Annotated in this window: 46 protein-coding genes, 14 pseudogenes and 1 CRISPR repeat array (2 of these 61 only partly in view); of the genes and pseudogenes, 28 read left to right on the top strand and 32 right to left on the bottom strand. The window is 49.9% G+C overall.

Annotation, left to right across the window (positions count from 1 at the left end; translation table 11 throughout):
- Positions 1 to 593: direct repeats of the CRISPR family, unit length 32 nt; unit sequence GTTTCAACACACAGCCGCCTGAAGGCGGCTGG (it extends 10995 nt beyond the left edge of the window).
- Positions 594 to 782: 189 nt separating this feature from the next.
- From cas2 to NM96_03460, 7 genes are all read right to left on the bottom strand, one after another.
- Positions 783 to 1076 carry a CRISPR-associated endonuclease Cas2 gene (cas2, locus tag NM96_03490; protein ID AVR78529.1) on the bottom strand — a complete coding sequence of 98 codons (294 nt, stop codon included), beginning with the start codon at positions 1074 to 1076 and terminating at the stop codon, positions 783 to 785.
- A 74-nt stretch (positions 1077 to 1150) separates the two neighbouring features.
- Positions 1151 to 2164, bottom strand: a complete 1014-nt coding sequence (locus NM96_03485) for a subtype I-C CRISPR-associated endonuclease Cas1 (protein ID AVR78528.1) — start codon at positions 2162 to 2164, stop codon at positions 1151 to 1153.
- Between the two features lie 585 nt (positions 2165 to 2749).
- Positions 2750 to 3400: a CRISPR-associated protein Cas4 gene (cas4, locus tag NM96_03480; protein AVR78527.1), complete on the bottom strand. Its 651-nt coding sequence runs from the start codon at positions 3398 to 3400 to the stop codon at positions 2750 to 2752.
- A 14-nt stretch (positions 3401 to 3414) separates the two neighbouring features.
- The gene (gene cas7c / locus NM96_03475) at positions 3415 to 4254 is read right to left on the bottom strand and encodes a type I-C CRISPR-associated protein Cas7/Csd2 (GenBank protein ID AVR78526.1); all 840 of its coding nucleotides are present in this window, start codon (positions 4252 to 4254) and stop codon (positions 3415 to 3417) included.
- Between the two features lie 21 nt (positions 4255 to 4275).
- Positions 4276 to 6318 carry a type I-C CRISPR-associated protein Cas8c/Csd1 gene (gene cas8c / locus NM96_03470; GenBank protein AVR78525.1) on the bottom strand — a complete coding sequence of 681 codons (2043 nt, stop codon included), beginning with the start codon at positions 6316 to 6318 and terminating at the stop codon, positions 4276 to 4278.
- The gene (gene cas5c, locus NM96_03465; protein ID AVR78524.1) at positions 6315 to 7037 is read right to left on the bottom strand and encodes a type I-C CRISPR-associated protein Cas5; all 723 of its coding nucleotides are present in this window, start codon (positions 7035 to 7037) and stop codon (positions 6315 to 6317) included. The genes cas8c and cas5c overlap by 4 nt, the downstream gene beginning before the upstream one ends.
- A gap of 7 nt (positions 7038 to 7044) precedes the next feature.
- Positions 7045 to 9531, bottom strand: coding sequence for a CRISPR-associated helicase/endonuclease Cas3 (locus tag NM96_03460; GenBank protein ID AVR78523.1), 2487 nt, complete (start codon positions 9529 to 9531; stop codon positions 7045 to 7047).
- A 432-nt stretch (positions 9532 to 9963) separates the two neighbouring features.
- Here NM96_03460 and NM96_03455 point away from each other — a divergent pair, with 432 nt between their 5' ends.
- The 5 genes and pseudogenes from NM96_03455 (at position 9964) to NM96_03435 (ending at position 13596) form a co-directional block, all read left to right on the top strand.
- Positions 9964 to 10173, top strand: a complete 210-nt coding sequence (locus NM96_03455) for a copper chaperone (protein AVR78522.1) — start codon at positions 9964 to 9966, stop codon at positions 10171 to 10173.
- Positions 10174 to 10249: 76 nt separating this feature from the next.
- Positions 10250 to 11779, top strand: a complete 1530-nt coding sequence (locus NM96_03450) for a glycine/betaine ABC transporter permease (GenBank protein ID AVR80256.1) — start codon at positions 10250 to 10252, stop codon at positions 11777 to 11779.
- 128 nt (positions 11780 to 11907) lie between these two features.
- Positions 11908 to 12156: a CsbD family protein gene (locus tag NM96_03445; protein ID AVR78521.1), complete on the top strand. Its 249-nt coding sequence runs from the start codon at positions 11908 to 11910 to the stop codon at positions 12154 to 12156.
- Positions 12157 to 12387: 231 nt separating this feature from the next.
- Entirely contained in the window at positions 12388 to 13137 is a 750-nt protein-coding gene (locus tag NM96_03440) for an SAM-dependent methyltransferase (GenBank protein ID AVR78520.1), read from the top strand.
- 59 nt (positions 13138 to 13196) lie between these two features.
- Positions 13197 to 13596: pseudogene (locus tag NM96_03435) on the top strand (hypothetical protein).
- Between the two features lie 108 nt (positions 13597 to 13704).
- Here NM96_03435 and NM96_03430 read toward each other — a convergent pair.
- Positions 13705 to 13803: pseudogene (locus tag NM96_03430) on the bottom strand (IS5/IS1182 family transposase).
- Positions 13788 to 14580 (bottom strand): IS5/IS1182 family transposase gene (locus NM96_03425; protein AVR78519.1). Its coding sequence is split into 2 segments (ribosomal slippage): positions 13788 to 14316 and positions 14315 to 14580, totalling 795 coding nucleotides; the frame shifts between segments, so codons are not numbered across the junction. The pseudogene NM96_03430 and the gene NM96_03425 overlap by 16 nt, the downstream one beginning before the upstream one ends.
- Positions 14581 to 14893: 313 nt before the next feature.
- Here NM96_03425 and NM96_03420 point away from each other — a divergent pair.
- The 8 genes and pseudogenes from NM96_03420 to NM96_03385 all read left to right on the top strand — a co-directional run bounded on the left by NM96_03420 (position 14894) and on the right by NM96_03385 (position 23837).
- On the top strand, positions 14894 to 15835 hold the full coding sequence (locus NM96_03420; protein ID AVR78518.1) for a dicarboxylate transporter/tellurite-resistance protein TehA: 942 nt from the start codon (positions 14894 to 14896) through the stop codon (positions 15833 to 15835).
- Positions 15836 to 15914: 79 nt separating this feature from the next.
- On the top strand, positions 15915 to 16361 hold the full coding sequence (locus tag NM96_03415) for a hypothetical protein (protein AVR78517.1): 447 nt from the start codon (positions 15915 to 15917) through the stop codon (positions 16359 to 16361).
- Between the two features lie 21 nt (positions 16362 to 16382).
- A complete protein-coding gene (locus NM96_03410) occupies positions 16383 to 17462 on the top strand; it encodes a hypothetical protein (protein ID AVR78516.1) in 1080 nt (359 codons plus the stop codon).
- 154 nt (positions 17463 to 17616) lie between these two features.
- A pseudogene (locus tag NM96_03405) lies at positions 17617 to 18906 on the top strand (ferric reductase).
- Between the two features lie 313 nt (positions 18907 to 19219).
- A complete protein-coding gene (locus tag NM96_03400) occupies positions 19220 to 20632 on the top strand; it encodes a cell filamentation protein Fic (protein ID AVR78515.1) in 1413 nt (470 codons plus the stop codon).
- Between the two features lie 445 nt (positions 20633 to 21077).
- Positions 21078 to 22030 (top strand): annotated as a pseudogene (locus NM96_03395) (quinone oxidoreductase).
- A gap of 96 nt (positions 22031 to 22126) precedes the next feature.
- Positions 22127 to 22990: an NAD(P)-dependent oxidoreductase gene (locus NM96_03390; GenBank protein AVR78514.1), complete on the top strand. Its 864-nt coding sequence runs from the start codon at positions 22127 to 22129 to the stop codon at positions 22988 to 22990.
- Complete coding sequence (locus NM96_03385) at positions 22977 to 23837, top strand: proline/glycine betaine ABC transporter ATP-binding protein (protein ID AVR78513.1); 861 nt, start codon at positions 22977 to 22979, stop codon at positions 23835 to 23837. Before NM96_03390 ends, NM96_03385 begins: the two co-directional genes overlap by 14 nt.
- Before the next feature lie 160 nt (positions 23838 to 23997).
- Here NM96_03385 and NM96_03380 read toward each other — a convergent pair whose 3' ends face one another.
- On the bottom strand, positions 23998 to 24093 hold the full coding sequence (locus tag NM96_03380) for a pilS cassette (GenBank protein ID AVR80255.1): 96 nt from the start codon (positions 24091 to 24093) through the stop codon (positions 23998 to 24000).
- An 85-nt stretch (positions 24094 to 24178) separates the two neighbouring features.
- On the opposite strand from NM96_03380, the gene NM96_03375 reads away from it, so the two are divergent.
- A complete protein-coding gene (locus tag NM96_03375; GenBank protein ID AVR78512.1) occupies positions 24179 to 25498 on the top strand; it encodes an MFS transporter in 1320 nt (439 codons plus the stop codon).
- A 61-nt stretch (positions 25499 to 25559) separates the two neighbouring features.
- On the opposite strand, the gene NM96_03370 is transcribed toward NM96_03375, so the two are convergent.
- The 7 genes and pseudogenes from NM96_03370 to NM96_03340 all read right to left on the bottom strand — a co-directional run bounded on the left by NM96_03370 (position 25560) and on the right by NM96_03340 (position 34479).
- The gene (locus NM96_03370; GenBank protein ID AVR78511.1) at positions 25560 to 26525 is read right to left on the bottom strand and encodes an IS30 family transposase; all 966 of its coding nucleotides are present in this window, start codon (positions 26523 to 26525) and stop codon (positions 25560 to 25562) included.
- A gap of 273 nt (positions 26526 to 26798) precedes the next feature.
- Positions 26799 to 27212 carry a transposase gene (locus tag NM96_03365; protein ID AVR78510.1) on the bottom strand — a complete coding sequence of 138 codons (414 nt, stop codon included), beginning with the start codon at positions 27210 to 27212 and terminating at the stop codon, positions 26799 to 26801.
- Between the two features lie 386 nt (positions 27213 to 27598).
- Positions 27599 to 28567: an IS110 family transposase gene (locus tag NM96_03360; protein ID AVR80254.1), complete on the bottom strand. Its 969-nt coding sequence runs from the start codon at positions 28565 to 28567 to the stop codon at positions 27599 to 27601.
- A gap of 161 nt (positions 28568 to 28728) precedes the next feature.
- Positions 28729 to 29307 (bottom strand): annotated as a pseudogene (locus NM96_03355) (IS110 family transposase).
- Between the two features lie 314 nt (positions 29308 to 29621).
- Positions 29622 to 30383 carry a hypothetical protein gene (locus NM96_03350; GenBank protein ID AVR78509.1) on the bottom strand — a complete coding sequence of 254 codons (762 nt, stop codon included), beginning with the start codon at positions 30381 to 30383 and terminating at the stop codon, positions 29622 to 29624.
- A 5-nt stretch (positions 30384 to 30388) separates the two neighbouring features.
- Positions 30389 to 31576, bottom strand: a complete 1188-nt coding sequence (locus NM96_03345; protein ID AVR78508.1) for a hypothetical protein — start codon at positions 31574 to 31576, stop codon at positions 30389 to 30391.
- 21 nt (positions 31577 to 31597) lie between these two features.
- Positions 31598 to 34479 (bottom strand): annotated as a pseudogene (locus NM96_03340) (excinuclease ABC subunit UvrA).
- Positions 34480 to 34697: 218 nt separating this feature from the next.
- Here NM96_03340 and NM96_03335 point away from each other — a divergent pair.
- On the top strand, positions 34698 to 35498 hold the full coding sequence (locus NM96_03335; protein ID AVR78507.1) for a phosphatidylserine decarboxylase family protein: 801 nt from the start codon (positions 34698 to 34700) through the stop codon (positions 35496 to 35498).
- 136 nt (positions 35499 to 35634) lie between these two features.
- Here NM96_03335 and NM96_03330 read toward each other — a convergent pair.
- Both NM96_03330 and NM96_03325 read right to left on the bottom strand, forming a co-directional pair.
- Positions 35635 to 35942, bottom strand: a pseudogene (locus NM96_03330) (DNA methyltransferase).
- Positions 35943 to 36790, bottom strand: a protein-coding gene (locus NM96_03325; protein AVR78506.1) for an IS630 family transposase whose coding sequence is annotated in 2 segments (ribosomal slippage) — positions 35943 to 36475 and positions 36475 to 36790 — 849 coding nt in all. Because the reading frame shifts where the segments join, the coding sequence is not laid out codon by codon here.
- A 412-nt stretch (positions 36791 to 37202) separates the two neighbouring features.
- Here NM96_03325 and NM96_03320 point away from each other — a divergent pair.
- A complete protein-coding gene (locus NM96_03320) occupies positions 37203 to 37994 on the top strand; it encodes a spermidine synthase (protein AVR78505.1) in 792 nt (263 codons plus the stop codon).
- A gap of 148 nt (positions 37995 to 38142) precedes the next feature.
- Positions 38143 to 39396, top strand: coding sequence for a glutamyl-tRNA reductase (locus NM96_03315; GenBank protein AVR78504.1), 1254 nt, complete (start codon positions 38143 to 38145; stop codon positions 39394 to 39396).
- 444 nt (positions 39397 to 39840) lie between these two features.
- On the opposite strand, the gene metW is transcribed toward NM96_03315, so the two are convergent.
- Genes metW through NM96_03295 form a run of 4 tightly spaced genes read right to left on the bottom strand, consistent with a single transcriptional unit; the run spans position 39841 to position 42969 of the window.
- A complete protein-coding gene (gene metW / locus NM96_03310; GenBank protein AVR78503.1) occupies positions 39841 to 40422 on the bottom strand; it encodes a methionine biosynthesis protein MetW in 582 nt (193 codons plus the stop codon).
- Positions 40419 to 41558: a homoserine O-acetyltransferase gene (locus tag NM96_03305; GenBank protein AVR78502.1), complete on the bottom strand. Its 1140-nt coding sequence runs from the start codon at positions 41556 to 41558 to the stop codon at positions 40419 to 40421. The genes metW and NM96_03305 overlap by 4 nt, the downstream gene beginning before the upstream one ends.
- Complete coding sequence (locus NM96_03300) at positions 41506 to 41958, bottom strand: hypothetical protein (GenBank protein ID AVR78501.1); 453 nt, start codon at positions 41956 to 41958, stop codon at positions 41506 to 41508. Before NM96_03300 ends, NM96_03305 begins: the two co-directional genes overlap by 53 nt.
- Positions 41959 to 42003: 45 nt before the next feature.
- Positions 42004 to 42969, bottom strand: coding sequence for an IS30 family transposase (locus tag NM96_03295; protein AVR78500.1), 966 nt, complete (start codon positions 42967 to 42969; stop codon positions 42004 to 42006).
- A gap of 66 nt (positions 42970 to 43035) precedes the next feature.
- Between NM96_03295 and NM96_03290 the strand changes: the two are divergent.
- Positions 43036 to 43629: pseudogene (locus tag NM96_03290) on the top strand (type IV secretion protein Rhs).
- Positions 43630 to 44076: 447 nt separating this feature from the next.
- Positions 44077 to 44400, top strand: coding sequence for a hypothetical protein (locus NM96_03285; GenBank protein ID AVR78499.1), 324 nt, complete (start codon positions 44077 to 44079; stop codon positions 44398 to 44400).
- A gap of 199 nt (positions 44401 to 44599) precedes the next feature.
- Here the strand turns inward: NM96_03285 and NM96_03280 are convergent.
- Positions 44600 to 44742 (bottom strand): annotated as a pseudogene (locus NM96_03280) (glutaredoxin).
- On the opposite strand from NM96_03280, the gene NM96_03275 reads away from it, so the two are divergent.
- Complete coding sequence (locus NM96_03275) at positions 44719 to 45387, top strand: hypothetical protein (protein AVR78498.1); 669 nt, start codon at positions 44719 to 44721, stop codon at positions 45385 to 45387. The pseudogene NM96_03280 and the gene NM96_03275 sit on opposite strands and share 24 nt — an antisense overlap.
- A gap of 266 nt (positions 45388 to 45653) precedes the next feature.
- Here NM96_03275 and NM96_03270 read toward each other — a convergent pair whose 3' ends face one another.
- From NM96_03270 to NM96_03255, 4 genes are all read right to left on the bottom strand, one after another.
- Entirely contained in the window at positions 45654 to 46313 is a 660-nt protein-coding gene (locus NM96_03270; GenBank protein ID AVR78497.1) for a phosphoesterase, read from the bottom strand.
- A 112-nt stretch (positions 46314 to 46425) separates the two neighbouring features.
- Positions 46426 to 47208, bottom strand: coding sequence for a hypothetical protein (locus tag NM96_03265; GenBank protein AVR80253.1), 783 nt, complete (start codon positions 47206 to 47208; stop codon positions 46426 to 46428).
- 149 nt (positions 47209 to 47357) lie between these two features.
- Complete coding sequence (locus NM96_03260; protein ID AVR78496.1) at positions 47358 to 47840, bottom strand: hypothetical protein; 483 nt, start codon at positions 47838 to 47840, stop codon at positions 47358 to 47360.
- A gap of 65 nt (positions 47841 to 47905) precedes the next feature.
- On the bottom strand, positions 47906 to 48475 hold the full coding sequence (locus NM96_03255; protein AVR78495.1) for a hypothetical protein: 570 nt from the start codon (positions 48473 to 48475) through the stop codon (positions 47906 to 47908).
- 365 nt (positions 48476 to 48840) lie between these two features.
- On the opposite strand from NM96_03255, the gene NM96_03250 reads away from it, so the two are divergent.
- Both NM96_03250 and NM96_03245 read left to right on the top strand, forming a co-directional pair.
- Positions 48841 to 49647, top strand: coding sequence for an IS481 family transposase (locus tag NM96_03250; protein ID AVR78494.1), 807 nt, complete (start codon positions 48841 to 48843; stop codon positions 49645 to 49647).
- Positions 49648 to 49744: 97 nt separating this feature from the next.
- Positions 49745 to 51157 carry a hypothetical protein gene (locus NM96_03245; GenBank protein ID AVR78493.1) on the top strand — a complete coding sequence of 471 codons (1413 nt, stop codon included), beginning with the start codon at positions 49745 to 49747 and terminating at the stop codon, positions 51155 to 51157.
- 23 nt (positions 51158 to 51180) lie between these two features.
- Here the strand turns inward: NM96_03245 and NM96_03240 are convergent, their stop codons facing one another.
- Both NM96_03240 and NM96_03235 read right to left on the bottom strand, forming a co-directional pair.
- The gene (locus NM96_03240; GenBank protein AVR78492.1) at positions 51181 to 52410 is read right to left on the bottom strand and encodes an ATPase; all 1230 of its coding nucleotides are present in this window, start codon (positions 52408 to 52410) and stop codon (positions 51181 to 51183) included.
- Between the two features lie 182 nt (positions 52411 to 52592).
- Positions 52593 to 52709: pseudogene (locus tag NM96_03235) on the bottom strand (NAD(P)H-flavin oxidoreductase).
- On the opposite strand from NM96_03235, the pseudogene NM96_03230 reads away from it, so the two are divergent.
- The 3 genes and pseudogenes from NM96_03230 to NM96_03220 all read left to right on the top strand — a co-directional run bounded on the left by NM96_03230 (position 52662) and on the right by NM96_03220 (position 54514).
- A pseudogene (locus tag NM96_03230) lies at positions 52662 to 53168 on the top strand (IS5/IS1182 family transposase). The pseudogenes NM96_03235 and NM96_03230 overlap by 48 nt on opposite strands.
- Before the next feature lie 58 nt (positions 53169 to 53226).
- Positions 53227 to 54019, top strand: a protein-coding gene (locus tag NM96_03225) for an IS5/IS1182 family transposase (GenBank protein ID AVR78491.1) whose coding sequence is annotated in 2 segments (ribosomal slippage) — positions 53227 to 53492 and positions 53491 to 54019 — 795 coding nt in all. Because the reading frame shifts where the segments join, the coding sequence is not laid out codon by codon here.
- 6 nt (positions 54020 to 54025) lie between these two features.
- Positions 54026 to 54514, top strand: a pseudogene (locus NM96_03220) (IS5/IS1182 family transposase).
- On the opposite strand, the pseudogene NM96_03215 reads toward NM96_03220, so the two are convergent.
- Positions 54483 to 54683, bottom strand: a pseudogene (locus tag NM96_03215) (hypothetical protein). The pseudogenes NM96_03220 and NM96_03215 sit on opposite strands and share 32 nt — an antisense overlap.
- Positions 54684 to 55415: 732 nt before the next feature.
- Between NM96_03215 and NM96_03210 the strand changes: the two are divergent.
- Together NM96_03210 and NM96_03205 are read left to right on the top strand one after the other, a co-directional pair.
- Positions 55416 to 56263, top strand: a protein-coding gene (locus NM96_03210) for an IS630 family transposase (protein AVR78490.1) whose coding sequence is annotated in 2 segments (ribosomal slippage) — positions 55416 to 55731 and positions 55731 to 56263 — 849 coding nt in all. Because the reading frame shifts where the segments join, the coding sequence is not laid out codon by codon here.
- 142 nt (positions 56264 to 56405) lie between these two features.
- Positions 56406 to 56561, top strand: a pseudogene (locus NM96_03205) (IS5/IS1182 family transposase).
- A 62-nt stretch (positions 56562 to 56623) separates the two neighbouring features.
- Here the strand turns inward: NM96_03205 and NM96_03200 are convergent.
- Complete coding sequence (locus NM96_03200) at positions 56624 to 57121, bottom strand: transporter (GenBank protein ID AVR80252.1); 498 nt, start codon at positions 57119 to 57121, stop codon at positions 56624 to 56626.
- Positions 57122 to 57169: 48 nt separating this feature from the next.
- Here NM96_03200 and NM96_03195 point away from each other — a divergent pair, with 48 nt between their 5' ends.
- Positions 57170 to 57671 carry the 5' portion of a 7-cyano-7-deazaguanine/7-aminomethyl-7-deazaguanine transporter gene (locus NM96_03195; GenBank protein ID AVR78489.1) on the top strand. The gene runs 206 nt beyond the window's last position, so 502 of the gene's 708 nt are visible here — the first part of the coding sequence; its start codon is at positions 57170 to 57172; the stop codon falls past the right edge of the window.

Here is a 57671-nt window from a genome sequence, read left to right as displayed (position 1 = left end):
CACATTTGTTAAGGGCATCCAAGAGGTTTCAACACACAGCCGCCTGAAGGCGGCTGGGTAATCATAATAACGGCACAATCCGAGAATATTGTGTTTCAACACACAGCCGCCTGAAGGCGGCTGGGACATTTGCCTTTACCCAGCGGTAAGACCTGTCGTTTCAACACACAGCCGCCTGAAGGCGGCTGGTCGCTATCAGGCGCACGACCAATCGCCCATGCAATGTTTCAACACACAGCCGCCTGAAGGCGGCTGGTTGTGTGCAACCGTTGCAGGGCAACGGCAGGCGATGGTTTCAACACACAGCCGCCTGAAGGCGGCTGGCGGTTCGAACTTTCCCGTCAACCCGAGTTGGCGGAAGTTTCAACACACAGCCGCCTGAAGGCGGCTGGAGCGTAAACACAAACACGGCCTCTACCGGATGGATGTTTCAACACACAGCCGCCTGAAGGCGGCTGGTAAGGCTCCCTTAAAGGGTAACACCCTTCGGGGAGTTTCAACACACAGCCGCCTGAAGGCGGCTGGTTGAATGCCCTCAAATCCGCCGCGATGGGTGCGTATGTTTCAACACACAGCCGCCTGAAGGCGGCTGGAGCCTCTCTCAAAAGCCTTGCCCCATCAGGTTTCGCAGCCCCGATTTCGCTAAGCTCACAAGAAAAGCGCGAACGCGAGTATAACACAGCCTTTTCCGTTACACTCGCATTCGCAATATCCTTATTGTTAAAGAACAATCCCAGTTCGCCAACCCTGCCGCATTTTCATGAGAACCATAGGTTGGCGATTCACACAATCAACGTATCCTTAAACACATCCACCGCCGGTTTCGCGCCGTGGTGTTCCACTTTGCGCCGCCATTTGCTGCCCAGATGGTAAAAGCGCAGGCTGTCAGTTTCGGGGTTGTAGGTTTTCAAAAGTTTGTCTTTTAAAACAACCCACTGGTCGGGCGCGATGTCGCATTCGAACACTGAATACTGCACGCGCACGCCGTAGTCCAGACACAATTTCGCCACGCGCCGCAGCCTTGCCGGTCCTTCCGCGTCTTCCAGCGAAATATCGTAAGTAATCAGCATCAGCATTTTGTATTCCCATGTGCAGGCTGCTTTAGAGGTCGTCTGAAAACATCCAACCCGTTTTCAGACGACCTGCAAACCTATCTCATCAAAAACGGCGGATATTCCGCCAAATCCCCGCGCAAGTGCCGCGCCAACAGCATGGCCTGAATATGCGGCAGTAGCCCGATTTCCACTTCCTCGCCCCAAAACGGATGCACGATTTTCTCCTGCTTTTTCGCCTGCAAGGTTTGGAACAAAAGCTTACGCGCCTCCGCTTTTAAGCTTACCGCACCGCTTGCCTCGGTAACAAAATCCTGCGGTTTGATTTGCCCGCGGTTAATCAGCGACAACACCAACCTGTCTGCCCACCATGCGCGGAATTCTTCCAAAATATCCTGCGCCAAACTGTCGCGCCCCGGCCGGTCGGCGTGCAGAAAGCCTACCTGCGGATCCAGCCCCACGCCTTGCAGCGCGCCGCTGATGTCCTTGCCTAAAATACTGTACACAAACGACAACAGCGCATTCACCCCGTCTCTGGGCGGACGGCGGTTGCGTCCGTCAAAAGTAAAGCCGCTTTTTTCGCTTAAAAGCTGCCCGAATACGCCGAAATAACGCGCCGCCGCGTCGCCTTCAATACCGCGCACCATGTCCAGCTTGGCCGCGCCCTTCAACTGCCGCAGCGAAATGTTCAAAGCATCGACCGCACTTTGAATCGCCGCATTATCGCCGTAATTGCGAATCTGCCGCTGAAGCACCCGCTTACTCGCCTGAATCTTTGCCGCAATGATATTGCGCGCAATCGGTACGGGATTTTGCTCCGACACCCGATACTGCGCCCGACGCAGCAGCACATTGCCGCTTTGCCGCCCCTGAAACCGCCCTAAGAAACGTCCGTTCTCGGTAAAAAACACCAAATTTACATTATTTTCACCGCAAAACCCCAGCAAAAACGGCGACACCAGCACATTCCCAAAACAGAAAATATGCCCGATGGAATGCACCGGCAACTGCGCCACCTTCTTACGCTCCTGCTCCACCACCAGCGTCTCCCGCTCCTTATGCAGATAGCTGCCTTGGGTGGTGATGTAGAGCGTGTTTTGCAGTTTGCGCATGGGAAACTCCTTGGGTTTTGACCGCACTTTTTTAGGTATTTAACAGGTTGATCCACCTGAAAAACGGTAGGTCGGATTCTCGAATCCGACATTGCCAGTCCACAGCAATCATTTCAAATTACATCAATCTCAACAAATCTTTGGACACAAGTATCAGATCTTGTATCTACGCATATCAGATAAATCAATTAAATAAGTACCGCCATAAAAAAGGCGGTACTACTCAATCAAATTAAACAAAAAACAATCAAGGTTTCAACACACAGGCATCTATAAAGCACCTGGAATTATAGAGTGATCTTCTTACACACCTCCTTTAAAGACAAAAGACAAACAAATGAATATATTCACGAATGGAAACGGAAATATCCATCTATCAAATGGATAATCGTAAATACAGTTAATATTAGTATACTAACAATTTTTCTAATTCCCTTAACATGGAATAAAAATTCATCATCAGCTCTTTTTTCAAAATGAATTTTCCAGCCTTTATCGTTCCGACTGCCCATTTTTTCTCCCATAACAAGATGTCATGGAATCCATGATAGACCACTTCAAACAGAAAGTCAATTCCTTGAATGTTTATTGTGAAAATAATCTATTTATATACCCCACACTCCGATCTCGTTTCCCCAACAACTCCGGCTGGCAAATCTCCACCAGCGAGCAGGCTTTGCAGTGTTTGCCGTAGGCGGGCAGCGGGGTTTGGCCGCTGTTTAGAAGGTCGCGCACGGCGGCGATGGTGGCGAGTGTTTGGGCGCGCAGGTCGTCTGAAAACACAACGGGGACGCGGTGGCGGGTTTGCATATACCATAGCGCACCCTCAGAGACGGTTTGCCCGGTCATTTCTTCCAAGCACAAACCTTGGGCGCAAAGTTGGATTTCGTCCATTGGGTCGGGTTTGGGCTTACCGCGTTTATATTCCACGGGTTTCAGGCTGCCTGTTTTCGTGTCCACTTCCACCAAATCCAACACGCCGCTGATACCCAGTTTCTCCGCCGACACATGCACCGTCCGCTCAAAGCGCACGCCCTTGCGCATTTCCGGCTCGCCCGAATCCACCCGCTCGTGCAGCGCCTTGCCCTGCGCGGTCAAATAGTTCTCCGCCCACGCCTGCTCGTTATGTATCAACGCGCATTGACGCGGGCAAAAGGCGTAGTGTTGCAGGGCGGAAAGGGGAATCAGGCGCATGTCCTGATTTTCCCCTTGGCTCTCAGTTGAAAGTGCGGTCATTTTTTTGAATGTTTTTAGAAGCCGTCGATTTCCTGCGGAGTTAAACCATCAAGTTTTTCCAGTTCATAGCCGCCATCGGCATTCACTTTCAGGCTGCCATGCACTTTGGCGGAAGAATATTGCCCTGCTTTGCTGTTGTGTTCCCACCAGATGAGTTTCAGCACCTGCATACTGCCTTCGGGGCGGGCAGAAGATGCGTCACCCTCAAAGAGTTTGGTGAGTACGGCTTTGATTTTTTCGGCATCGTCGTCTGAAAAGCCGGTGCGCTCGGCAAGCTGCGGCGACATTGCGCCAAAGGCAACGTACACGCCCTGATCGACGCGGTGTTTCATGCCCATGGTGTCGGAGCTTTTTTTCGAGCCATCGCCTTCGCCGCTAACGCTTTTGGTGATCTGTGTGCTGGTGATGTTAATCGGCTCAACGCTGAATGCGGATTGAATAGTAACGGGGCCGCGCACGGCGATGGATATGCCGCTGCTACCGTCGCCGCTGAATGCGAAAACTTGTCCGAAACTGCGCACATCCAGCCATTTGTCGCAGGCTTTTTTGGCGGTGTCGTCTTTGTTGGCTTTTTTGGCATTAAAAGCATCCGCGCCCAAGCCGACATCTTTATCTTTGGCACGGTTGGCCAGGCTGGTCATGCCGTCGGTTTTCTTTTCGTCCGATTGTACGAAGATGCTCTCGCCGCTGTCTTGCAGGCGATCGCGGATTTTGCGTTTCAGGCACACATCGGTCATTTCGCCGAAACCTTGGAAATCGGCACGCGGGCGGTTGCCGTTTAAGGGGTCGCCGTTAGGGTTTGCGTTGGTTACCTTCAGGATTAAGGCGAAGTCGATTTTTTTGGTTAAGCTCATTTTAGTTTTCCTTTAAATGGGTTATTCGTGGGTTTCGGTTACTTCTTGATCGGGTTGGTTGGATTTGTTGCGATACGCCATTTTTTGGCTGTGGTATCCCAACAGGAATTCCGGTTCCAAAGGTTTGTCTAAATCGCATCCTTCCTGTTTCAAATCATCCAGCACGCATATAAGCTGATTAATTTCATTTTCTCGATTGTTCAAAAAGCCTATCGGGCTGGTTAAAACAAATTTTTCCGAAATCCTAACTGGGTAGTCTTTACGCAATCGGTCTTTATACGGTTTCAGATTGGTTTCAAGCTGCTCCCAGGTATGAAACGGACGCATAACAAAACGCTGCATATAGTTTTCCGCATTGGTTGCACGGGTTTCGTTAGCTATTCTCAACGCGGTGCGTTCTAAATGTTCGGCAACTGCTAGTAATCTACCAAATATATAATCGCGCGAGCGGTTTTGGGTATCCAAGCTCATAGGGTAAGTTCTCCGTTGTGATAAATCGTGATGACGAGCGCGCCAGCCTTTGTATAGGGCGCAGGCGACGCCGATGTTTCTTTGCCATTCCCAGTTTTCGCAGCCATTAGGATTGCAGGCTGCCTGAAAACTTTGACGCACCAAATCTTCAGGAATCGGCACGGATGTTCCGCCTGCGATGACGGGCAGAAGGCGGGCATAAAGTTGTTTTTTGAGCGTGTCGGACAGGGATTTGCCGTACACGGCTTCGGCAATGCTGTAAGGCGAAGGCGGGACGAAGCGCCATTGGGTGCGCTTGTCGGTTTTCTTGCCGTTTGGAACTTCAATGCTGTAACGCTGATACCAAGAAAAATCGTCAATCCATGCATCCAAATTAGCGAAATAATCGGCAGGCAGAAATTCTTGGTAATAAGTTAATGCCATGCGCCCCGGCGTGGCGGAATCGAGCATAATCAGGGAGATTTGTTCGTGGGCTTTCAATTCTGCCTGATAGCCATGCAGTTTCTTTTTGATAATTTGTGCAGCAGCACGCCCGATATTTACTGACCAATTGGGGGACGGCTGTTCAGACGATGTTTGCGATGAAAATTCATCAGGATTTTCAACCGCACTGATGTCCAGATTATCCCAATCAATTTCGCTGGAAATGTCTTTCATCGGCGACGGAATAGGTTTGCCGCTGATTGCCCAGGCGACGGTAACTTGGTCGCCGTTTCGGATGCCTTGGCGGGAAATCAGCCAACGCAGCGCGCTGTGTGCCTTGGCGGATACGTCTGCCGATACGCTGGCGGCTTCTTCGGCGGTGGCAAAACGCCCGCGAAAGGTGTAACCCGCCGTATCGTTGGAAGAAATCAGTTTGGCTTTATCGCCCGTGTGGCGCAGCTTGGCGGGATGCATGGTGGAAATGACAGTTTCTTCGCCCTGCACCAAGCAAAAACCTTTTTCGGCTTTTTCCGAAGCGGCGTAATCCGCCCAAGATCGCTGTATAGTTTTGTCCGTCCATGTTTGGCTGTGTACGTCGCCTGCAATTTCCACCTGCCAGCACACCAATGCCGAGCTGAATTCGATTTCGCCCTTGGTTTTAGGCAGCACGGAGAAAATCGGCGGCGCATCGCCTTCTGTTTCCCATTTGTTCAACACTTTGCCGTCCGAATCAAGCGGAAATATGCCTGCTTCCACCAAATCAGCAACCACCCGTCCTTTGGCAACATAGTGCAACACAGCCTGCACTTTAGGATGGGCAAAAGGCGATTCGCACCATGCTTTGAGTTGTTTCAGGTAGCCTTCAAAATAGGCTTTCTTTTCGCCACCGTAATCGGCGTAATCTTTGGCGACATATTGGATTTTGTCAGCAAGCGGATGCGGGGCTTCGCCGCTGGTGCGGTTTTCAGACGACTCGGTGGCAGGCAGCAAAATCGCCGTTTTCGGCGGCATCACGCGTGCCGTCTGAAAATTGCCCTGACCGTCAATCACGATAACGATATGCGCGTTTTGGATGGTATGCCCGACCGGCGTCAGCGGATCGGCATCATCGGTAACCCACTGTTCCAAAATGCTTTCATACGTCCGATAAAGTTTCTGCATCCAGCTCATAATCCTAGCTCCTTGGCTTCATCTTCCACAGGCTTGACGTTTTCGCCGCGCTTGAACGGTTTTTCAGGCTGCATTTTGCGGATAAATCGGGTTTTCAGGCAGCCTGCACTTTCGTTTACACTGGGGAATTCAATCACGCCGTTTTGCATATTTGCCATCCAAAAACGGCTGACCAATTCGGGCTTTCCTGTTTCTTCGGGATAGCCGAAGCTGTGGAACATCAGGCCGAAATCTAAGTTGTCGATTTCATCGTAAAACCCTTCGCCTTCTCCGAAAGTGCACGGCTCGACATAGCCTTGGCAATCGCGCGTACCGAGAAAAATATCCTGCCGTCCGCCGCGTTCCAACATTCTTCTGGCAATGGCGATATGTTTGCCGAAATTGCGGTCGCCTGCCAATTCTTCCCAATGCTCGTTCCATTCAAAATGAGCTTCCACTTGGTATTCCACGTCCTGCAAAAAGGTGTAAATCGCTAAGGTGTTGCCGCCGTTCCAATCCAGCGGCTTAGTGGATTTGCTTTGGGTGCGGATGGGTTTCATTACACGAATGCGGTCGATATGCCAAATCAAGGTGGGTTTCCAGTAAATGCTTTTGACAATGCCTTTAATGGCTTCGTATGTCGGCACTTGGTAGCTGAATTTTTCGCCACCAATTTTGGTAACGGGGTCGGTAAACAAGGCTTGCCGCCCCCATACGCGGAAACTGATTTTGCTGTCCATATTGCTCCTATAAGTCGTAAAAAGTCATTTCGCTTGTTTCGTCTAAAGACAGGCCGAATTCATTGTTGTAATAGCGTTCATCCAAATAATAAATGCCAGAACCTTCAATGGTTTCGTGTAAGGCATTTTCTTTTTGCAATTTATCCCAAACGTTGGGGAAGACGTTCACGCTGTAACGCTGGGCTTTTTGCAAAGTGCGGTGCATTTCTTGGGGATTCCATTCGCCGCAGAGTTTGGCAATGAGTTCCGTACCTTCGCCATACGGCACAATCAAGGCGCGTGTCGGCGCGTCTATGGCTTGGAAAGCGCGCCCTGCGCTTTTGAAGGATTGCATCAGCAGTTGGATTTTTCCAGTTCTGCGGTTATTTATATTTATATTACCGCCAGGATTGTTTTTATTATCGCTCAGCCAATCCAGCAGTGAACCCGTTGCGCTGCTTTTGACGGAATACGACATTTCATCGCTGCGCTGGTAAAAATAGTATTCAAAATAACGCTTTATCGCTTCTGGCTGCAAAATATCCTGTCCGGCAAAATCGCGAAACACACGTTCGGCATGGTTTTTGCCTGCCTGAATATCGGGCAATATCCGGGTAAAATCCTGTTCCTGTAAATTCAACACCCAAACCTGCCCCTTGCCTTCCTTCTCTCCATGCCGGTTGCAACGCCCCGCTGCTTGGGCAATGCTGTCCAGCCCACCCAAGGCGCGAATCACGCAAGCCATGGAAATATCCACACCGGCTTCAATCAACTGGGTGCTGATGCAGATAACAGGCTCTTTGTTTTTCAGACGACCTTTGATGGTGTCAAAAATCGCTTTTCGGTGAGCCGCGCATTGGTTGGTGCTTAAATGAAACAAGGTCTCGGGCGGCACGTTCTGCCCCTTGCAATACTGATAAAGCTCCTGCGCCCATTTTTTGGTATTGACAATAAACAGGCAGCTTGGGGTCGTCTGAAACTGTTTCAGCAAAAACGTGCCCGCTTCTTTCACATTCCAGCCGCCTGCTTTTTCGTTGAATCGGATTTCCACGCGCGATAACTTTTGATAAAGCTCTTCTCTTTGCTCATCAGTTCCCATGATTTCGGCATGTGCAGGCTGCTTTAACAAACCGCGCGCGGCAATGCTTTCCCTTTTCCCTTCGGGAAAATTCTGCAAGCCCGATTCGCCGAGTAAAGGCTGCGTCGCTGTACACAAAACCGCCGTGCTTTTGCCGAACGTCGTCAGCCAGTTCAAAACGTTGCAAAACAAATGCACGCATTTCACAAGCAGGGTTTGAATTTCGTCAAAAATCAGCACCGCATTGGTCATCGGGTGGATATGGCGTGCGCCGCGCGTACCGCCGCCAAACCATGCGTCCAAAAACTGCACCATGGTGGTAAAGACAATAGGCTTATCCCAGTTTTCGGACAGCAGTTTGTCCTGCCAGCTTTGTTTTTCAGGTTCTAAATTAGAATGGTGTTCGAGCACCCAATCTTCGCCGAGAATTTCGCGCACGGCTTGGGCATTTTGGTCGATGATAGAAGTGTAGGGAATGATGTAGATGATGCGGTCGAGATGATGCTTTTGCGCATGATGGAGGGCATAGCGCAGGCTGGCTAATGTTTTACCACCGCCGGTCGGTACAGTCAGTGTATAAATACCTTGAGAATCGGCCGCTCTTTTTAAGCAGTCGTCTGAAATTTTGCGGCGGATTTCGTCAATAGGTTTGATTTCTTCGACAGGACGATTTTCAAAACCCGCTAATTTGGCTTCCAATTTATCGATTGCCGATTGCCAATCTGGTTTTTCGGTCAAACGGCGGACTTCTTTCTGCGCTTCCCGCTCAAAATCCGAGCTGTTGATACGGTCGGCATCAATCAGGCAGCTAAACAGGAAACGGGTCAGGCAGCCGAGGTAAAACTCTTTGATTTTGTCGTTGCTTGCTGGGTCGGAAAGAATCGGTTTCACTGCTTTGAGCAGGCTGCGAATCAGGTTTTCTCCTACCAATTCACGTGCTTTCTGTTGAACGGCTTCATCGGCATTTTGCTCGCATTCTGCCAAGTGTGTTAATTCATCATCCTTTTCAAACCGCTTTTTCCAAACAGCGTTGCCCTCATCGTCCAAACAGTCAATCAAGCCTTCGCCGTGATGTGAAGCAATGCACAAACCCAGCATTTGCCCGAACAATTCGCCGATTCCCTGCGCCGCACCGAATTTTCTCAATTCGCGGTAAACCCATTGCGCGCCGGCGGTGGAATGGTCAATTTTTTTTCCATTGGGCAAAACATAATCATCTGCGTCGGGATTAATGCCGGTTACGCTTTTGATATATTCTTGGAAATCTTGGGAGTATTTACCGAAATCGTGCATGAGTCCGAGTAACTCGCCCGCCTGATCCAAATCCAGCTTGGCTGCCAATAATTTGGCGATCTCGGCGGTTTCTATTAGATGCGTTTGCAAAGATTGAGGCTGCCCGTCCGATTTGCGGACGTGGGCAATATAGTCAAAATTCACGTCAATTCTCCAAATTTAAAACGTGCAAAATTTAACGAACAAGCCATACAAAATGGCTTGAAGTGTTGAAAAGTCTAAAATCTGTGGAATGAGGTCGCCTGAATGGCGGATAAAGGAGATATTTAGAAATTTATGATATCATTATTTTATTTGTTATAATTACCCGAACATAATACAGCATTTGTAATAAATAACAATATCAATTTTACTCTTTGTGAACAATGGGACAAATCAAAGGTAGCATGATGGCTCGAATGATGCAGATAAACGATGGCAGGTTTTCAGACGACCTGCTTGACTTTTCCCCTACATTTGGGGTTATAGTTGATTGAACTTGAACTATGGCGCACTTCTCTGCCTTGTCCTGATTTTTGTTAATCCATCACATTTTATTGGCTTTTAGGCTCGATTCGTTTACAGAAAGGAAATCCTATGGAAACCCTTACCCTCAATATCGGCGGCATGACTTGCGGCGGCTGCGTGAAAAGCGTTACCCGTATTTTGGAAAACACGGAAGGCGTTGCCAAAGCCAAAGTCAGTTTGGAGAACAAAAATGCGGTCATTGAATTCGACCCTGCGAAAACCAATCCTGCCGCATTGATTGAGGCGGTGGAAGATGGGGGCTTTGACGCTGTCTTATAATCCTCCGAGGTCGTCTGAAAATGTTTCAGACGACCTTTTGCTGTAGTGAAGTTCTTTTTTGTTTGATTTGCACCTTATGCCCGATTTCCTTCCTGTCCCGCCTGCCGAACTGTGGCAGGCGACGCTTGAACACCTCCGCCTCTCCCTGATTGCCCTGCTTTGCGCCGTTGCGCTTGCCGTGCCGCTGGCCGTATGGCTGGCAGACAAACGGCGTTGGGCGGAAGGTGTTTTACAAGTAACCAATATCCTGCAAACTATCCCGTCCCTCGCGCTGCTCGGCTTGCTGATTCCCTTTGTCGGCATCGGTTCGCCGCCGGTTTTGATCGCGCTGACGCTCTATGCCCTGTTGCCGATTTTTCAAAACACCTATCTCGGTTTGAGCCAAATCGATCCCGCCATCAAAGAAGCGCACACCGCGTTCGGCTTGTCCCGATGGCAGGCGTTGTGGCGCATCGAATTACCGATGGCGCTGCCCGCCATGATTTCCGGCATCCGTACCGCGTCCGTATTGATTATCGGCACGGCAACACTCGCCGCGCTCATCGGCGCAGGCGGCTTGGGCAACCTGATTTTGCTCGGCATCGACCGCAACAACATGGCGATGACGTTTACCGGCGCGCTGCTGTCCGCCCTGCTCGCCGTACTGGTCAGCGGCGGCATCGGCATACTGCAAAAGTCCAAACACAAAATGCCGATTACCGCCTCCCTGCTTGCCATCCTTATCGCCATCGGTTTGGCACCGATTTTTCAAACGAACCCATCCGCACAAAAAATCACCATCGCAGGCAAGCTCGGCAGCGAACCCGACATCCTCATCAATATGTACAAACAGTTGATTGAAGAAAATAATCCGCGCGCGCAGGTGGCGCTCAAACCCAACTTCGGCAAAACTTCATTTCTGTTCAACGCCTTAAACAGCGGCGAAATTGATATTTATCCCGAATTTACCGGTACCGTCCTCGAAAGTCTGGTCAAAGTCCCTGCCGAACAGCAAAACCGCCGCCTTTCGCCCGAACAGACCTACCAAACCGCCAAAGATCTGCTTGCCCGACAACACCGGCTGACCTTTCTGCCGCCGATGGCATACCAAAACACCTACGCCCTCGCCGTCAGCCAAGACTACGCCGCCGCGCACAATCTGCACAAAATCTCCGACCTCAAACGCGTGCAAAACCAAATCCGCGCCGGCTTTACCCTCGAATTTACCGACCGCGCCGACGGCTACAAAGGTCTGCAACAACACGGCATACAGTTTAGCCACCTCTCGACGCTCGAACCCGCCCTGCGCTACACCGCCCTCCTAAACGGCAAAATCGACCTCGTCGAGGCCTATTCCACCGACAGCGACCTCAAACAATACCGCCTCGCCGTCCTTTCAGACGACATCGCCCTTTTCCCTTCCTACCAAGGCGCGCCGCTGATGAAGACCGAGTTTGCCGAACAGCATCCCGACATCGTGAACGCATTGAACAAACTGGCAGGCAAAATCAGCGAAGCCGAAATGACTGAAATGAACTACCGCGTGAAAGTGGGCGGAGAAAAACCGGCGGACGTAGCGCGGGATTATTTACAAAAAAACGGTTTAATAAACGATAAGGGCAAATGATTCAGGTCGTCTGAAAAACGGTTTTCATTTTGTTGAAACAGATTTTCAGACGACCCCTCAAGTTGCAATAAGCCGTTGATTAGACTATAGTGGGTCCTCGATCAATATAAACATCAAGGAAATGAATCATGAGCGGCAAATTAGACCAAATCAGCGGTAATGTAAAAGAAAAAGCCGGAGAACTGTTAAACGACTCCAAACTCCAAGCAGAAGGAGTAATCCAACAAGGCATCGGCAAAGTCAAAGAAGTTGCCGCCGACATTGAGGAAAAAGCAAGCGACGTATTGAAAAAAGGCAAAGAAGAAGCAGGACATCTGGTTGACGAGGCAAAAGAAAAAGCCGAAAACCTGATTGACGACATCAAAAGCAAGTTCTAATCCATCCTTGTCGTAAACTATGTCAAAAGGCCGTTTGAAACACGATTTCAGACGGCCTTTATTTCAATCAACATAGCAACGGCGCAGCCACCCGAAAATCACCTGTTCACCACAATCAAGCTTTCAGACGACCCCGCCGGATAAATCGGATAGATGAATCCAATGCTTTAACGGTTTTGCCGAATCCCGACTCGAGATACGCATCGCTCAACCCTCAACAGGAGAAGCACCATGCCTTCCGCCAAGCTCATCCAAAAACTCAAACCCGCCCTGCAAAACCCGCTTCCGCCCGAACAAGACGACATCCTGTTGTGCCTCGACTCCGACAACGTCACGGGCGACAACGCCAAATACATGAACATGTACAACCGCCTCGCCCGTTGGTACGATTTCGGCGAACGCTGGATAGCCCGCTTCAGATACGGCAACAGCATCAACGAAATGCGGCGCAGCCTGATGGGCGAACTGGAATGGCGGCAGGACTGCACCGCGCTCTATGTCTCCATCGGCACTGGTACCGATTTAAACCACCTGCCCGCCGACATCAACCTCTCCGCGCTGGATTTGACCGGTGCCGACCTGTCGCTCGGCATGTTGGCACGCTGCCGCAACGTATGGCGGAAAAAAGCGGCAGGCTTGGACTTGGTACACTGCAACGCCGAAGACTTACCCTTTGCCGACAATATGTTCGACGTCGTATTCCATGTGGGCGGCATTAATTTTTTCAGCGACAAGCAAAAAGCCATCAACGAAATGCTGCGCGTTGCCAAGCCCGGCACCAAAATCATGATCGCAGACGAAACCACCGACTTCATCCAACAACAATACAAAAAAAGCCTATTCACGCGTAACTACTTCCAAGACACCGATTTCGACCTGACACAAATCGAAAACTACATTCCCGAAACCGTACAGGAAAAGAAAACGCGACTGCTGTGGGACAACCGCTTTTACTGCATTACCTTCCGCAAACCTGTTTGAAAAACGCCATAAACGCAATCGAGAAGAAATATGCCAAACCATCAAAATCGGAGCATAACATGAACATTCCCTTTGCCGCCGCCGCCCTGCTGTTGGCCGTGGCATTTTTTGCCCATCTTTGTTGTCGGCACCCGCGAAACCTTAAGCCTGAAACCCGATGCAGAAAACAGCACGCAACAGGGTACGCGCAACTGGATGCAGGCTGTGTGCGTCTTCCAGTTGGTCAGCGTAGATTTGCTGTTGCTGGCCGCCACAGCCTGCCTGCTTGCGTTCACACGGATTTTCGACGGTATGGAAGCCGCCGCTGCCCGTTTTGTTGCCGTTTATCTGGGCCTGTGGTGCACCGTGTGGCTGATACAGCTTAAAATGGCCGGTGCGCGCGGCAAAAATTATTTCCTACTCGGCCAGTGGATATTGTTTTTATTGTGCGCCCTGCTGATGCTGTGGGGCGCGTACTAAAAAAACCGCGCCGCCGCCCAGGCAGGGCGGATAGCGCTTAAGGCCGTTTAAAAGTGCAGGCTGCCTTTAAAGGTCGTCTGAAAACACATTTATAGTGGATTAAATTTAAATCAGGACAAGGCGACGAAGCCGCAGACAGTACAGATAGTACGGAACCGATTCACTTGGTGCTTCAGCACCTTAGAGCGTGTTCATAGTCTTCGTAGCAGGACTCCCAAGAAAGCCAAAGCTACCATTTGCAGACTGGTACTCAACTTACGCTCGCAGTTTTTCCAAAGCCGCCTGTTCTTTTCCAACCAGGAAAAGCTGCGCTCTACTACCCATCGCTTCGGCAATACTGCAAAACGGTGCAATTCGTTTCGTTTGGCAATCTCTACTTCTGCACCAATCAACTCCTGTACTGACGAAGCAAATGCCTTACCCGTGTAACCACCGTCAGCAAGGATTTTTTGTATCGCACCAAGATTATCCCGCCCACGTTCCAATGCCACCAGGCAGCCTTTTCTATCCGTAACATCCGCCGTCGTTACCGCAAGGGCATGCGGCAAACCTTGCGTGTCAACCGCTATATGTCGCTTGATACCGCTAACCTTCTTGCCCGCATCGTAGCCTTTTTCCATGGCGGTATCCGTGTTCTTCACACTCTGCGCATCAATAATCAGGAAAGTAGTTGCTTCATGGCGCCCCTGCTTGCAGCGCTCCGCAACTACCTGATTTTTTTAATGCTTCCTCAAGGATGCTGATGCCACTCTCGCGTGGTTCGGTCCATCTCTGGAAGTAGGAATGCACGGTGCGCCATTTGGGGAAGTCGCCCGGCAAAGCGCGCCAGGAGCAGCCAGTGCGTTGCAGGTAGAGAATGGCACAAAAGACATCGTACAAGTCCACCTGGCGTGGCGCTGTGCGTTTACGGGCACTTTCCAGCAGGGGAAGGAGAGGCGCAAATTGCTCGCGACTGATATCGCTTGGGTAGGTTTTTCTGTTCATGCCGATAGTTTACAGCAGAGGCTGAGACAATGAACACGTTCTTAGAGAATCGTTCTCTTTGAGCTAAGGCGAGGCAACGCCGTACTGCTTTAAAGTCAATCCACTATACTTTTTCAGACGACCTCGGAATCTGACAAGGTCATCTGAAAACCGCATCTATAAACTCAAATATCAGCATATCCATACCCAAGACGGCTCATGCTGAAACCCAATATCTCAGGCAAATTTAACGTCTTTATCGGGTCTCGACCCAAGCTGCGCTTACCGATTTGAATCGGCTATACTACCGCCTTTCCTTAACACACACATTGTCATGAGTACCAAAAAATTTCCCGTCCCCCTCAGCTATTTCAGCATGCCGTTGGGGCTTTTCGCGCTTGGTTTGTCTTGGCGTTACGGCGCGCATATCGGGCTTTTGCCGAATTGGGCTGCGGAAACGCTGTTAGCCGCCGCCTTCGTGCTTTGGCTGCTGCTGGTCATTGCCTACATCATCAAAATCCGTTTTTTCCGCCCCGAATTTTTACAAGATTTGCAGGATTTGGTGCAATGCTGTTTCATCAGCGCGATTCCGATTACCACGATGCTGGCAGGTTTGGCGGCACTGCCCTACCAAACGCTACTGGCAAAAGGATTGATTTTGCTGGGAACGGCGGGACAGTTGGCATTTGCCATGTACCGCGCAGGCGGCTTGTGGCGCGGCGTCCATACCCTCGATGCCACCACGCCGATTGTTTACCTGCCCACCGTTGCCACCAATTTTGTCAGCGCGACCGCAATGGCGGTATTGGGTTGGTCCGATTACGCCTGGCTGTTTTTGGGCGCGGGACTGTTTTCATGGCTTAGCTTGGAAGCTGCCATATTGAGCCGTTTGCGCACCGGCACACCCGTCAACGCCCCTGTGCGCGGTATTGTCGGCATTCAGCTTGCGCCCGCTTTTGTCGGCTGCGGCGCCTATTTTGCTGCATCAGGCGGACACATCGATACCTTCTCGCTGCTTCTAATCGGCTACGGCTGCCTGCAATTCCTGTTGCTGCTGCGCCTTCTGCCTTGGATGCTGGAGCAAGGATTCAGCCCCAGCTTTTGGGGTTTCTCGTTCGGTTTGGCGGCAATGACGGGCTGCGGTTTCCATTTGATTGCCGAACAGCGTTTACTGTTTTTAGGCTATTTCCTCGCCGCCACAGGTTCCGGCTTGGTGATGTTACTGTTGCTGGCGACTTTGAATTTAGCGAGACAGGGACGGTTGTGGGTGAAATGAAAAATCGTGCGGCTTAAAGGCGTGATAAAACGAACATGGCCTTAGGTCGTCTGAAAACTACATTTGGGAATTCAAACCGATGAAGATAAACCCTGAAAACGGCAGCATCATCCTGCCGGACGGCAACATTATTGGCGCACGCACCACGCTTGATGACTGGATTGCATCCTTCCCAAAATCCAGCCCGAATCATCTGCAAGCGGGAATAACATTTTTCAGTTTGTCATTTACCAAACAGTCTGAACAATACACCCTTACCGCTCGGTTCGAGCAGCAGCGGCTGGAGCGCTTATCCATATTCTTCTGCCCGATAGGCGAGGACAATAGCTGGGCAGCATGGTCGGAAGAGCACGAATTGCAACGTAGAAAACAGTTTGATCGATGGCTGGATAAACAGCTGGGCGATTCCCCTTGTTCCATTAAAGCATCGTCATCCGGCAAATGCCGTCAATTTGCCTGGGGCAATGCGGGCGCGTATTACCACAATAAAGACGGCAGTACGATGATTGTCATCAGTTATCGCTGAACGCCTCACAAAGGACACCCCATGCACTACCGATCGCTAACTGCCGCGCTGGAACAATACAGCGGCAGCCTGACCCACCATTCCGCCTCCCCAAACAGCCTTGCCCTGCATATCGACCGTCAAACGCAAGGTCGTCTGAAACTCCACACGCCTGACGGCATCAGCCTCAGCCTGACTTACAACGATGAACCCATGTTCTGGTCGTTCTTCAGCCACGATTTATACGACGTTTACCTCATCCGCAGCTACGCCGAAAGCTGGCAGACATACCAACCCGTCGGGCACATCGGCAGCCGCGTAAACGAACACATCGCCCGCCAACCCGCCGCAAAGCAAGGCCTGTTTTGGAACAAATATTTCATCGAACAACTCGCCACCCACAACGCAGGGCTGCTCGGCATCGGCGAATGGCACTTCGACTACCGCCCCGCCCAAACCCTGCCCCCGCAATGGGGTGAATGTTGGCACGACACCGCCGTGGGGCAGCCCGAAACCGACGAAAACTACCGCAAATGGCTATTTTCAGGCAGCCGTTTCGACGTGCTGGACAACAATTTTTATACCCAAGCCGAACGCTTCATCGCCCTGAAAACGCACCACGCCGAAGACGGTCGTCTGAAATATTGGCGCAAACATGCACGGCAAAACCAACTGCCGCCCGTCTTGGTGTACGAACTCCCCGCCCTGTCTGACCGCTGGCTGATTTTAGACGGGCACCTGCGCCTCGCCGCCGCGCTTACCGAAGGGCAACTGCCGCCCCTGATTACCATCCAAGCTACCACCGCCCGACACAGCCCCCAAACCGTCACCGAACACGAAACCGCAAAAACCGCCGCCCTGTCGCAATACGAAAAAATCGCCCGACAAACCGACCACAATCCCCAAGCCTTAAACGCCGTCAGCCAGCACATCGTCCAAGCTTTCGATACCCGCCCCTACCTGCTGCACACCACCCGCGCCGCCGCCGACATCGCCCCGAAAACCTGGCTGCAACAATTGCAAACCTACGCCGCACAACACGGTTTCGCCGAAGAATTTGAACGCGTTTGGACAACGGAATCATGGCCGATGAAACGGGTTGCTGCTTTTCAGGTCGTCTGAAAAGGTCAGGTTGTTTTAAACTTTTCAGACGACCTCAACAGGTAAACCCTTCCCACCCTGACCCACACCAATAATTTCCACCTAATTTTCCCCACATACAATCCCCACAAACGGCGCAGACCGCTTCATATTCCCATCCGTAAGGACCACTACCATGAAAAACATTAAATTTACCTTAGCCATATTTTTCGGCGGCATATTCGCCTTATGGCTGCTTGCTACATCATTTCCAGACCAGTGGGGCGTATTTCCGGTACGCAACCTATTGCTACAACTAACCGGCACCATCAGCATACTGGCCATGAGTGGCTGCCTGATACTTGCCGTGCGTCCCAAAATACTGGAAACGCCGCTCGGCGGGCTGGACAAAATGTACCGCCTGCACAAATGGTTCGGCATCATTGCGCTTTCAGGCAGCATCCTGCATTGGACCAGTAAGCAATTCCCCAAATGGCTGGTAAAGCTCGGTCTGTTTGATGGCAAAAAGCCGCCGCGCCCGCCGATGCAGGAAATATTGACGCTCAAAGACTGGCTGGCTACCCAACGCCACTTTGCCGAAGAAGTTGGCGAAATCGCTTTTTATGTTGCCCTCGTCCTGCTTGTCGCCGCCCTCATCAAACGTATACCCTACCGCTGGTTTGCCAAACTCCACATACTTATCGTCCCCGTTTATCTCGCGCTCGTGTGGCACACCACCGTGCTGGCAAATTTTGCCTATTGATCGCAACCGCTGGGATGGCTGCTCATCGCCGCCTTACTTGCAGGCATCGCCTGCTCGCTGATTGCCCTGTTCAAGCGCATCGGCAAACCGCAAAACGCCACCGTATCCGCCCTAAATCAAAACGGCAATCTGCTTTCCCTGACCCTGAACGCCCCGAAATGGCAGGGACACCGCGCAGGACAATTCCTCTTTTTACGCGCACACGGAGAAAGCCACCCCTTTACCATCGCCTCCGACTGGCAGCCTGATAACCAACAGCTCACGCTCGTGATCAAAGACTTGGGCGACTACACCCGCCGCCTGCCGCAGCGCCTGAATATCGGCGACACCGTGCAAATCGACGGCGCATACGGACGTTTCGACTTTTCCGATGGACAAGCGCAAATCTGGGTCAGCAACGGTATCGGTTTTACCCCATTTCTCGCACGACTCAACGAACTTGCCAAACAGCCCGCCACCCAGCCGACAGACTGGTTTCATGCCGATAGAAACCTTCCTGTCGAAACGCTCGCCCACTGGCAAAATTTAGCGCAGCAAGCCAATGTCAATTTCCACTATATCCCTTCCGAAACCCAAAGGCTCACCGCCGAACACATCGGGCAGACCGTCCGCGATAGCGCAAACCGCAGCCTGTGGCTCTGCGGCAGCCGAAGTTTCACTCGCAGCATCTCAGACAGCCTGAAAACACGGTCGCAACATTTAGAGTTCTTTGAATTCCGCTAAACGGTTGTAGATGCAAGGCATCCTCAAAGTACGACCTTAACCGAGTCCAAACAAAAGCAGTCCGTACCTTCAAAATGAAGTTGCGGACTGCTTTTTGCTTTTCAGACGACCTTTACAGCTAATCTAAAAAAGGCCGTCTGAAAACAATAAATACTGCTTGAACCAGTTGTTTTTTTCAAGATGGTAGATACTACCCTCCTCTATTTATAAAGACTATGCTTACTTACCAATTTTCATTTTAATACTTTTCACCTCTCTAAAATTTGACTAAAATAACTCAATTATAAAAAATTGCGCGATTTTGGTATTTATCATGAAAATCTCCAGACCTCCGGAATTTGCCCTGTTGCAGCAGGAGTATGTACAGCATCTTACCGAAAAGATGGTGCAAACTGCCGAGTTGTTTCACTCCGCCACTGACAATCCCGACATGGATATTTCAAATTTTCTTACTGAAATCAAAGATTATTCTGAATTCTCCGTAACCGATGAAAACGGAACCTACCTGCATTGGGACAAATTCCGCCGAATTCATACGGAGGACACACGAATGAAATGGCGCGCCGTCAAGGAGAGCCGCATGAAAATCCAAAAACCGATTGATTTTCCGTTCAGGCATCGGTTTTGGTTCTGCATTCCCGACTCCTTGCAGGCACGGCTTCATTTGATTGACAAAAGCTGCGGCAACACTATCGGCACGTCCAGTCTGGGCGGCTTCGGCAGAAGCGAGCAAAATAGGTTCCTGCTCAAATCCCTGATTATGGAAGAAGCGATTACATCCGCTCAATTGGAAGGTGCTGCCACCACGCGCAAAGTGGCCAAGGATATGCTCAAATCGCAGCGCAAGCCCAAAACCAAAGACGAAATCATGATAGTGAACAACTATCACCTAATGAAAAAAGCGGTTGAATTGAAAAATACGCCGTTGAGCGTTGAAATGATTTTGGATTTACACCGCATTGCCACCAGTAACGCCATTGAAAACAAGGCCGAGCCTGGGCAATTCAGGCGGGACGACGAAATCTTTATCGCCGATAACGACGGCAACAGCCTGTACCAACCGCCGCCGCACGGGCAGGTTCATACGCTGATGGAAGCGGTATGCACGTTTGCCAACAACACTTATGACGGCTCAGAAAATCCGTTTATTCATCCAGTTGTCCAAGCAATTATTCTGCATTTCCTCATCGGCTATATCCACCCGTTCGGCGACGGCAATGGGCGGACGGCGCGGGCTTTGTTCTATTGGTTTATGCTCAAAAACGGCTACTGGCTGTTTGAATACATATCCATCAGCCGCCTGCTGAAAAACGCCCCTGCCCAATACGCCAAATCCTATCTGCATGCAGAAACCGACGATTTGGATTTAACCTATTTTATCTATTACCAATGCGACATTATCAAGCGGGCAGTTACCGATTTGGAAAACTATATTTCCGACAAACAAAAACACCAGCAGGAATTCAAAGCAGCAATTGCCCAGTATATCGAAAAGATAGGAAAGTTGAACCAGCGGCAAATCGGCATCCTGCAAAAAGCGGTGGAAGAAAGCGGAAAAATCTTTACTGCACAAGAGATTGCAAACCAATACGGTATTTCTTTAAATACTGCCCGCAGCGATTTAAGCAAACTTGGAGAATATAGATTCCTAGTACCATTCAAATCAGGGAATGCTTTAGAATATGTTGCTCCGCAGGATTTATTGGAAAGATTGGAGAGAAAATAGTTTGGCAGCCGCCTAAAGGGGCGGCCTTAGCCGAGTCCAAACAAAAGCAGTCCGCACCTTCAAAATGAAGTTTCGGACTGCTTTTTCTGCCTTTGAGACGACCTTTACAGCTAAATCTGATGGCGACTTGGGTAATTTTATTGTCTAAGTAGGTAGATTGGGTTGATAAACCCAACGTTTTAGATAGATTAAACGGTTTTGCAGGGTCTCGATCCAATCTACGCTTGCCGCACCCCGCCGCTTGCTGTAACCGTATGATATTCCTAAAATACCTCTTTCCCCCAATTTAAAAAACACCCATGAAATCCAAACTATCCGTGCTTGCCGCCACTGCCCTACTTGTCGAATGAGCGAAATAAACTACCGCGTAAAAGTACAAGACGAAAGCGCAGAAAGCGTGGTGCGGGATTATTTGGAGAAAAACAGTCGTTAGGAAAGAGATAAGATGAAAGCCATAAAAATCTACCAAGCTGGCGGTCCAGAGCAACTGATTTATCAAGACGTGCCGACGCCCAATGTCAAAGATAGTTGGTCACTGGTGAAAATCAAAGGCTTCGGCATCAACCATTCCGAGATTTTCACACGCGAAGGCAAATCGCCGTCTGTCCAATTTCCGCGCATTTTGGGCATTGAATGTGTAGGCGAAGTGGCGCAAAGTTCCACGCCCGCGCTGGCGGTCGGACAAAAGGTCGTCTCTATTATGGGCGAAATGGGGCGCGCCTTTGACGGCAGCTACGCCGAATATGTGTTGCTGCCCAACGAGCAAATTTACCCCGTTCATACCGATTTGGATTGGACAACCCTTGCCGCAATTCCCGAGGCCTACTACACCGCATTCGGCTCATTGCGGCAGCTTCGCATTGCGCCGCAAGATCGCGGCTGGTGCGTGGTGCAGGCAGCGGCGTGGGCGTAGCCTTTGCACAGCTGCTTAAAGCACGGTTTCCGCATATCGTACTGCACGGTTCAACGCGTAATCCTGCCAAAGCTACCCGTTTGCAAGCGGTCGGATTTGACGAAGTGATTACTGAAGCCGACGGCAAACTGCAAACCGACCAAAGCTACGACAAAATTCTGGAATTGGTAGGGCCGGCAACTTTGCGTGATTCTTTCTCCCACATCAACGAACACGGCATCGTCTGCAATACAGGGCAGCTTGGTAACATATGGTACGTGAACGATTTTGATCCGATTATCGAACTCAAAAACAACAGCTATCTCACCGCCTTTTATTCGGACAATGTGTCGCAAGCCAAGCTGGATGCGATGTTTGACTATATCCGGCAGTTTAATGTGAAAATCTTAATTGAACGCGTGTTTACATTGGAACAAGTTCCCGAAGCCCACCGTTTTTTGCAAAGCGCGGACGGATTTGGGAAAGTGGTGGTGGTGAACGAATAAGGCTACCTGAAACCCAAAAAGCAGCCTGCACATGGTTTGACAGAAACCCTGCAAACGGCAAAGCCATCCCTTTTGAAAACGCATAAGGAAAACAACATGAATCTAGCCATCACCGGCGCCAGCGGCAACATCGGCGGCATGGTCGCCCGTCATCTGAACACACGCGGTCTGCCGCTTATCCTGCCGCTGCGCAACCCCGCCAAAGCACCCGACCTGCCGAACTGCGAGGCGCGGCGGTTTGCCTATGGTGATTTGGAGCTTGCCAAACAGGCGTTAAACGGGGTGGACGTGCTGTTTATGGTGTCCGCCGCCGAGAGCCCGACGCGCGAGCAGGAGCATTTGACTTTGGTGCAGGTTGCTTCGGAAGCGGGCGTGAAACACATTGTCTATCTCTCTTTTGCACAGGCGGCGTTGGACAGCACCTTCACGCTGGCGCGCACCCATGCGGTTACCGAAAATGCGATCCGGCAAACAAATATGCGTTACACCTTTCTGCGCGACAATTTTTACAGCGAGATGATGGCAACGATTGCCAACGCAGACGGCATCATCGCAGGCCCTGCCGACGATGGGCGCGTTGCCTGCGTTTCGCAGCGCGATGTTGCCCAAGCGGCGGCAAACGTCATCGCCGACATCGCATGCGGCAACCACCGCCACGATAATCAAACCTACACGCTGACAGGTTCCCAATCATTAAGCTTCGCTGAAATAGCCGCCGTCCTAACCAAAATCACCGGTAAACCGCACCGCTACCACAACGAAACCGTGGAAGAAGCCTTCGCCAGCCGCAAAGCTGCGTACCCTGACACGCCCGATTGGCAGATTGAAGCGTGGGTTTCCACCTACACCGCCATTACTAAAGGCGAACTTGCCGCCGTTTCAGACGACCTGCCAAAGTTTTTGGAACGTGAGCCGCGCCGCTTTGTCGAAGTTGCAAAGGATATTTATGATGCAGCCTGAACACAACACCCCCTTAATCGAATTCAAAAACGTCAGCAAACGCTACGACAGCCACACCGCCGTGAACGAACTGAACCTGACCATTTACCAAGGCGAGTTTTTCGTGTTGGTGGGCGGCAGTGGCAGCGGCAAATCCACTACGCTGCGCATGATTAATGCATTGACCGAGCCGACCGACGGCGATGTTTATTTCAACGGCAGACGTATCAAAGATTACGACATCCGAGGGCTACGCCACCGCATCGGCTATGTGCTGCAACAAATCGCCCTGTTCCCCACCATGACCGTGCGGCAGAACATCGAATTGATGCCCGATATTTTGGGCTGGGACAAACCGAAGCGCACATCGCGAGTGAACGAACTGCTCGAGCTGGTCGGTATGCCGCCCGAAACCTACCTAAACCGCTATCCGCACGAACTCTCCGGCGGCGAACAGCAGCGCATCGGTATCCTGCGCGCCATCGCCGCCAAACCCGACATCCTGCTGATGGACGAACCCTTTTCCGCCCTCGACCCGCTCGCCCGCGCTTCCCTTCAGGAAACGGTTTCCCTGATACACAAAAAACTCGGCACCACCATCGTTTTCGTTACCCACGACATGAGCGAAGCCGCCAAACTCGCCTGCCGCATCGGCGTGATGCACCAAGGCAGGCTGGTGCAGGTCGATACGCCGCAGGATATTCAAAACCATCCGGCGGATGATTATGTGCGCTCCCTGTTCGGCGCGGCACAGCCGGAAAACACCGCCTCTGCTGACGAAGTCATCAATCTTTATCGCCGTTTGGATGCGGACGGCAAAGCGCGGGTAAGGGAACACTGGGCAAAAGAAGAAAGAAAAGAAAATTAGAAAAAGGTCGTCTGAAAACGGACATATTGGATTTTGCCCAATCGTTTTCAGACGACCCCAAACCATTTTCAGTACACGCTCAAGCACCAGGTCTGCTTTCCGGTAACACCCAATTTCGCAAAAACTCTACTGTAAGTCCAAATCAAAAGCATCCATGCCTTCATTCCTGCACGGGCGGGAATCCACTTTTGAATTTCGGCAACCGTTTTTCAAACATCTGTTGCTCAAAGTTTCCGACGGATTCCCTTCTATGCAGGAATGACGGCCGCCGGCAGGTACCGTATCAAAAACCAAGTAAATCTGCTATATATGTTTCCTAAAAACCCCAAAGGAGAATCAAGATGGACATTCTTTCCCGCCTGCAAGCATTACCGCCGGGCAGGTTCCACTACAAATTACTGGTATTGGTCGGTATAGGCTGGCTGTTTGACGCAATGGATACCGGCATCATGTCGTTTATATTGCCCGCATTGGGCAAAGAATGGGGTTTGCAGCCAACGCAACTGGGCTGGATAGTCAGCATCGCCTTTATCGGCATGGCACTGGGGGCGGTAGCGAGCGGCTGGCTGGCAGATCGCTTCGGCAGGAAAACCGTTTTTGCGGGGACGATGGCAGTGTACAGCACGGCGACAGGCCTATGCGCCTTCGCTCCCGACATTGCAACACTGCTTACCTGCCGCTTCTTTGTCGGCGTAGGACTGGGTGGACAGCTTCCTGTCGCGGTGTCCTTGGTCAGCGAATATGCCCCGCCGAAAGTACGCGGACGCTTTATCGTGTTGCTGGAAAGTTTTTGGGGCTTGGGCTGGCTTGCCGCCGCACTCGCTTCCTATTTCTTTATCCCAAAATTCGGCTGGCACAGCGCGTTTTTAATCGGCGCGCTGCCGATTTTGTATATCCCGATAGTGTTGAAATTCCTACCCGAATCCGTACCCTACCTGCTCTCGCAAGGCAAAACGGACGAAGCGCACCGGCTGGTCAGCCGCTTGGAAAATGAAGCGGGAATTACACCTGCCGCAACAGCCATAGCACCGCCGCAACAGAGAAAACAGCGCATCCGCTTCAAACAACTATGGCAACAGCCTTTCGCACGGCGCACGCTGATGCTGTGGCTGGTCTGGTTCGGCATCGTCTTTTCCTATTACGGCATTTTTACTTGGCTGCCGAAACTCTTGGTCGAACAAGGCAATACGGTGGTCAAAACCTTTGAATATGTGCTGGTGATGATAGTCGCGCAACTACCCGGCTACATCGCGGCGGCGGCATTGGTGGAAAAAATCGGGCGCAAAGCGACTTTGGCGGGCTTTCTCGCCGCCTGCGCCGTCTGCGCGTGGTTTTTCGGGCAAAGCGGCAGCGCCGCCGAAGTCATGGCATGGGGCAGCCTGATGTCGTTCTTCAACCTCGGCGCATGGGGCGTTTTATACACCTACACGCCCGAACTCTACCCCCTCCGCTTCCGTGCCTTCGCCTCCGGCTGGGCGGGCGCAATCGGACGCATCGGCGGCATCCTTGCGCCTATGGTGGTCGCCAAAATGGTCGGCGGCAGCGGCGGATTCGGCAATATATTCATAATGTTCGCCAGCGTGATGATGCTGATTGTATTGGTGATTTTGGCTTTAGGCGAAGAAACGAAAGGCAGGACGCTAGAGGAAATCAGCTCTTAAACAACTATATCCGCTGCCCAAAATTAGTAAAGGTCCTTGGATTCGGATTTCAAGTGCAACACTAGGGTACCGGTGGTTGGAACAGATTTAAGAATAAAACACTTGGCGTTTCGTAGCCAAGTGTTTTTCTCGGCCGGTGGTTCAACTCATCTTGAACCCTGCGTATCTCCCGATCGCTGATGTTTCGGAAATCGGTTTGTTTGGGGAAATATTGCCGGATGAGTCCGTTGGTGTTCTCATTCAGCCCTTTCTCCCAAGAATGGTAAGGGCGGCAAAAATAGGTTTTCGCCTTCAATGCTTTGGCTATTTTGGTGTGTTGGTAGAACTCTTTGCCGTTATCCATGGTGATGGTGTGGACTCTGGCTTTATATGCCTTTAATACCCTAATGGCCGCCCGGGCAGTGTCTTCGGCTTTTAAGTTCTTTAATTTGCAGATGATGGTGTAGCGGGTAACGCGTTCGACCAAGGTCAATAACGCGCTTTTCTGATTTTTGCCGACGATGGTGTCGGCCTCCCAATCGCCGATGCGGGTTTTCTGGTCGACGATAGCAGGTCGGTTTTCTATGCCGACGCGGTCGGGCACTTTGCCTCTGGTCCATGTGCTGCCGTAGCGTTTGCGGTAGGGTTTGCTGCATATTCTGAGATGTTGCCACAAAGTGCCGCCGTTGCTTTTGTCTTGGCGGAGGTGGCGGTAAACGGTGCTGTGATGGAGTGTGATCCCGTGGTGTTTATGCAGGTAGGCGCATACTTGTTCGGGACTGAGTTTGCGGCGGATAAGGGTGTCGATGTGTTGAACCAGCTGCGAATCGGGCTTATAGGGTTTTCGCCGGTGCTGTTTGGTCAGCCGGCTTTGCTTCTGTGCTTTTTCGGCGCTGTATTGCTGTCCTTGGATGCAGTGCCGCTTGATTTCGCGGCTGATGGTGCTTTTGTGGCGGTTAAGTTGTTTAGCGATTTCGGCGATGGTGCAGTAGCGGGACAGGTATTGGATATGGTATCGTTCGTCTTGGGTCAGTTGTGTGTAGCTCATGGCAATCTTTCTTGCAGGAAAGGCCGTATGCTACCGCATACTGGCCTTTTTCTGTTATGGAAAGTTGCACTTCAAATGCGAATCCGCCGTTGTCTGAAAACTCAAAATTGGTTTTCGGAAGGCCTTTAAAGTAGTTAATTATATATATGTATAGTATATATTGGTTTTTGTTGTTGAGTTTAAATTGTGCAGACTTATTTGTGCCTAGACCTACAGATGATTTAAATCCTACTTGCGTGCGTACCGAACGCGGTGGATAGGTTTTTATAGCATTCACTCTCCAAAACTCATTACCGCCGTTTCTTTTTTTCCGCCCCAATTTAACGGCAGCCACCCATCCCGTACATAACGGTGAAACGACGAAAACGCCCAATCGCGGACATTGCCGCACAATCCATGTTTGACGGGATTGAAATAGATGTAGTCTGCGCAACGTTGCAAATCGATTTCGTCGCGCACGGTGTGTTCGTAAAAACGCCGTTGCCAAATACCGCGTTCGTGCCGCCGCTGTTTGCTGGCGGACAGGTTTTCGGCATGAGGGAAATGTGCGGAGAATTTGGTTTTAATCAGCCGCCAGCGCAGGGAATAATCCGCATCATCGGGCGGCAGCGTCCAAATGGCGTGAATGTGGTTCGGCAGTACGCATACGGCGACGGTTTCAAAGGGATATTGTTTTTGTACATCCATATAAGCCGCACGCGAAGCCGATATGTTCGACAAGCAGGTGCGATTTCGGGTTGACGAGTTTGACAGTGAAAAAGAATGTGCCGCCGGCAATGAAGTTTCTGCGATAACGCGCCATAGGATTTTTGTTTGTGGTTTGGATGTTGGAGAAGGAACGGTTTGTTGTTTAAGGTTTTGACTTTGTTAAATTTGACGCTTTCAGACGACATTGGAGGCCGTCTGAAAGCGCTAGCTTCAACGAAGTTAAAAGTTGAAACGGCAAACCGTCAATCAAGCAACCGCGTGCGTGCGTACCGCACACACCCTACGCGCTGGTTTTGAAGTTACTCGTAATTCACTAGTAGCAACTGTATTTTTCACCCCGTCGGGCAAAAATACCAAAACTCAAATCAAGCCGTTCGGATGCTGTTTTCGGTGGCACCGTTTTCGGCAAAGTAATCACGCATCCGGGCATTCAATATCGTCAGCAGTTTGCGCATACATGCCGTAACGGCAACCTTATACGGCTTACCCTTGGACAGCAGGCGTTGGTAGAAATCCCGAATAAGCGGTTCAAAACGTGTCGCTACCACGGTAGCCATATACAGTGCCTTACGCACCGCAGACCTTCCGCCGAAGCAGCGGCTTTTGAATTTGGTTTCCCCGCTCTCCCTCGGGTGCGGGGCAATGCCGACCAAACTCGCTATCCGTTTGTGCGACAGCCGCCCCAATTCGGGCAGCATCGCCATCAGCGTAGCCGTCGTTATCGAACCAATGCCTTTGATTTGTTCCGCCACTTTGGCTTTGCCGTCAAAATGCGTGTGGGTGTGGTCGTCGATTTGTTTGTCCAATTCGTCAATCAGACGGTCAAAATGGGCAATCAGTTGTTTGACGCTTTCGACTTGCGTTTCGTGAACCTGATGCAGACGGTTTTTCTCGGCAGTCCGCATCTCCACCAGTTGGTTGCGGCGGTTGACCAATGCCTCCAACACTTCCTCCGCTTCGGTGGGCGGGTGATAGAGCATGGTTTGCCAATCTTCTTTCTGCATCATCATCTGTGCGAAGAAGGCAAGCATTTGGGCATCTTTAACATCGGTTTTGGTCAGCGACTGCGATTGGGCAAACTGATGCGTCTGACGCGGGTTGGCGATGATCACGGCTATGCCTGCGCGGTGGATGGCTTTGGCGGCGGGAATTTCGAGACCGCCGGTGCTTTCCATGACGACGAGGGCGACGTTGTGCTTTTTAAGGTATTCGATAGTATGGGCGATACCTTTCGGGTTGTTGGTTTCGGTTTTGGTGCGCTGCAAAGACGTGATGCCGATGACGAAGTTTCGTTTGGCGATGTCGATGCCTGCACAGTTGTATTGGGTACTCATCATAAACCTGCCTTGCATTCGGTTGTGTTGTCTGGCAACTGTCCGGTTGTGTCGATGGGTTGCCCGGCCGCTCCCTGAGCTACTCAACGGTTGTTTGCCTTGGGTGTGTACGGGTGACGGCGGGCGGTTTGTTGCTATGATACGAGAGTTCCGATATACAGGGCTTTGCCGTCAAAATGCGTGTGGGTGTGGTCGTCGATTTGTTTGTCCAATTCGTCAATCAGCCGGTCAAAATGGGCAATCAGTTGTTTGACGCTTTCGACTTGCGTTTCGTGAACCTGATGCAGACGGTTTTTCTCGGCAGTCCGCATCTCCACCAGTTGGTTGCGGCGGTTGACCAATGCTTCCAACACTTCCTCCGCTTCGGTGGGCGGGTGGTAGAGCATGGTTTGCCAACCCTCTTTCTGCGTCATCATCTGTGCGAAGAAGGCGAGCATTTGGGCATCTTTGGCATCGGTTTTGGTCAGCGACTGCGATTGGGCAAACTGATGCGTCTGACGCGGGTTGGCAATAATCACGGCTATACCTGCGCGGTGGATGGCTTTGGCGGCGGGGATTTCGAGACCGCCGGTGCTTTCCATCACAACGAGGGCGACGTTGTGCTTTTTAAGGTATTCGATAGTATGGGCGATACCTTTCGGGTTGTTGGTTTCGGTTTTGGTGCGCTGCAAAGACGTGATGCCGATGACGAAGTTTCGTTTGGCGATGTCGATGCCTGCACAGTTGTATTGGGTACTCATCATAAACCTGCCTTGCATTCGGTTGTGTTGTCTGGCAACTGTCCGGTTGTGTCGATGGGTTGCCCGGCCGCTCCCTGAGCTACTCAACGGTTGTTTGCCTTGGGTGTGTACGGGTGACGGCGGGCGGTTTGTTGCTATGATACGAGAGTTCCGATATACAAGGGTGTGTGGCGCAGCCACGCACGCGGTCGATTGGATATGCAGGCTACGGCTTGCTACGCGCTGGGTTTGAAGTTCCGTGTGATTCACAGGTAGGGTGTGTGCGGTACGCACGCACGCGATTGGTTGGATATGCAGGCTACGGCTTGCTACACTTACTGTTTCAACAATTTCTCAACATCATTAAATATCCTCTGTATATGGTTTTTAGGATTGGCTGCTGCAATTTCAAATAATCCTTTAGGGGTATGATTTTTACAGATTTTTGTGAAAATAGCTAATAATGACTTTCCTCTCAATAAGCAGTAGATATTTTCTTTTAATACATTTAATAACTCAATTGGATACGTTTCACCATCATCCAATTGACAAAATTCCTCATACCTATTCATAACTTCACAAGGATGCCTCCCTATACTTCTTTTATCGGGCAAATCTGTAGTATTCCCTATGTTGTTTATCGTGGCTTGCAATGCCAAGACATACCACTGCATAAATTTATCAAGATAAACTTCATACTCATTCTGACTTGGTGATGAATTTACTATCGCACTACAATTTACGTCCATAAACACATCATTTTCAATTGAATATCCAAAAGTAAAGATTAAATTTTTATTAACATATTGATCAGGTATGCCAACATTGACCCAAATATCCTTATCAACAATAAAAATAATCTTTTTATCTTGTAAAATAGAACCTGATTTTTTCTTATTGAATATATTTAGAATAGTATTTCTTCCGCCAACGCCAAGTACATCAATATATGAATATCCTTTCTTTTCCAAAAAACCTTCTAGGTTCCTGTAAATAATAATATCGTCACTACCTTCAACCAATATTGTAATTTCAAATGAGCTTCTTTCTAGAGTGGCAATAATTTCATCCTCTGTGAGTTGTGCATGCAAAGTCATTATCTTCACTCCAATTCAAATGTATCACAATATCCTCTATCAGGATTGAGTTGAATTTCCTTTTCTGGGTATTTGCTATAAATAAAAGGGGAATGAGTAGCAACAATAAATTGATTAGATGTACCTTGTTTTACTAAAGTAGATAGTAATGTCCTTTGCCAATCAATATGCAAACTTAATTCTGGCTCATCAATAATGAATATTGCATCTTTATAAAAAGTATTATAGGCTAAAAAACTTAACATCTGTTTTTCGCCGGCAGATAAAAAATTAGAGTTTATTGCATTTGCTGCATCGCCAAAATTTAATACTTTTGATTTTCCAAGTTTAATTCCTCTATGATTCTTAAAAAATCTAAGTACGGATTCTTTAACTGTATCTAAAGGTTTCATAATCTCCTGTCTTTTTTTCTCCATTGCTTCAATATCTTTTTGAATAAGTTTTAATATATCTTCCTGAGCATCCCCATTTGATTCTCGCGATTTTTTTATTCTATCCATTGTATCACTGGTAACTTTTTGTTGTATGCGATTATATTTTTCAGATAACTCAGAATGTTTTTTAATTAGCAAAGATTCAATATCAAATGTACTAAGAGAGGCAACAAAAATATGATTATTTACAGTTAGCCTATCCGATAAGTTTGATAGTGCTTCTTCTATTGAGGCAGTAGCAGAAAACGACTCAAAGGATAATCTTCTAGAAAGAGGTCTTGAATCGGTAAGAAACCCACCCTCAATTCGTCGAAATGTTGGTAAGAAAACAGATGCACCAGTATTTTGAAGTCTTCTATTAGGAATTTCTTCCGCATTTTGTATAATAATTCCATCGTCCTCATCTACAATAATAGTTTCTCCATCTTCACCATAATAAAATGATCTGTGTTCAACTTGATCCTCAAAAACTTCCTCTGTCCCTTTATTTTCCCACCTCCATTCAACTTTACATGTATTTTTATTTATTTTGTTAATTGAACATTTGTAAATGTCTGTACACAAAACTAGTTTATCAAATTCAATTTCTTTAATTGCTAAATCGATATGACCACTCAGAACATACCATATTAATTTTAATATGGTGGTTTTCCCAGCGCCATTGCGACCAGTAATGATATTCAGATCATCATTAAAAGTGAGATTAATTATTTCTGAGTGTTTATGTAATCCAAAAATTTTTACAGATTTTATTTTCATAATTTAGATCCTTTTAAATAATTATTTAAGAAAATTTAATTTTAGATATTTAGCAGTATGACTTTTTTTCTCAAATTTTACAACCTCCTCTGGCGCCCCTTCCGCAATTATCATCCCCCCCCATCGCCCCCCTCGGGCCCTAAATCCACAATCCAATCCGCGGTTTTAATCACATCCAAATTATGCTCAATAATCACAATCGAGTTGCCTTTGCCTTTCAGACGACCTATGACTTCCAGCAGCAGGGCGATGTCGGCGAAGTGCAGGCCGGTGGTCGGTTCGTCGAGGATGTAGAGTGTTCTGCCGGTGTCGCGTTTGGATAGCTCCAAGGCGAGTTTGACGCGCTGGGCTTCGCCGCCGGAGAGGGTGGTGGCGGATTGGCCGAGGCGGATGTAGCCCAGGCCTACATCCATCAGGGTTTGCAGTTTGCGCGATACGGTGGGGACGGCGTCGAAAAATTCGCGGGCTTCTTCGACGGTCATGTCGAGGACTTGGCTGATGTTTTTGCCTTTGTATTGGATTTCGAGGGTTTCGCGGTTGTAGCGTTTGCCGTGGCAGACTTCGCAGGGGACGTACACGTCGGGCAGGAAGTGCATTTCGACTTTAATCACGCCGTCGCCTTGGCAGGCTTCGCAGCGGCCGCCTTTGACGTTGAAGGAGAATCTGCCGACGTTGTAGCCGCGTTCGCGCGAGAGGGGCACGCCGGCGAAGAGTTCGCGGATGGGGGTGAACAGGCCGGTGTAGGTGGCGGGGTTGGAGCGCGGGGTGCGTCCGATGGGGGATTGGTCGACGTTGATGACTTTGTCGAGGTGTTCGAGGCCGCGGATGTCGTCGTATGGGGCGGGTTCTTCTTGGGCGCGGTTGAGTTCGCGGGCGGTGATTTTGGCGAGGGTGTCGTTAATCAGGGTGGATTTGCCGCTGCCGGATACGCCGGTGATGCAGGTAATCAAACCGAGCGGCAATTCGAGGGTAACGTTTTTGAGGTTGTTGCCGCGCGCGCCTTTGAGGACGAGCATTCGATCGGGATTGACGGGCGTGCGTTCAGACGGCACGGCAATGGATTTTTTGCCGCTGAGGTATTGTCCGGTAACGGAATTTTCGCATTTGGCGACGTTTTCGGGCGTGTCGGCAATCAGTACGTTGCCGCCGTGTTCGCCCGCGCCGGGGCCCATATCGACGACGAAATCGGCTTCGCGGATGGCGTCTTCGTCGTGTTCGACCACAATCACGCTGTTGCCCAAATCGCGCAGGCGTTTGAGGGTGGCGAGCAGGCGGTCGTTATCGCGCTGGTGCAGGCCGATGGAGGGTTCGTCCAAAACGTACATCACGCCGGTCAGGCCGCTGCCGATTTGGCTGGCGAGGCGGATGCGCTGGGCTTCGCCGCCGGATAGGGTCTCGGCGGAGCGGCTTAAATTCAGGTAATCCAGCCCGACGTTAATCAGGAAGCCGAGCCGCTCGGTGATTTCTTTGAGGATTTTTTCGGCGATTTGTTTTTTGTTGCCGTCCAAATCCAGCGTTTCAAAGAATTGGTGGGTTTTGGTCAGCGGCCAGGCGGAGACTTCATGCAACGGTTCGCCGCCGATGTAAACGTAGCGCGCTTCTTTGCGCAAACGTGCGCCGCCGCAGCTCGGGCAGGCGCGGTGGTTTTGGTATTCGCGTAGTTTTTCGCGTACGGTTTCGCTGTCGGTTTCGCGGTAGCGGCGTTCGAGATTGGGGATGATGCCTTCAAAGGCATGGCTGCGGTTGAAGGTGGTGCCGCGTTCGGATAGGTAAGTGAAATCAATGACTTCTTTGCCCGAGCCGTGCAAGATGACTTTTTTGACTTTTTCAGGTAGCGTTTCCCAAGCAGCCTGCACATCGAAACCGTAATGCCGCGAAAGCGACTGAATCATTTGGAAATAGAACTGGTTGCGCTTGTCCCAGCCGTCAATCGCGCCCGTTGCGAGCGACAATTCGGGATGGGCGACTACTTTTTCGGGGTCGAAGAAATTGGTGTTGCCCAAGCCGTCGCAAGTCGGGCAGGACCCCATCGGGTTGTTGAAGGAAAACAGGCGCGGCTCTAATTCGGGAAGGCTGTACGAACACACGGGGCAGGCAAAACGCGCGGAGAACCAATGCTCTTCGCCGCTGTCCATTTCCATCGCCAGTGCGCGTTCGTTGCCGTGGCGCAGAGCGGTTTCAAAACTTTCCGCTAGCCGCTGCTTGATGTCCGCCTTCACTTTCACGCGATCGATGACCACGTCGATGTTGTGTTTGATGTTTTTTTCCAGCTTCGGCACTTCGTCCAACTGATAGACCTCGCCGTCCACGCGCACCCGCGCAAAACCCTGCGCCTGCAAATCGGCAAAGAAATCGACAAACTCGCCCTTACGCTCGCGCACCGCCGGCGCCAGAATCATCACGCGCGTGTCTTCCGGCAGCTTCAAGACGGCATCGACCATCTGCGACACGGTCTGGCTCGATAGCGGCAAATTGTGTTCGGGGCAATACGGCGTGCCGACGCGTGCGTACAAAAGGCGCAGGTAATCATGGATTTCCGTTACCGTGCCGACGGTGGAACGCGGGTTGTGGCTGGTGGATTTCTGCTCGATGGAAATCGCGGGCGATAAGCCTTCAATCAAATCGACATCGGGTTTGTCCATCATCTGCAAAAAATGCCGCGCATAGGCGGAAAGGCTCTCGACATAACGCCGCTGCCCTTCGGCATACAGTGTGTCAAAAGCCAGCGACGACTTGCCGCTGCCCGACAGCCCTGTTACTACCACCAGCTTGTGGCGCGGAATGTCCAAATCGACGTTTTTCAAATTATGCGTGCGCGCGCCGCGGATGCGGATGGTGTCGTTGTCGCGGGCTTCTGAGTGGGGAGTTTTACTGTCGTTTTGATGATGATGGTGGTTGCACATGGTCGGACTGTCTTAAGCGGCTAAAATAAAACGGCTATTGTAACACTTTTCGCTTGGGTTTCAGATTGCGGGAGGTCGTCTGAAAAGTTGGGGAGCGGATTTTCAGACGACCTTCTTTCGCGTTCTTTCCGAAAAACGGGCGCAACCGCTAAAAGCGTATCGGATTCCGTTATAATGGCGGCGATTTGAATAAAATTTGCATAGAAAAGGATTAATTTATGAACCGTCTGTACCCCCACCCGATTATCGCCCGCGAGGGCTGGCCGTTTATCGGCGGCGGTTTGGTCTTGAGTTTACTGGTGTCTGCCTGCTGCGGCTGGTGGTCGCTGCCGTTTTGGATTTTCACCGTATTTGCCCTGCAATTTTTCCGTGACCCCGCCCGCGAAATTCCGCAAGATCCCGAAGCGATTTTAAGCCCCGTTGACGGACGCATCGTCGTCGTCGAGCGCGCGCGCGATCCTTACCGTGATACCGAAGCGTTGAAAATCAGCGTGTTCATGAACGTCTTTAATGTCCACTCGCAAAAATCGCCTGCCGACTGCACCGTAACCGCCGTCGAATACAATAAAGGCAAATTCCTCAATGCCGATTTGGACAAAGCCAGTACCGAAAACGAACGCAACGCCGTACTGGCGACCACTGCGTCAGGTCGCGAAATCACCTTCGTCCAAGTCGCAGGCTTGGTTGCCCGCCGTATTTTGTGTTACACCAAAGTGGGTGAAAAATTGACCCGTGGCGAACGCTACGGCTTTATCCGCTTCGGTTCGCGCGTCGATATGTACCTGCCGGTTGACGCGCAGGCACAAGTTGCCATCGGCGACAAAGTAACCGGCGTGCGCACTGTTTTGGCGCGCCTGCCGCTCCAAGCCCCTGAAGCTGCCGCGCCGACTGAAACCGCAAGCGCCGCGCAAGCGGAAACGCCCGCTCCGGCGCAAGCTGCTGCCGAAGTAGTCCAATCCGAAATCGAAGCGGCTGCCGATAAAGTCCGCAATGCCGCGGAACAGGCTTTAAAAGATTAACATTTGTAAGCCGCCGCCTTTTACACTTTGTTGCATTAACTTTTGCACTTGGTACATTTTAAAAGTTGCGACAGCTTTTGCACTATATATCAGATAGCAGAAAATAAGAAAAGCGACGGAAACGTCGCTTTTGTTTTTACCGGTTACAAATAACCAATTCCCCGCTGGTTTTACCCGTCTTATCCCTGCCTACGGTATAAGCCAACTCCAGTTGAGTAATACGAAAATCTTTAAACAACTCCCTGAGATCAGGGTGGCCATTGATGGACAACATGACCTTACCTTTACTCTCCTCCATTGCCTTAGCCAGCAGCTCGTATTGGGACCAATCAAAAGCGCATCGTAGCCTGCCGCCTGCCAATATGGCGGGTCAGCGTAGAAGAAAGTGTGCTCGCGGTCATATCGTTTTAAACAACGCTCCTACGGTTCGCTTTCTATATATAGTCAATTAAAATCAAAATAGGACAGTAGCGCATCGTCAAATCGGGCGTAATCAGACAATACGGTTCGCAGATACCGCTTAATATTCGCCCACACCTTCTCAATCGGGTTGAGCTCAGGTGAATAAGGTGCAAGAGGCAATACCTTATGTCCCCATTTTTCCGCCATTTCCCGTAAAACACCCATACGGTGAAATCGCGCATTATCTAAAATAATCACCGATTTTTGAGTCAATGCGGGCAGTAGGCATTGCTGAAACCACGCTTCAAAAAAGACTCCGGTCATCGTATTTTGATAAACCATCGGAGCAATCAGCCGGTTGCCGACTTGTGCGGACACCAGAGATAAGCGTCGGTATCTTTTTCCACTTATCTGCGCTTTCACTATTTGCCCTTTCGGGCTGCGGGCATAGGGACGGAACAGGTAGCGGTCAAATCCTGTTTCATCCAAATAAACACGTTGGTAGTCGGAAAATTCGGCCAGCTGTGTCAAATAATGCGTTACTTTGGCCGGATCTTGTTCTTTGTAAGTGGTGGTCTTTTTTTGCGCGTCATCCCCATCTGTTTGAGTGCATAGCAAACGGCGGCTGGCGTACAATCAAAATGTTTGGCGATTTCATGTAGATAGGCATCCTGGTGTTGCTCAACATATTGAGCCAGTTTTTGCCTATCCAATTTGACGGCATTTAGACCGGTAACTTGATGTTTTAGGCTGCCTGTTTGCTTTTTAAGGCGAATCCACAGGTAAAGCGTGTTTCTTGACAAGTTAAACGTTGCTGCGGTTTGGTTGATGTTTTTGCATTGTTCGTAATAGTTTAAAGCTTTGTTTCTTAAGTCCGCAGAGTATGCCATGGTTAGACCTTCAAAGTTGAGTATTGTACTATTTTATTTTTAATTGACTATATTAGTCACATCCGCCCCCCCATTACGCCCCTTTTGAAATTGACCTCACAGCCGACAATACCGACATCGCCATCATCGGCCGCGTCGAATGGTTCGGCCGTTCCGTGAACTGATTTTAAAAACCTCTTAAAACCTGTTTAAAAACCTATCAAAACCCGACAGCTTTCAACAAAAAACCGCGCATTCCCGCGCGGTTTTGTGAAAAAGCTGATGCAACTTTTTTCCAAACACAAAAATGCCGAAATCCACGTCTTTAAAAGATTTCGGCGTTTTTTTATATTACTTATTATTTGTGCAAAAACTAACAGTCCCCCACACACTCTGATAAAATACCCCCCTTTCCCCTCCATCCGTCCACATCATGCCACGACACCCCTACCGCCGCCTGCGCCCCGCCAAGTCTGACCTGCCCGAAGTCGGCATTTCCGAAGAAGGCAATATCCGCTCGTTGCATCTGGGCAGCGACACCATCCAAAGCTCGATGAACCTCGACCATCCCGCCGAACTGGTTTTATCGTACAGCCGCGCGATGATGGGCTGGCTTCTGTTTGCGGAAGAAACGCCGAAACACATCACCCAAATCGGCTTGGGCGGCGGCTCGTTCGCACGCTGGATAGACAGCTACCTGTCCGACACTAAGCAAACCGCCGTGGACATCAACCCGCAGGTCATCGCCGTCGCCCGCAGCCTGTTCGAGCTGCCGTTTGAAGGGGAAAACTTTGAAATCGTCGAAGCAGACGGCGCGGAATACATTAAAGTGTTCCGCCACAATACCGACGTAATTCTGGTAGACGGCTTCGACGGCGAACAAATCATCGACGCGCTGGTGGAAGAACCCTTCTTCCAAGACTGCCGCAACGCCCTCTCGCCCGACGGCGTATTCGTGACCAACTGGTGGAGCGGCGACAAACGCTACCAACGCTTCGTCGAACGCCTACTCAACGTCTTCGAAGGCCGCGTGCTGGAGCTGCCCGCCGAAAGCCACGGCAATATGGCGGTGATGGCGTTCCAAAGCAGCCCGAAAGAGCAAAACCTCGACAAACTGAAAAAACGCGCGGAAAAATTAAGCGGACAATACGGCTTGGATTTCAAACGGATGTTGAGCGATTTGAAAGCAAACAACCCTAACAACGGCAAACATTTTTATCTGTGAGATGAACAGGTCGTCTGAAAACCTAAAACCGCCGACACATAAAATTTCAGATAACCTCCACCTACCCACTCCCCTTATCCGTTCATTTCATATCTGAATTGGGCTATAATACCGCCCGACACACACCATTCCGCAAAACACCCTCCCCATGCAACTCACCGCCGTCGGACTCAACCATCAAACTGCGCCCCTGAGCATACGCGAAAAATTAGCATTCGCCGCCGAGCATCTCCCCGATGCCGTTCGCGCTTTGGCACACAGTCCGGCCGCTGACGAAGCTGTTATCCTATCTACCTGCAACCGTACCGAGCTCTATTGCGTCGGCAATACAGAGCGGATTATTGAATGGCTCGCCGAATATCATAATCTCCCTGTCGAAGAAATCCGTCCCTACCTCTACACTTTAGACAACAACGAAACCATCCGACACGCCTTCCGCGTAGCCTGCGGGCTGGATTCCATGGTATTAGGGGAACCGCAAATCCTCGGACAAATCAAAGATGCCGTCCGTATCGCCCAAGAGCAGGAAAGCATCAATTCACACCTCAATGCGCTGTTCCAAAAAACCTTCTCAGTAGCCAAAGAAATCCGTACCGATACCGCCGTCGGTGAAAATTCCGTATCTATGGCATCCGCCTCGGTCAAAATGGCGGAACAAATTTTCCCCGACATTGCCGATTTGAATGTTTTATTTATCGGCGCGGGCGAAATGATTGAATTGGTAGCTACCTACTTTGCCGCGAAAAACCCCAAACTGATTACCGTCGCCAACCGCACCCTGCCCCGTGCGCAAGAATTATGCGACAAACTCGGCATTACTGCCGAACCTCACCTGCTGACCGACCTGCCTGAAATTTTGCACGAATACGATGTCGTCGTTTCTTCAACCGCCAGCCAGCTTCCATTGGTCGGCAAAGGCATGGTTGAACGCGCTTTGAAACAACGCCATAACATGCCTGTTTTCCTATTGGATTTGGCCGTCCCCAGAGACATCGAAGAAGAAGTGGGCGAACTTGGAGATGCCTATCTTTATACCGTCGACGATATGATGAACATCGTCCAAAGCGGTAAAGAATCACGGCAAAAAGCCGCCGCAGCCGCCGAAGCCATGGTTGAAGAAAAAGTCGGCGAATTTATCCAACAACAAAAAAGCCGCCAAAGCGTCCCGCTTATCCGCGCACTTCGCGACGAGGGCGAGCGTGCCCGCAGACAAGTGCTAGAAAATGCAATGAAACAACTGGCAAAAGGCACGTCTCCAGAAGAAGTCCTCGAACGCCTCTCCATCCAACTGACCAATAAACTGCTCCATTCCCCTACCCGAACCCTCAATAAAGCAGGCTCGACCGACAGTGATCTTGTAGAAGCCGTTGCCCAAATTTATCATTTAGACAAAAATGATTGAAGCTATAAAATATAAGGGTCGTCGAAATCCTAAAAGGGATTTCAGACGACCTTTTTAAGAAGTTCTGCTTTATCAGCGCGAATCTGCCAACATCCAGTATTTCATTTTTCAAACACAGAGGCCTTTGTAATAACATGAGTTATTAAAATTTTATACTCAATACCATTTTCAAAATGAATAACCTTCCTGATTTCTTCCACTTTTTTCTCAATATCAGAAAGTTTTTAGTCGATTGAAATTTTTTAGCACATTTTTATACGTCAAATTTCGTTAACAGACTATTTTTGCAAAGGTCTCACACAACAAGAATTTTATTCAGCTTAAGTCGAAATTCACCAAACCTCATCTTCTGTCAGATAAAAAATGAGGTTTGGCTACATCCAACATAACTTATTTGAAAGCAGATTCCCAATTTTTTATAGAAAAGACTGCTCACAATATTCTTTACCCGACGCGGTAAAACGCCAAGCTGCCCAAAAGGTTGGGAAAATGTTTGACCTGTTTGTTGCCCGTCATAACCGCGCGCTCGAGGACGCGGATTTTGTTTTTGGCGCACAATAAATCAAAGTCTTTGAGCGTACACCAATGGATGTTCGGCGTGTCGTACCAATGGTAGGGCATGCGTTCGGAAACCGGCATATGCCCGCCGATAGCGATTTGGAAGCGGTTGCGCCAGTAGCCGAAATTCGGGAAGCTGACAATTGCCTGTTTCGCCACGCGCATGAGGCAGCGCAGGATTTTTTCGGTATTTTGCATGGCTTGGATGGTTTGGCTCAAGACAATAACGTCAAACGTCTGGTCGCCAAATTCCGCCAAACCCTGCTCCAAATCGGCTTGGATGACGTTCACGCCGCGCGACATGGCGGCAATGACGCTGTCGGTGTCGATTTCGATGCCGTAGCCGCTGCATTTTTTGTGTTCCACCAAAGCCGCCAGCAATTCGCCGTCGCCGCAGCCCAAGTCCAAGACGCGGCTGCCTTCGGGAATCCAGTCGTAAATCAACTGCAAATCGTCGCGCAAATTCATGATCGGCAATCCTTGTCAACATTGTTCATATAAACCGCTACGGCGCGCATATAAGCCTCGTCTTCCATCAAAAATGCGTCATGGCCGTGGTTGGATTTGACTTCGATATACTGCACCGGCTTGTGCGCGGCAATCAGCGCTTTGACCAGCTCTTTGGAGCGCGCGGGAGAGAAACGCCAGTCGGTACTGAAGCTGGCGACAAAAAATTTCGCTTTTACATTTTGCAGGGCGCGGGTCAGGCTGTCGCCGAAATCCGCCGCCGGATCGAAATAGTCCAGTGCCTTGGTCATGAGCAGGTAAGTGTTGGCATCAAACCGCCCGACGAATTTGTCGCCCTGATAGCGCAGATAGGATTCCACCTCAAATTCAACACCGTAACCGTATTGATAGCCGTTTGAACGCAAATCGCGTCCGAATTTTTTGCCCAAACCGTCTTCGGCAAGATAAGTGATGTGCCCCATCATGCGGGCAATCCGTAAGCCTCGTGCAGGAACGGTATTGTGACTGCGGTAATGTCCTTCGTTGAAATCGGGGTCGGTCAAAATCGCCTGACGTGCTACATCATTAAACGCGATATTTTGCGTGGACAGTTTCGGCGCAGATGCAATCACTAAGGCATGGCGCACGCGCTCGGGATAGGAAATCGTCCATTGCAAAGCCTGCATACCGCCCAAGCTGCCGCCGACAATCGCCGCCCATTGTTCGATACCGAGATAATCGGCAAGCGCGGCTTGGGATTTTACCCAGTCCTTCACCGTAACCACCGGAAAATCCGCGCCGTATTCCCTGCCCGTTTCAGGATTGATCGACAAAGGCCCGCTGCTGCCGTCGCAGCCGCCCAGATTGTTCAAACCGACCACAAAAAAACGTTCCGTGTCAATCGGTTTGCCGGGTCCAACCATATTGTCCCACCAGCCTGCATATTTATCCTCCGCCGAATGCCTGCCCGCAACATGATGGTTGCCCGACAGCGCATGGCAGATTAAAACCGCATTGTTTTTTTCGGCATTCAGCTCGCCGTAGGTTTCAATCATCAGATCGAAACGCGGCAAAGTTTTACCGTTTTCCAAAACCAGTGGCATCTCAAACGGAATTTTTTGGGGCGTTACAATGCCCACCGAGGCACTTTGACTCATATCCTGTTCCAACAAATGCGGCGAAAAGCGTTATTATATAGCAAACGGCATGACTTTTTGACACGGGCGGACAAGCAGTCCGACGCGCTGAAAAATCCGTCCCCATGCCGCCGCGCCCGAACCATACTTTTTCAGACGACCTCCCCCGCTTCCCGATATGATAGGCAGACTTTTCCGTATTTTTTTCTTTTTCGCACTTGCCGTGCTGATCATCAACCGCCTCTTCAGCCGCAAGCAAAAACGCGCCCTGCGCGATGTCGCCAAAATCAGCGCATGGGTGCTGCTCGGTGCTGCCGCAGCGACGCTGTTTTGGTATCTGGTCATGCTGTATTTCAAACACATTCCGGATTCTTATTGAACGGATGTTGATAGCCAGACAAAAGGTCGTCTGAAAACCCAAATTCAGGTTTTCAGACGACCTTGGATTCGGATTTCAAGTGCAACACTAGGGTACCAGTGGTTGGAACAGATTTAAGAATAAAACACTTGGCGTTTCGTAGCCAAGTGTTTCTCTCGGCCGGTGGTTCAACTCATCTTGAACCCTGCGTATCTCCCGATCGCTGATGTTTCGGAAATCGGTTTGTTTGGGGAAATATTGCCGGATGAGTCCGTTGGTGTTCTCATTCAGCCCTTTCTCCCAAGAATGGTAAGGGCGGCAAAAATAGGTTTCCGCCTCCAATGCTTTGGCTATTTTGGTGTGTTGGTAGAACTCTTTGCCGTTGTCCATGGTGATGGTGTGCACCCGGTCTTTATGTGCCTTTAATGCCCTGACGGCTGCCCGGGCAGTGTCTTCGGCTTTTAAGTTCTTTAATTTGCAGATGATGGTGTAGCGGGTAACGCGTTCGACCAAGGTCAATAACGCGCTTTTCTGATTTTTGCCGACGATGGTGTCGGCCTCCCAATCGCCGATGCGGGTTTTCCGGTCGACGATAGCAGGTCGGTTTTCTATGCCGACGCGGTCGGGCACTTTGCCTCTGGTCCATGTGCTGCCGTAGCGTTTGCGGTAGGGTTTGCTGCATATTCTGAGATGTTGCCACAAAGTGCCGCCGTTGCTTTTGTCTTGGCGGAGGTGGCGGTAAACGGTGCTGTGATGGAGTGTGATCCCGTGGTGTTTATGCAGGTAGGCACATACTTGTTCGGGACTGAGTTTGCGGCGGATAAGGGTGTCGATGTGTTGAACCAGCTGCGAATCGAGCTTATAGGGTTTTCGCCGGTGCTGTTTGGTCAGCCGGCTTTGCTTCTGTGCTTTTTCGGCGCTGTATTGCTGTCCTTGGATGCAGTACCGCTTGATTTCTCGGCTGATGGTGCTTGTGTGGCGGTTGAGCTGTTTGGCGATTTCGGCGATGGTGCAGTGGCGGGACAGGTATTGGATATGGTATCGTTCGTCTTGGGTCAGTTGTGTGTAGCTCATGGCAATCTTTCTTGTAGGAAAGGCCGTATGCTACCGCATACTGGCCTTTTTCTGTTATGGAAAGTTGCACTTCAAATGCGAATCCGCCGTCGTCTGAAAAACGAAGAAGTTTCAGAAACGTCATTCCCGCATGATTTAAGCGGGAACGACCTCGGCAACCAAACCCGCTTCGTTTGGGACGGCAGCCACCTCTTGCAGGAAATCCACCCGGACGGCAGATATACCTATATCTACACCAACCCGGATTCCTACGAGCCGCTGGCGCAAGTCCGCGATTGGACAACCGCAGACGGCGAAAGCCGACAACAAACCCGCTACTTCCACTGCGACCAAATCGGCATCCCGCGTGAGATGACCGATAAGGACGGCAACCTCTTATGGTTCGGCAACTACACCGGCTGGGGTCGTCTGAAAGAGGAAACCAAGGTAACGGATAGCGCATACCAGCCGTTCCGCCTGCAAAACCAGTACGCCGACCGTGAAACTGGGCTGCATTACAATTTCTTCAGGTATTACGAACCTGATGTGGGCCGGTTTGTGAATCAGGATCCGATTGGGTTAATGGGTGGGGAGAATTTGTATGCTTTTGCGCCGAATACTCAAGGATGGGTTGACCCATTAGGATTATGGGCTTTTATTCCCGCATTACTCTCCGGCTTATTAGTTGCTGGAAGAGTAGCGATAAGTCTCTTATCTAAAGTAGGAAAGATAGGATATAAAGCTGCTAAACAATGTGTTGGAAAATGCAAAAACTTAGGTAAACCTAAATCCCCTGATAAACTCTTAAAAAATGGTAAAGTAGATCATAAGGATATTCAGGCATGGGCTAAGAAACAAAATTTGCAAAATCAATGGAAATCAGACCCTCAAAAATTCCCTAAAGGTGGATTTAAATATAATGATGGTACTTATTCCGTTCATGGGCATGGTGCAAATCCCGCAGCACAGGTGAAATTTCCCACATCCAATGCTGCTCAAGGACCAACCGTCAGAATTACAGGACCCAAAGGATCATTGAGAACTGATGGTACATGGGGACCATTTAAATCTGACCCTAATGGAGCTCATATACCTTTAAAAAATTCACCATACTAACTAGGAAGTCATATGAATTCTATTTTCAAACTAAATGAGAAATTAGAAAACTTACCTTCTATTTTAAGTATTGAAGATGAGTTATTTTTTATTAAAAGATTACAAAAGTTACCTATTGAGGAAATTATAAAAAATAAAGAAATATTTAAAAGAATTATCTCAGCTATCCAAGACTCCCATCAAGACAATGGGATATTTGAAATAACGGATGAGAACATCAATATTTTCTTTGAATTTGTTATCTGGATTAGAAATTTAAAAAAACTATATAACCTTGATTTTGAAAAATATATAGATGGGTTAGATACAAATTTTGATGGTTCTCAACAAATTTGATCCTCAAATGAAAAAACTATACAGCAAGCCGTAACCCGAACATAGGGTTCATTCCTCAAGGCACACACGCGGTCTCTTGTTCAAATGACTTATCAGTTCGTCTGAAAAAACTTTTCAGACGAACTGAGCAAGCAGTAGCTCGCATGAAACCTCCAATCCCGACGTAGGGTGTGTGCGGTACGCATGCACGCGGTTTCTATTTTTCAGACGACCTCAATCCTTTTTTGAGGTCGTCTGAAAACCCATACTGACGGCGAAGGCCATACCACTTCCTACGAATACGGCCAAGACGGTCTGCCGATCCGACGCATCAATGCTTTGGGCCATACCTTCGGCTACCATTACGACAAAGCCCGCCGCTTAGTCGGCCTCACCAATGAAAACGGTGCGCGCTACCGCTTTGCCTACGACGTCCTCGACCGCCTGATTGCCGAAAGCGGTTTCGACCATAAGCTGACCGGCTACCGCTACAACGCCGGCAACGAGCTGGTCGAGCAGCGCGAATTCGGCGACGACGCCTCCCTCGCCGCCAAACTGATGGCGCAGCTGGGCGGACAGCCCGTCCCCAAAAAAGACGCCGCCCCGCTTTCAGACGACCTCGACCGCCAAACCCCGCTGCGGATTACCGAGTTCAAACGCGATATATTGGGACGATTAATCCACACCCTCGCCCGCGACGGTGGCGACAGAGTTCAGGAGGCCGCTTACCAATACGACTTGGACGGCAACCTCGTCCGCGCCGCCAACCGCCACAGCATCACCTGCTTCGACTACGACGAAAACGGCCAACTCATCGCCCAGCACCAATGGAAGGTGCCGAGCAAAGAAGAGAACACCCGAAACGTTTTGCCGACAGCCAAAGAGGTTACGGCGCGGAAGAGATTGCCGATGTGTTGGACCAACTGGCGTTTACCTACCATTTTTACGGGCACACGGGCGAGGCATACGGGCAGAACTTGGCGGATAACGGCATCACCCGGTCGGTAAAAATTAAAGAATTGGAATTTGACGGACAGGGCAAATTGTCGGAAGGCTGTATATTGATTTTGGAAGTGGAGCAGAAAAAAGGGGACAAGCTGTTTACGCTTTCGCCCGTGCCGCTAAACGAGATCATTCATTTTATGCGGGACACTTGGCGGTATTGCTGATGCAAAAGGACGGATTGAAAACCCGTCCTTTTGTTTTGCCGACTGTTTTTCAGGCAGCCTGCACCATTCAAGGCTACCTGAAAATTCATTTCTAAAAATAAAAGCTCATTCATTCAATGCCGCCAATCTCGCCCGAATTTTTGCAGCTGCATCTTCCGTACTGTTACCAACGATAACGTTTTGCTTGTCGTCGAAATACTGCACGGCAGGGAGGTCGCGCAGGAAGCTGTCAATATCCTGTGCGGTCAGGAAACGGCCGTGCATATCCCAGCCGACATTGAGGGCGCGTCCTTTGACAGCAGCCATGCGGTCGTGCAGATGGCCGTAGAGGTGGTATAGGCCGTGGTGGATACCGTCCCATTCGTATAAGGGATAGTGGCACAAAATCGCGGTATTGCCGATTTCGGGCAGTTTGAGCCGCAGGTAATGGCTGGCGGACGAGAGCAACGGATGGCCGTCGGCTTTGCGCATGTTGAGGAAATATGCTTCGTTTTGCCGAATCAGGTAGTCGTGGTTGCCGTAGATCAAATGATGCTGCCCGTTGAGCCGTTGCAGCACGGCTTCGATGTGTGCGAGCTTTTTGGCAAAGCAGACATCGCCGAGGTTGTATACAGTGTCTTGCGGAGTAACGACGCGGTTCCAGTAGTCGATCAGGTATTCGTTCAGCTCGTCGGCGTTATCGCTTTGCAGGCGGAATTGCGGGCAGTATCGGGCGATGTTGGGATGGGAGAAGTGCCAGTCGGCGGTGAAATAGGTTTGGGGCATGGGGTACTCGATTTCTGGGGATCTGACAATGAAAAATAAGGTGCAGGCTGCTTTAGAGGCCGTCTGAAACGGGGTTGGGGCGATAAAAAGCAGCCTGCACTTTTTTGCCCATCTATCTGCCGGTCAATACCAACCGTCGGCAGAAGGCTTCCCAATCGGCAAGGTTCACGGCATGTGAGCCGTCTGCTAACGGATGTATATCGGAAACGCAGGCAGTGTGCCAATAGGCGTAAAACGGCAGTTTGGCGATGTCGGCTTCCGATACGGCAGGGGCATTGTCTTGTCCTAGTGTATGCACAATCGGCAGGCCAAAATAGCTATATTGGCCGTTTGCAGCTTGTTTACTGGTATGGCCGGTTTGGCCGCGGTGTTTACCGGTACGGACAAACAGGCGGCAGAATGCGTTCCAATCGTGCAAGAAAATGGCGGCTTGTCCGTCTATCAGGCTTTGGGCGGAACCGATGCTGCTGTCCCGCCAAAACGGGTAGAACGGTAATGCAGCGATGTGATGTTCCATGATGACCGGAAAATCTCTCTGCCCTACCGGCCGCATCACCGGAACGCCGAAACAGGCGGTTTCAGGCAAGGCATGTGCAGGCTGTATGAAGGTGTTTTGCAGGATAACGGCCGCTTCTGCAGGGTCAATACCCAAACTGTCTATGGCAGGCTGCAAGGTTGCAGGCAGGTCGCAAAAGCAGCCTGCACCTTCCAGCAGGCAGTACACCGAGTTGTGCGTATGTGCCAGCGGTGCAGCCCATAGGGTAACGGGCGAGGTGCGGATTCGGCCGCCTGCGGCAAAGCGTCCCGAACCATCTTGGGCGACTGTGCCGTACACCACGGCATACTCGGATTTGCCGGGCGTGTGGTAGCGCGTGAAGGTCCAGTCGGTGAGCATGCAGGGGGAGAGGGTGTAGTCGTGGGGATGTTCGGATGGGATGGGGTTGGCGGGCATGGGGTATTTCTTGGGTAACCGTTTTCAGGCTGCCTGAAAAAATCCGCTTCTATTATATAGGAAGCGGAATTCTGTGTAGCTGACGATAAAGCTTAACGGCGTTGTAGCGTTAATGTCGCGCCCATTGTACCACGCCCCATGCCGAAATCCTGTTTAATCGTCAGTTGGTAATCGCGACAGCGGTAAACATATTGCTGCCGACCTCTTTGCCAACCTGTTTTGGGTAAACCATAACGCCCCGTCCATGCACGGGCAAGACCGGCAACGGATGTTTCGAGATCGTCATAAACGAGCGAGAAGGCACTGATTTGACCGCGTGCATAGTTGATATATGCCACAGATTGCACATCGGGCGAGAGGCGGAGCTGTCCGGGTTCGGTGTCAAACTGCCCGGATTGCGAATTGCTGGCATGTCGGCGGGCTTGCGGGAAACGGCGTTGGAAGGAGCTAACCGGTTCGTCGAGCTTCAATCCTTCGATAGTCATTGATTGCAGCGGAACGGCGCAGGTTTGTGGCGTAGCTTGGGCAGCCAAGGCGGTGGTGAGCAGTAATGTAGAAAGAAGAATTTTTTGCATAATGGGTTCCTTGTGAATGAGGGAGTATGTAGAAATTAGCCGCTACCTGAAGAATAAAAGTAAACTCAACTGTCACAGAGTATATGAAGCATTTTTTCAGTAATCGCACCATATCTCATCCGGGCCCCGCAACTGGGGTTGTTTGAGTATCCCCAATAAGGGCTGCGTAAGTCTGTCTCATCGCTTTTAGTACCTGCATTACGTGTACTTACCAATCTATTTCTATAAAAGTTCTTCATGCGCACTGCTTCATAACTTCTTTCCTTGCAATAATACACGTGAATGGATTCCTGCCTATCTATCTTAACTCCTAGGCCTCCGTTTACCGGTACTACATATTGATTTTTCATTCTAACCGCTATGATATTAGGATTATTATCAATAATACGTATAGAGTTGGCATCATAACTTTTATCTACCCCCGCCTGACCACCTACAAAACGACCTACATACCGCCAACTTGGCCGGCCAAGCTTTATATTTAAATCGGATTTGGCACATTGTGAGGCCGTGCTGCCGCCGTTGGCACTTAGTGCCCCACCCAAACCTATGAAAAAGTTATCTATATCTGCAGCGGTACAGGCAACCAGCAATAAACTGCATACGCTCACAGCTAATAAGGGGTTACGTTTCATGATTTTCTTTCTAATTAACATAGGTGGGAGAGGGGTTCTCAGGCTACCTCATAATTTTCAGGTAGCCTGAATATCAAGATGAGGACTTAAAACCAAGCCTTTTTACCCTATACGTACACACACTCAAACTCTTCATCGCTGCACATCAGGAACCCGGATATCGTTAGAGAAGGCCATGGTGGCTCCTTAAATAATCTGTAAATAAGTCATCCAGGAATTACTTGTAGAGAAAATATCAAAACCGCTTTAATTTGTCAATTAATATCTAAAAGTTTAATTTATGAATGTTATTAACAGGGTTCTACAAATCCTACTTGTAGAAACCAGTAGCGTTGTTTACAGTATTTCCAGGAGAATACTGAAACATGAACATGCACAAAAACACCCGCCTCACCCCGCACCACCGACAAGCCATTTGGCTGGCCTACACGCAGGGGAAGGAAAGCGTCACCTCCCCGGCACGCCGCTACCAAGTCAGCCGCGTCACCATTTACCGCGCCCTTAAAGCCGCAAGGGCCAAGCTGCTCAAACCGCAAACCAGTACCAACAACCGTTTCAAACAGGCAAAGTACGGAATGAAACACCTGGCCAAGGTAGAACGCAGCATTCAGGAAAAACTCAAAAAGCAGGCCAAACGCTACAATAAATCCTACCCCGGAGAGCTGGTGCATCTCGACACCAAACGGCTGCCGCTGCTCAAAGGACAGAAAGCCACCGATAAGCGGGATTACCTGTTTGTCGCCATAGACGATTTCTCAAGGGAGCTATACGCCGCCATTTTGCCGGACAAAACCGCAGACAGCGCCGCCAAGTTTCTGACCGAACACCTGATTGATCCCTGCCCATACCTGATTGAGTGCGTTTACTCCGACAACGGTACGGAATACAAAGGCTCGGCCAACCATGCTTTCGGTGTAGCCTGTTACGAGAACGGGATTGGTCAAAAGTTTACCCGGGTTGCCCGTCCGCAGACCAACGGTAAGGCGGAGCGGGTTATCCGTACCCTGATGGAGATGTGGCATGAGAAACAGTCGTTTGAGAGTCCGGAACATCGGCAAAAGGAGTTGTGCCGCTTTGTTAATTTTTATAACACTGTGAAGCCACACCGCAGTTTGAACGGCGATACGCCGTTTGAGGTCTTGCAGGCTTATTTTTCTCAACCTGTTGTGTAAACAACGCGACGATTTTCTACATCCTACTAGATGATTTTGTTTAGTACAGATACTTACAGTAGAATCAGTTCTGTTATCCGTAGATGACTCTTGGAAAATGATTGAACAAAAAGAATCAGAGAAAGAATTAGTTGTATTTGACTCAGCGCATTTGGCAGCTTGGTCTGCCCGAAAAATGCGCAAGGCAGCGAAGGCCGAGAAGGCGGCTGCCACCATGACGGAAGAGTGGAGTGAGCAGATCCTGTTAAACGAGATCCTGAGGGTCTGCCTGCAGAAGGCAGCCGATCTGCTTGGGGTATACAATCCAGATGGCTTGGCCATTACCATGAACGACTGTATCACTTGGGCCGTGGAAGCTGCCATCGCCAAAACGGCTGAGCAGTACCAATTTTATGACAATACATTCAATTTTATAGAAGCACCCGTCATCAACGGCTGGAACAATTTCCGTTTTACCTGCCGTTTTTCCAATGAAAACTTGAAGCAGGAAATGGGGGCGGCACTAACCTGCTGGCGGCGCATGAGCGGCTACAATGTCAGTTCCAGTGTGTTTATCAATTTTGCGATCGTGTTATTTTTGCAGCATGCCGGCTTTGTATTCTACGATCTTGATGGACAGGAAATAGCAGACGCTTTCAACATCCTGGCAGCACCCGAATCACAGCTGGGTAAGATCGAAGTACGTTTGGACAACAGGCCGCAAGTTGTTTTCAGCCAGCCTGCATACGGAGGACGTTTTTTCCCCGCCGTGTTTTATCCGGTCGGGCTACCTGAAAATCCAACAGAAGAAATTGAAGAATGGGAAGATTTGGCCTTACGGCTACCCCTAACTTTGTACCGCGTGGTAAACATGTGGGCAAGTGCCTGCCAACTGGAAGCAACCGAACGACTACAGCAATACGATCCCGCTGCGGGCATAGCCATGCAAACTGATGAACGGACTTGGGATTATTCATTTGAAGAAGCCGTCCGCATGGCTATAGACATCTATATCCGGCTGGAAGAATACGCGCAGGCGAAACAAAAACCGGTTTGGGGTGAAGCTTGGCAGACAGTATTGCCCGGATCCGGTTTGCCTGAAGCACTGGCACCCAAAACCACCTCACACCCCGAAAAAAACATCGAGTATGTGCGCGTCATTCCGCGAATTGCCAAAGCTAAGCTAGCACAATGGAGACAATATTCCGGTTCGGACAATAATAAAGCGATGATGGCCTTGACCACCATGTTGCAGCTATACGGGCTGTATGTCAGTGATACCGAAGATGATGGTCTGCCGCCTTTGCAGGTAATGAGTTTATGGCAATATTTCCGCATGGCCAAAGGGCATGAGCTGTACGTCCTGCGCGAACGGGATCTGTTACACCTGCGAGATGACCGTATGACCAACCCGATACGGATTCTGGATGAACTGTTTTACCGCTACGACCAAGATTATTTCATCGGCTCAACAACAGAAAATGAGGAAGCTTCCGCCGAGCGTGTCGTGAAAAGAAAGATAAAGCGTTAGCTCGAAAATAGTTTCAGGTAGCCTCAAACATAGGCCGCAGGCACGGCAACCAAATTCTCTGCCAACCAGATTTTTTGCGGGTACTGGTTGATGATCGTGCCGTGGGCGATGCCCAATTCGTTTGCCGGCAGCGTGTTGCGCAGCAAGTTGAAAGCGGCGGCCATTTTTTTATTGGGATTGGCGGTAGCCTTGATTTCAACGGGATACAGCATCTGCCGATGTTCGATCAGTAGGTCGATTTCTTTTTGATTGGTGTCGCGGTAAAAATAAATCGGTGGTTCCTGGCCTTTGTTGTGGAAGGATTTGATGATTTCACCCACGACAAAAGTTTCAAAAAACTGCCCGCTCTTGGCTCCGTTTTGAATGGTTTCCGGCGTCAGCCATTTGGTCAGGTAGGCCATCAGGCCGGTGTTCAGCATATAGACTTTCGGGGTTTTGATGGCGCGTTTGAGGTGGTTGTTGCCATAGGGTTGCAGCAGATAGACGATGCCCGATGTTTGCAGTACGGTGAGCCAACGCTTGACGGTATCCACCGATACGCCGATTTCCTGGGCCACGCTGCTGTAATTCAATAATTCCCCGCTGCGGGCGGCAATAGCAATCATGAACCGAGTGAAATCGCCGCTGCTGCCTACATTGACCAATTGGCGCACGTCGCGTTCGATATAGGTGGCGACATACGAGGCATAGTAAACCTGCCAGTCGGTTGCGGGTTGCTCGTATAAGCGCGGCATATCGCCGCGGTGGATAATCTGCCAGATATTTTCGTGTTCGGGCAAACTGAATACCGGTTTCCGGTCAGCCAAATAGCCTTCGTCTGGCACAAAGGCCGTCTGAAAATCATCGCCGCGCATTTCGCGCCACGACAATCCGTTTAATTTCAATACCGCAATGCGCCCGGCCAGGCTTTCGCTGACATTTTGCATCAACTCAAAAGCCTGAGAACCGGACAGCAGGTACAGGCCGTTCTGCTTGCGCCGGTCTATATCCATTTTCAGCAGGGGGAACAGCTCGGGGGCATATTGGACTTCGTCCACAATCAGCGGCGGCGTGTGGTTCAATAAAAACAGTTGCGGCTCGTTTTTGGCTTGGTCGAGCAGCAAGGGATCGTCTAAGGTAAGGTATCCGTATTCGGGCGCAATGTGCTGAAGCAGCGTAGATTTACCGACCTGCCGCGCACCGGTCAGCAATACGGCGGGAAATTGGGCGGACAGCTTTTGCAGGACGGATTGCAGGTGACGTGGGTAATACATAACAAAATCCAGTTTAACTTAAGACAGAATCTTAATTTAAACTGTATTTTTGCGCAATACATATTATTTTGTATGGTAATGATGCCGTAGGCCACACCGCGAAACAGCCGCTATATACACTCCTTGTTATACTGGCGTACATAGTCCTCGGGCGTGATGCGCCGCTCATTCTGGCTGTTAGGCAGGTAGAGACCTTTGCAAAATTCCCCAAAATCCCCTAAATTCCCACCAAGACATTTAGGAGATTTTCCATGAGCACCTTCTTCCAGCAAACCGCACAAGCCATGATCGCCAAACACATCGACCGCTTCCCACTATTGAAGTTGGATCAGGTGATTGATTGGCAACCGATCGAACAATACCTGAACCGTCAAAGAACCCGTTACCTTAGAGACCACCGCGGCTGTCCCGCCTATCCCCTGTTGTCCATGTTCAAAGCCATCCTGCTCGGACAATGGCACAGCCTCTCCGATCCCGAACTCGAACACAGCCTCATCACCCGCATCGACTTCAACCTGTTTTGCCGTTTTGACGAACTGAGCATCCCCGATTACAGCACCTTATGCCGCTACCGCAACTGGCTGGCGCAAGACGACACCCTGTCCGAATTGCTGGAACTGATTAACCGACAACTGGCCGAAAAAAACCTAAAATTAGAGAAGGCATCCGCCGCCGTCATTGATGCCACCATTATTCAGACCGCCGGCAGCAAACAGCGTCAGGCCATAGAAGTCGATGAGGAAGGACAAGTCAGCGGATAAACCACACCGAGTAAGAACGTGTTCATTGTCTCAGCCTCTGCTGTAAACTATCGGCATGAACAGAAAAACCTACCCAAGCGATATCAGTCGCGAGCAATTTGCGCCTCTCCTTCCCCTGCTGGAAAGTGCCCGTAAACGCACAGCGCCACGCCAGGTGGACTTGTACGATGTCTTTTGTGCCATTCTCTACCTGCAACGCACTGGCTGCTCCTGGCGCGCTTTACCGGGCGACTTCCCCAAATGGCGCACCGTGCATTCCTACTTCCAGAGATGGACCGAACCACGCGAGAGTGGCATCAGCATCCTTGAGGAAGCATTAAAAAAATCAGGTAGTTGCGGAGCGCCGCAAGCAGGGGCGCCATGAAGCAACTACTTTCCTGATTATTGATGCGCAGAGTGTGAAGAACACGGATACCGCCATAGAAAAAGGCTACGATGCGGGCAAGAAGGTTAGCGGTATCAAGCGACATATAGCGGTTGACACGCAAGGTTTGCCGCATGCCCTTGCGGTAACGACGGCGGATGTTACGGATAGAAAAGGCTGCCTGGTGGCATTGGAACGTGGGCGGGATAATCTTGGTGCGATACAAAAAATCCTTGCTGACGGTGGTTACACGGGTAAGGCATTTGCTTCGTCGGTACAGGAGTTGATTGGTGCAGAGGTAGAGATTGCCAAACGAAACGAATTGCACCGTTTTGCAGTATTGCCGAAGCGATGGGTAGTAGAGCGCAGCTTTTCCTGGTTGGAAAAGAACAGGCGGCTTTGGAAAAACTGCGAGCGTAAGTTGAGTACCAGTCTGCAAATGGTAGCTTTGGCTTTCTTGGGAGTCCTGCTACGAAGACTATGAACACGCTCTAAGGACAAAGATGCCCGCTGGACAAAGAAAAACGGCCTCTACAAACTCGGTTACAAACAACATACCCGTACCGATGAGGAAGGCTATATCGAGAAACTGCACATCACCCCCGCCAATACCCATGAGTGCAACCACCTGTCGCCTTTACTGGAAGGTATTGCCGACGGCACGACTGTCTATGCCGACAAAGGCTACGACAGTAAGGAAAACCGGCAACATCTGAAAGAGCATCAGTTGTTAGACGGCATTATGCGCAAAGCCTGCCGCAACCGTCCGCTGACGGAAGCGCAAACCAAACGCAACCGATATTTGTCGAAGACCCGTTATGTGGTCGAACAAAGCTTCGGTACGCTGCACCGTAAATTCCGCTACGCCCGGGCAGCCTATTTTGGTCTGCTCAAAGTGAGTGCGCAAAGCCATCTGAAGGCGATGTGTTTAAACCTGTTGAAAGCGGCTAACAGGCTAAGTGTGCCTGTTGCCGCCTAAAAGGTGGCCCGGATGCCTGATTATCGGGTATCCGGGGAGGATTAAGGGGGTATTTGGGTAGAATTAAGGAGTGATTGGGGGCGGAAACAGCCGAAAACAGCCGAAAACAGCCGAAAACCTGTGTTTGGGGTTTCGGTTGTCGGGGGAAAAGGAATTTTGCAAAGGTCTCATCTCGCGAATCTGCTCTTGGGTTGGTTTGGTTAACCCCATTGGTCATTGGTACAGCGTAGGATGAATTTATTGCTTCGGCAGACATAACTAACGCTCCATCCGCCAGTTTGCATACATCTCCATATTGGCATACTCGACTATTTCCCTTTTTGTCATCAACCCACCTACCAACCCGAAGGCTGTCGAGCCGAACCCGATAACATAAAATCAGCTTCGCCCTCGTTCGGTTGACGACCGAACTCGGAGTATGCCGACGGGCGTCTTACCGAATTCCGTCTCGACAATCCGATGACCATCGTGTCAAACCCTATGGGGAAAGTCAGCCAAAATTTCCAAAATTATCGATGTATATATACTTATGATATATATATACTTATGATATATATATTCTTATAATAGGTACTTATATAGTATATATAAATATAAGTATGCGCTTTAAACAAAAAAAGCAATCTCTAGGACATATCATAGCTTCACTTTTCCCAAATCTATAATTTCAAAAAATTCGGGAGGCAAAACAATAAAAGTTTTACCTCCCAAGAAAAATTTTTCCGAAATCTTCATATATCGCTCATATTTTTCAGAGTCTCTTCCTCCAATGATAAATAATTCTTTGCAGACCAGTCCTTCATCTTTTTATTTTTATGCAGACCGTAGTAGAACACTTCGTGAAAAAAATATAGTCAATTAAAAATAAAATAGTACAATACTCAACTTTGAAGGTCTAACCATGGCATACTCTGCGGACTTAAGAAACAAAGCTTTAAACTATTACGAACAATGCAAAAACATCAGCCAAACCGCAGCAACGTTTAACTTGTCAAGAAACACGCTTTACCTGTGGATTCGCCTTAAAAAACAAACAGGCAGCCTAAAACATCAAGTTACCGGTCTAAATGCCGTCAAATTGGATAGGCAAAAACTGGCTCAATATGTTGGGCAACACCCGGATGCCTATCTGCATGAAATCGCCAAACATTTTGATTGTACGCCAGCCGCCGTTTGCTATGCACTCAAACAGATGGGGATGACGCGCAAAAAAAGACCACCACTTACAAAGAACAAGACCCGGCCAAAGTAACGCATTATTTGACACAACTGGCCGAATTTTCCGACTACCAACGTGTTTATTTGGATGAAACAGGATTTGACCGCTACCTGTTCCGTCCCTATGCCCGCAGCCTGAAAGGGCAAATAGTGAAAGCGCAGATAAGTGGGAAAAGATACCAACGCTTATCTCTGGTGTCCGCACAAGTCGGCAACCGGCTGATTGCTCCGATGGTTTATCAAAATACGATGACCGGGGTCTTTTTTGAAGCGTGGTTTCAGCAATGCCTACTGCCCGCATTGACTCAAAAATCGGTGATTATTTTAGATAATGCACGATTTCACCGTATGGGTGTCTTACGGGAAATGGCGGAAAAATTGGGACATAAGGTATTGCCTCTTGCACCTTATTCACCTGAGCTCAATCCGATTGAGAAGGTGTGGGCGAATATTAAGCGGTATCTGCGAACCGTATTGTCTGATTACGCCCGATTTGACGATGCGCTACTGTCCTATTTTGATTTTAATTGACTATAAATGTGGCCCAAACTTGAGTAAAAATTTTTCCAACACGAACCCTAGTACACCGGCCTGGCAAACCATGGCTGGAATTTTTCTGTACCGGCTACCAAGTTTTGTTTACCTTGCTACTTTTTCTCTTCAAATGACAGCAATCGAACAAAGCTTTGGTACGTTGCACCGTAAATTCCGCTATGCCCGGGCAGCCTATTTTGGTCTGATTAAAGTGAGTGCGCAAAGCCATCTGAAGGTGATGTGTTTGAACCTGTTGAAAGCCGCCAACAGGCTAAGTGTGCCTGTTGCCGCCTAAAAGGCGGTCCGGATGCCTTATTATGAGGTATCCGGGGAGGATTAAGGGGGTATTGGGTAAAATTAGGAGTGATTGGGGGCGAAAACAGCCGAAAACCTGTGTTTGGGTTTCAGCTGTCGGGGGAAGTGCTTTTTTGCAAAGGTCTCGGCCAAAGTCAGCACGCCGGCGGCAATCAGCCCAATGCCCAGCCATTCCTGGGAAGACGGCCATTCCTTCAACACCACTGCGAATAACGCCACCAGCACGATACTGAATTTATCCACAGGCGCGACCTTTGAGGCCTCGCCCATCTGCAAGGCCTTAAAATAAGCCAGCCAAGATACGCCTGTGGCCAAACCCGACAATATCAGGAACGTCCAATTGCGCGCGGAAAAATCGGTCACGCCCTGCCATTTGCCCGCATAACTCAAAAATGCCGCCAAGGCAGCCAAAATAACCAATGTGCGGATAAAGGTGGCAAAATCCGAATCGATGTCCTGCAAGCCGGCTTTGGCAAAAACAGCCGTCAAAGCGGCAAAGAAAGCAGAAGCCAATGCCCAATAAAACCAAGTATTTTCCATTTTACCGCCTTCTAATTTCAAATATTTAAACAAAAATCAAGGATTCCTATGCAAGACAACGGCTTCTCTTATGCCCAGCAACGGCATGCGCTGTTTTGGCTGGTATTGTTCCATATGCTCATTATTGCCTCAAGCAATTATTTGGTGCAATTCCCCTTCACCGTAACCCTGCCCAACGGATTTGAAGTACATTCCACTTGGGGCGCACTGACCTTTCCGTTTATCTTTTTGGCTACCGATTTGACCGTTCGGATTTTCGGGCAGCGGCTGGCGCGGAGGATAGTATTTTTCGTCATGTTTCCCGCTCTGGCGCTGTCTTACGCATTATCCGTCTTGTTCCAAAACGGCACATGGGTCGGTTTTGCCTCTTTGGCCGTATTCATACCGTCTGTGTTCCGTATCGCCGTCGCCAGTTTTTCGGCTTATGCGGTCGGACAGATATTGGATATTTTCGTGTTCAACCGGCTGCGCCGCCTGAAATCGTGGTGGATTGCCCCTTTTTCATCAATGTTTGCCGGCAATGCAATCGACACTTTACTTTTTTTCGGCA

The sequence above is a fragment of the Neisseria mucosa genome, from assembly GCA_003028315.1.
Taxonomy (GTDB): Bacteria; Pseudomonadota; Gammaproteobacteria; order Burkholderiales; family Neisseriaceae; genus Neisseria; species Neisseria mucosa.
Note: the sequence above shows the minus strand (reverse complement) of the source record. Positions and strands in the feature narration are given on the sequence as shown.

Bases quoted from the DNA above. Each gene is read 5' to 3' on its own strand.
- NM96_03305 (AVR78502.1), bottom strand. From the start codon at position 41,558: ATGAGTCAAAGTGCCTCGGTGGGCATTGTAACGCCCCAAAAAATTCCG.
- NM96_03240 (AVR78492.1), bottom strand. From the start codon at position 52,410: ATGTATTACCCACGTCACCTGCAATCCGTCCTGCAAAAGCTGTCCGCC.
- cas7c (AVR78526.1), bottom strand. From the start codon at position 4,254: ATGAGCTTAACCAAAAAAATCGACTTCGCCTTAATCCTGAAGGTAACC.
- NM96_03285 (AVR78499.1), top strand. From the start codon at position 44,077: ATGAATTCTATTTTCAAACTAAATGAGAAATTAGAAAACTTACCTTCT.
- NM96_03360 (AVR80254.1), bottom strand. From the start codon at position 28,567: ATGAGTACCCAATACAACTGTGCAGGCATCGACATCGCCAAACGAAAC.
- NM96_03365 (AVR78510.1), bottom strand. From the start codon at position 27,212: ATGGATGTACAAAAACAATATCCCTTTGAAACCGTCGCCGTATGCGTA.
- NM96_03350 (AVR78509.1), bottom strand. From the start codon at position 30,383: ATGACTTTGCATGCACAACTCACAGAGGATGAAATTATTGCCACTCTA.
- NM96_03375 (AVR78512.1), top strand. From the start codon at position 24,179: ATGGACATTCTTTCCCGCCTGCAAGCATTACCGCCGGGCAGGTTCCAC.
- NM96_03255 (AVR78495.1), bottom strand. From the start codon at position 48,475: ATGAAACGTAACCCCTTATTAGCTGTGAGCGTATGCAGTTTATTGCTG.
- NM96_03485 (AVR78528.1), bottom strand. From the start codon at position 2,164: ATGCGCAAACTGCAAAACACGCTCTACATCACCACCCAAGGCAGCTAT.
- metW (AVR78503.1), bottom strand. From the start codon at position 40,422: ATGAATTTGCGCGACGATTTGCAGTTGATTTACGACTGGATTCCCGAA.
- NM96_03345 (AVR78508.1), bottom strand. From the start codon at position 31,576: ATGAAAATAAAATCTGTAAAAATTTTTGGATTACATAAACACTCAGAA.
- NM96_03260 (AVR78496.1), bottom strand. From the start codon at position 47,840: ATGCAAAAAATTCTTCTTTCTACATTACTGCTCACCACCGCCTTGGCT.
- NM96_03415 (AVR78517.1), top strand. From the start codon at position 15,915: ATGAAGATAAACCCTGAAAACGGCAGCATCATCCTGCCGGACGGCAAC.
- NM96_03385 (AVR78513.1), top strand. From the start codon at position 22,977: ATGATGCAGCCTGAACACAACACCCCCTTAATCGAATTCAAAAACGTC.
- NM96_03315 (AVR78504.1), top strand. From the start codon at position 38,143: ATGCAACTCACCGCCGTCGGACTCAACCATCAAACTGCGCCCCTGAGC.
- NM96_03320 (AVR78505.1), top strand. From the start codon at position 37,203: ATGCCACGACACCCCTACCGCCGCCTGCGCCCCGCCAAGTCTGACCTG.
- cas4 (AVR78527.1), bottom strand. From the start codon at position 3,400: ATGACCGCACTTTCAACTGAGAGCCAAGGGGAAAATCAGGACATGCGC.
- NM96_03400 (AVR78515.1), top strand. From the start codon at position 19,220: ATGAAAATCTCCAGACCTCCGGAATTTGCCCTGTTGCAGCAGGAGTAT.
- NM96_03245 (AVR78493.1), top strand. From the start codon at position 49,745: ATGATTGAACAAAAAGAATCAGAGAAAGAATTAGTTGTATTTGACTCA.
- NM96_03455 (AVR78522.1), top strand. From the start codon at position 9,964: ATGGAAACCCTTACCCTCAATATCGGCGGCATGACTTGCGGCGGCTGC.
- NM96_03265 (AVR80253.1), bottom strand. From the start codon at position 47,208: ATGCTCACCGACTGGACCTTCACGCGCTACCACACGCCCGGCAAATCC.
- NM96_03450 (AVR80256.1), top strand. From the start codon at position 10,250: ATGCCCGATTTCCTTCCTGTCCCGCCTGCCGAACTGTGGCAGGCGACG.
- NM96_03335 (AVR78507.1), top strand. From the start codon at position 34,698: ATGAACCGTCTGTACCCCCACCCGATTATCGCCCGCGAGGGCTGGCCG.
- NM96_03440 (AVR78520.1), top strand. From the start codon at position 12,388: ATGCCTTCCGCCAAGCTCATCCAAAAACTCAAACCCGCCCTGCAAAAC.
- NM96_03445 (AVR78521.1), top strand. From the start codon at position 11,908: ATGAGCGGCAAATTAGACCAAATCAGCGGTAATGTAAAAGAAAAAGCC.
- NM96_03250 (AVR78494.1), top strand. From the start codon at position 48,841: ATGAACATGCACAAAAACACCCGCCTCACCCCGCACCACCGACAAGCC.
- NM96_03200 (AVR80252.1), bottom strand. From the start codon at position 57,121: ATGGAAAATACTTGGTTTTATTGGGCATTGGCTTCTGCTTTCTTTGCC.
- cas5c (AVR78524.1), bottom strand. From the start codon at position 7,037: ATGGACAGCAAAATCAGTTTCCGCGTATGGGGGCGGCAAGCCTTGTTT.
- NM96_03370 (AVR78511.1), bottom strand. From the start codon at position 26,525: ATGAGCTACACACAACTGACCCAAGACGAACGATACCATATCCAATAC.
- NM96_03295 (AVR78500.1), bottom strand. From the start codon at position 42,969: ATGAGCTACACACAACTGACCCAAGACGAACGATACCATATCCAATAC.
- cas2 (AVR78529.1), bottom strand. From the start codon at position 1,076: ATGCTGATGCTGATTACTTACGATATTTCGCTGGAAGACGCGGAAGGA.
- NM96_03270 (AVR78497.1), bottom strand. From the start codon at position 46,313: ATGCCCCAAACCTATTTCACCGCCGACTGGCACTTCTCCCATCCCAAC.
- cas8c (AVR78525.1), bottom strand. From the start codon at position 6,318: ATGAGCTGGATGCAGAAACTTTATCGGACGTATGAAAGCATTTTGGAA.
- NM96_03410 (AVR78516.1), top strand. From the start codon at position 16,383: ATGCACTACCGATCGCTAACTGCCGCGCTGGAACAATACAGCGGCAGC.
- NM96_03390 (AVR78514.1), top strand. From the start codon at position 22,127: ATGAATCTAGCCATCACCGGCGCCAGCGGCAACATCGGCGGCATGGTC.
- NM96_03420 (AVR78518.1), top strand. From the start codon at position 14,894: ATGAGTACCAAAAAATTTCCCGTCCCCCTCAGCTATTTCAGCATGCCG.